Source organism: Cardinium endosymbiont of Culicoides punctatus (assembly GCF_004354815.1).
In the GTDB taxonomy this organism is placed as follows: Bacteria; Bacteroidota; Bacteroidia; order Cytophagales; family Amoebophilaceae; genus Cardinium.
Window position 1 is genome coordinate 1 of the sequence record NZ_QWJI01000005.1, and the last position, 43,585, is coordinate 43,585.

39 protein-coding genes and 3 tRNA genes are annotated in these 43,585 nt (G+C 34.3%); 20 read left to right on the forward strand and 22 right to left on the reverse strand.

All coding sequences use genetic code 11. The annotated features are described in order from the left end of the window. The first annotated feature begins 317 nt into the window (after window positions 1-317). The 5 genes from sufC to dnaB all read left to right on the forward strand — a co-directional run bounded on the left by sufC (window position 318) and on the right by dnaB (window position 5,728). A complete protein-coding gene (gene sufC, locus CCPUN_RS01410) occupies window positions 318-1,064 on the forward strand; it encodes a Fe-S cluster assembly ATPase SufC (protein WP_133281807.1) in 747 nt (248 codons plus the stop codon). Continuing rightward, window positions 1,003-2,382: a Fe-S cluster assembly protein SufD gene (gene sufD, locus CCPUN_RS01415; RefSeq protein WP_133281808.1), complete on the forward strand. Its 1,380-nt coding sequence runs from the start codon at window positions 1,003-1,005 to the stop codon at window positions 2,380-2,382. Before sufC ends, sufD begins: the two co-directional genes overlap by 62 nt. 34 nt (window positions 2,383-2,416) lie before the next feature. After that, the gene (locus CCPUN_RS01420) at window positions 2,417-3,655 is read left to right on the forward strand and encodes an aminotransferase class V-fold PLP-dependent enzyme (protein ID WP_133281809.1); all 1,239 of its coding nucleotides are present in this window, start codon (window positions 2,417-2,419) and stop codon (window positions 3,653-3,655) included. A 1-nt stretch (window position 3,656) separates the two neighbouring features. Then, window positions 3,657-4,100 (forward strand): SufE family protein, encoded by a 444-nt coding sequence (locus CCPUN_RS01425; RefSeq protein WP_133281810.1) that lies wholly within the window; start codon window positions 3,657-3,659, stop codon window positions 4,098-4,100. Window positions 4,101-4,225: 125 nt separating this feature from the next. Further along, window positions 4,226-5,728 carry a replicative DNA helicase gene (dnaB, locus tag CCPUN_RS01430; protein ID WP_133281811.1) on the forward strand — a complete coding sequence of 501 codons (1,503 nt, stop codon included), beginning with the start codon at window positions 4,226-4,228 and terminating at the stop codon, window positions 5,726-5,728. Between the two features lie 525 nt (window positions 5,729-6,253). On the opposite strand, the gene CCPUN_RS01435 is transcribed toward dnaB, so the two are convergent. The 3 genes from CCPUN_RS01435 to smpB all read right to left on the reverse strand — a co-directional run bounded on the left by CCPUN_RS01435 (window position 6,254) and on the right by smpB (window position 9,279). Beyond that, window positions 6,254-7,384: an HD domain-containing protein gene (locus CCPUN_RS01435; protein ID WP_133281812.1), complete on the reverse strand. Its 1,131-nt coding sequence runs from the start codon at window positions 7,382-7,384 to the stop codon at window positions 6,254-6,256. 498 nt (window positions 7,385-7,882) lie between these two features. Next, window positions 7,883-8,701 (reverse strand): hypothetical protein, encoded by an 819-nt coding sequence (locus CCPUN_RS01440; protein ID WP_133281813.1) that lies wholly within the window; start codon window positions 8,699-8,701, stop codon window positions 7,883-7,885. Window positions 8,702-8,811: 110 nt separating this feature from the next. Further along, window positions 8,812-9,279: an SsrA-binding protein SmpB gene (gene smpB, locus CCPUN_RS01445; RefSeq protein ID WP_133281814.1), complete on the reverse strand. Its 468-nt coding sequence runs from the start codon at window positions 9,277-9,279 to the stop codon at window positions 8,812-8,814. A 294-nt stretch (window positions 9,280-9,573) separates the two neighbouring features. Between smpB and CCPUN_RS01450 the strand changes: the two genes are divergently transcribed. Then, window positions 9,574-11,214 carry an AMP-binding protein gene (locus tag CCPUN_RS01450; RefSeq protein ID WP_133281815.1) on the forward strand — a complete coding sequence of 547 codons (1,641 nt, stop codon included), beginning with the start codon at window positions 9,574-9,576 and terminating at the stop codon, window positions 11,212-11,214. A 116-nt stretch (window positions 11,215-11,330) separates the two neighbouring features. Then, window positions 11,331-11,900, forward strand: a complete 570-nt coding sequence (locus tag CCPUN_RS01455; protein WP_133281816.1) for a ribosome maturation factor RimM — start codon at window positions 11,331-11,333, stop codon at window positions 11,898-11,900. Window positions 11,901-12,010: 110 nt separating this feature from the next. Here CCPUN_RS01455 and CCPUN_RS01460 read toward each other — a convergent pair. After that, window positions 12,011-12,083 (reverse strand) — tRNA-Thr (locus CCPUN_RS01460). Window positions 12,084-12,287: 204 nt separating this feature from the next. Further along, window positions 12,288-12,647, reverse strand: a complete 360-nt coding sequence (gene rplS, locus CCPUN_RS01465; protein ID WP_133281817.1) for a 50S ribosomal protein L19 — start codon at window positions 12,645-12,647, stop codon at window positions 12,288-12,290. Window positions 12,648-12,979: 332 nt separating this feature from the next. Between rplS and lepA the strand changes: the two genes are divergently transcribed. From lepA to CCPUN_RS01495, 6 genes are all read left to right on the forward strand, one after another. Next, the gene (gene lepA / locus CCPUN_RS01470) at window positions 12,980-14,779 is read left to right on the forward strand and encodes a translation elongation factor 4 (protein WP_133281818.1); all 1,800 of its coding nucleotides are present in this window, start codon (window positions 12,980-12,982) and stop codon (window positions 14,777-14,779) included. Window positions 14,780-15,006: 227 nt separating this feature from the next. Then, the gene (gene rpmB, locus CCPUN_RS01475; RefSeq protein ID WP_133281819.1) at window positions 15,007-15,264 is read left to right on the forward strand and encodes a 50S ribosomal protein L28; all 258 of its coding nucleotides are present in this window, start codon (window positions 15,007-15,009) and stop codon (window positions 15,262-15,264) included. Window positions 15,265-15,305: 41 nt separating this feature from the next. Then, a complete protein-coding gene (gene rpmG, locus CCPUN_RS01480; RefSeq protein ID WP_133281820.1) occupies window positions 15,306-15,491 on the forward strand; it encodes a 50S ribosomal protein L33 in 186 nt (61 codons plus the stop codon). Between the two features lie 12 nt (window positions 15,492-15,503). Next, window positions 15,504-15,662: a DUF4295 domain-containing protein gene (locus tag CCPUN_RS01485; RefSeq protein WP_133281821.1), complete on the forward strand. Its 159-nt coding sequence runs from the start codon at window positions 15,504-15,506 to the stop codon at window positions 15,660-15,662. Window positions 15,663-15,959: 297 nt separating this feature from the next. Further along, window positions 15,960-16,922 carry a signal recognition particle-docking protein FtsY gene (gene ftsY, locus CCPUN_RS01490; RefSeq protein WP_133281822.1) on the forward strand — a complete coding sequence of 321 codons (963 nt, stop codon included), beginning with the start codon at window positions 15,960-15,962 and terminating at the stop codon, window positions 16,920-16,922. Window positions 16,923-17,051: 129 nt separating this feature from the next. Next, window positions 17,052-17,987: a ubiquitin carboxyl-terminal hydrolase family protein gene (locus CCPUN_RS01495; RefSeq protein WP_133281823.1), complete on the forward strand. Its 936-nt coding sequence runs from the start codon at window positions 17,052-17,054 to the stop codon at window positions 17,985-17,987. A 229-nt stretch (window positions 17,988-18,216) separates the two neighbouring features. Here CCPUN_RS01495 and CCPUN_RS01500 read toward each other — a convergent pair whose 3' ends face one another. The 4 genes from CCPUN_RS01500 to CCPUN_RS01515 all read right to left on the reverse strand — a co-directional run bounded on the left by CCPUN_RS01500 (window position 18,217) and on the right by CCPUN_RS01515 (window position 21,863). Beyond that, the gene (locus CCPUN_RS01500) at window positions 18,217-19,245 is read right to left on the reverse strand and encodes a glycosyltransferase family 2 protein (RefSeq protein WP_133281824.1); all 1,029 of its coding nucleotides are present in this window, start codon (window positions 19,243-19,245) and stop codon (window positions 18,217-18,219) included. A 49-nt stretch (window positions 19,246-19,294) separates the two neighbouring features. Beyond that, on the reverse strand, window positions 19,295-19,585 hold the full coding sequence (locus CCPUN_RS01505) for a YbaB/EbfC family nucleoid-associated protein (protein ID WP_133281825.1): 291 nt from the start codon (window positions 19,583-19,585) through the stop codon (window positions 19,295-19,297). Window positions 19,586-19,898: 313 nt separating this feature from the next. Continuing rightward, the gene (sppA, locus tag CCPUN_RS01510; RefSeq protein ID WP_133281826.1) at window positions 19,899-21,644 is read right to left on the reverse strand and encodes a signal peptide peptidase SppA; all 1,746 of its coding nucleotides are present in this window, start codon (window positions 21,642-21,644) and stop codon (window positions 19,899-19,901) included. A gap of 145 nt (window positions 21,645-21,789) precedes the next feature. After that, window positions 21,790-21,863, reverse strand: a tRNA-Ile gene (locus CCPUN_RS01515). Window positions 21,864-22,212: 349 nt separating this feature from the next. Between CCPUN_RS01515 and prfA the strand changes: the two genes are divergently transcribed. The 6 genes from prfA to CCPUN_RS01545 all read left to right on the forward strand — a co-directional run bounded on the left by prfA (window position 22,213) and on the right by CCPUN_RS01545 (window position 28,657). Further along, window positions 22,213-23,301, forward strand: a complete 1,089-nt coding sequence (prfA, locus tag CCPUN_RS01520; RefSeq protein ID WP_133281827.1) for a peptide chain release factor 1 — start codon at window positions 22,213-22,215, stop codon at window positions 23,299-23,301. 100 nt (window positions 23,302-23,401) lie between these two features. Next, window positions 23,402-23,474: transfer RNA gene (locus CCPUN_RS01525), tRNA-Lys, on the forward strand. Window positions 23,475-24,423: 949 nt separating this feature from the next. Continuing rightward, the gene (locus tag CCPUN_RS01530) at window positions 24,424-25,077 is read left to right on the forward strand and encodes a hypothetical protein (RefSeq protein WP_133281828.1); all 654 of its coding nucleotides are present in this window, start codon (window positions 24,424-24,426) and stop codon (window positions 25,075-25,077) included. A 140-nt stretch (window positions 25,078-25,217) separates the two neighbouring features. Continuing rightward, a complete protein-coding gene (locus CCPUN_RS01535) occupies window positions 25,218-26,129 on the forward strand; it encodes a hypothetical protein (RefSeq protein ID WP_133281829.1) in 912 nt (303 codons plus the stop codon). A gap of 460 nt (window positions 26,130-26,589) precedes the next feature. After that, window positions 26,590-27,483: an ankyrin repeat domain-containing protein gene (locus CCPUN_RS01540; RefSeq protein WP_165941897.1), complete on the forward strand. Its 894-nt coding sequence runs from the start codon at window positions 26,590-26,592 to the stop codon at window positions 27,481-27,483. Next, window positions 27,461-28,657: an ankyrin repeat domain-containing protein gene (locus tag CCPUN_RS01545; RefSeq protein ID WP_133281831.1), complete on the forward strand. Its 1,197-nt coding sequence runs from the start codon at window positions 27,461-27,463 to the stop codon at window positions 28,655-28,657. The genes CCPUN_RS01540 and CCPUN_RS01545 overlap by 23 nt, the downstream gene beginning before the upstream one ends. A gap of 474 nt (window positions 28,658-29,131) precedes the next feature. Here the strand turns inward: CCPUN_RS01545 and CCPUN_RS01550 are convergent, their stop codons facing one another. The 6 genes from CCPUN_RS01550 to CCPUN_RS01575 form a co-directional block, all read right to left on the reverse strand. Further along, on the reverse strand, window positions 29,132-30,235 hold the full coding sequence (locus CCPUN_RS01550) for an ankyrin repeat domain-containing protein (protein ID WP_133281832.1): 1,104 nt from the start codon (window positions 30,233-30,235) through the stop codon (window positions 29,132-29,134). A gap of 163 nt (window positions 30,236-30,398) precedes the next feature. Next, complete coding sequence (locus CCPUN_RS01555) at window positions 30,399-31,403, reverse strand: hypothetical protein (RefSeq protein ID WP_133281833.1); 1,005 nt, start codon at window positions 31,401-31,403, stop codon at window positions 30,399-30,401. Between the two features lie 602 nt (window positions 31,404-32,005). Continuing rightward, a complete protein-coding gene (locus CCPUN_RS01560; RefSeq protein ID WP_133281834.1) occupies window positions 32,006-33,280 on the reverse strand; it encodes an ankyrin repeat domain-containing protein in 1,275 nt (424 codons plus the stop codon). A gap of 30 nt (window positions 33,281-33,310) precedes the next feature. After that, complete coding sequence (locus CCPUN_RS01565) at window positions 33,311-34,465, reverse strand: ankyrin repeat domain-containing protein (protein ID WP_133281835.1); 1,155 nt, start codon at window positions 34,463-34,465, stop codon at window positions 33,311-33,313. A 39-nt stretch (window positions 34,466-34,504) separates the two neighbouring features. Next, window positions 34,505-35,656 (reverse strand): ankyrin repeat domain-containing protein, encoded by a 1,152-nt coding sequence (locus CCPUN_RS01570; RefSeq protein ID WP_133281836.1) that lies wholly within the window; start codon window positions 35,654-35,656, stop codon window positions 34,505-34,507. Between the two features lie 162 nt (window positions 35,657-35,818). Beyond that, entirely contained in the window at window positions 35,819-36,598 is a 780-nt protein-coding gene (locus CCPUN_RS01575) for a hypothetical protein (protein ID WP_133281837.1), read from the reverse strand. A gap of 240 nt (window positions 36,599-36,838) precedes the next feature. Between CCPUN_RS01575 and CCPUN_RS01580 the strand changes: the two genes are divergently transcribed. Next, window positions 36,839-37,069, forward strand: a complete 231-nt coding sequence (locus tag CCPUN_RS01580) for a hypothetical protein (protein WP_133281838.1) — start codon at window positions 36,839-36,841, stop codon at window positions 37,067-37,069. A gap of 113 nt (window positions 37,070-37,182) precedes the next feature. Here the strand turns inward: CCPUN_RS01580 and dusB are convergent, their stop codons facing one another. Genes dusB through miaB form a run of 7 tightly spaced genes read right to left on the reverse strand, consistent with a single transcriptional unit; the run spans window position 37,183 to window position 43,213 of the window. Continuing rightward, window positions 37,183-38,196: a tRNA dihydrouridine synthase DusB gene (gene dusB, locus CCPUN_RS01585; RefSeq protein ID WP_133281839.1), complete on the reverse strand. Its 1,014-nt coding sequence runs from the start codon at window positions 38,194-38,196 to the stop codon at window positions 37,183-37,185. A gap of 23 nt (window positions 38,197-38,219) precedes the next feature. Then, window positions 38,220-38,822, reverse strand: a complete 603-nt coding sequence (locus tag CCPUN_RS01590; RefSeq protein ID WP_133281840.1) for a hypothetical protein — start codon at window positions 38,820-38,822, stop codon at window positions 38,220-38,222. Window positions 38,823-38,881: 59 nt separating this feature from the next. Beyond that, window positions 38,882-39,340 carry a preprotein translocase subunit SecG gene (gene secG, locus CCPUN_RS01595; RefSeq protein ID WP_133281841.1) on the reverse strand — a complete coding sequence of 153 codons (459 nt, stop codon included), beginning with the start codon at window positions 39,338-39,340 and terminating at the stop codon, window positions 38,882-38,884. A gap of 2 nt (window positions 39,341-39,342) precedes the next feature. Further along, window positions 39,343-39,984, reverse strand: coding sequence for a hypothetical protein (locus tag CCPUN_RS01600; RefSeq protein WP_133281842.1), 642 nt, complete (start codon window positions 39,982-39,984; stop codon window positions 39,343-39,345). An 18-nt stretch (window positions 39,985-40,002) separates the two neighbouring features. After that, entirely contained in the window at window positions 40,003-40,467 is a 465-nt protein-coding gene (gene lptE / locus CCPUN_RS01605; RefSeq protein WP_165941898.1) for an LPS assembly lipoprotein LptE, read from the reverse strand. 25 nt (window positions 40,468-40,492) lie between these two features. Next, window positions 40,493-41,743 (reverse strand): sigma-54 interaction domain-containing protein, encoded by a 1,251-nt coding sequence (locus CCPUN_RS01610; RefSeq protein ID WP_133281844.1) that lies wholly within the window; start codon window positions 41,741-41,743, stop codon window positions 40,493-40,495. Window positions 41,744-41,764: 21 nt separating this feature from the next. Next, on the reverse strand, window positions 41,765-43,213 hold the full coding sequence (miaB, locus tag CCPUN_RS01615; protein ID WP_133281845.1) for a tRNA (N6-isopentenyl adenosine(37)-C2)-methylthiotransferase MiaB: 1,449 nt from the start codon (window positions 43,211-43,213) through the stop codon (window positions 41,765-41,767). Window positions 43,214-43,585 lie beyond the last annotated feature (372 nt).

A 43,585-nucleotide genomic window follows, 5' to 3' on the forward strand; every position in this document is an offset into this window, starting at 1 on the left:
GCAATCATGATAGTCATTGATAGCATAAATAAAGGTAACGCTTGGGCTAAGTAAAATCATATATTTGTACCACCACCTAATTATTTTAATTATAGATCAAGAACGTACATGTTAAGTTAACCCAAACTATAAAAAAAATTGTATTTTTATTTTTGTTTGATCAAATCAATAAAAATAGCATACATACGTTTGTGTATGTATTTTCAAAGATCTTTAGTATTAAAAAACTATATGTAAAGTGGCTTGATAAAGTACTACACAGCTTTTTGTGGAAAATAAATTATAGTCATATTAACCTCAACTTAAGAAATTCTACCATGCTTACAATAGAAGATTTACATGTAAATGTAGGGGATAAAAAAGTACTCAATGGTGTAAACCTTCAAATACATCCTGGACAACTACATGCTATTATGGGACCCAATGGAGCTGGGAAAAGTACACTAGCGGCTGTTCTAGCTGGAAGAGAGGGTTATGAAGTTACGCAAGGAAGTGTTACTTTCCTTGGCCAAGATTTATTGGCCTTGACACCAGAAGCTAGAGCAGCATTAGGCCTTTTTTTGGCTTTTCAGTATCCCGTGGAAATTCCAGGCGTAACGACAACTAATTTCCTAAAAACAGCTATTAATCAAATAAGAAAGCAAAAAGAAGTAGAGCCACTCAACGCAGTTGCTTTTTTAGCGCTTTTAAAAGAAAAAATGGCACTTGTTAATATGGATCAATCATTGGTACAACGTTCCATAAATGAAGGTTTTTCTGGAGGAGAGAAAAAAAGAAATGAAATCTTACAAATGGCTATGCTAGATCCTTGTTTATCCATTTTAGATGAAACAGATTCTGGTCTAGACATTGATGCATTAAAGACCGTATCCCATGGTATTAATAAGTTGCGTAGCACAATAAATGCTATGGTATTGATTACCCATTATCAAAGATTATTAGATTACGTTGTGCCAGACTTTGTGCATGTCTTTTACGATGGCAGAATTATAGCGTCTGGTGATGGAGCGCTTGCTAAAAGGTTGGAAAAAGAGGGATATGGGTGGATCACGCAAACAATCTAATCAAACAGTTATGAATGTATTTACAAATTGGTTAGATCAAGCATTAAAAACATTACCTCTTACAGATCCTTTGTATTCAGATCGTTTCATTGCTTTTAAAAAACTCTATAACCACGATTTTGTAGAAGCTCAAAAAGAAAACTATAAGTATATAGCGCTTATAGAAATACTTAGACAGCTTACTGGCCAAGATTACAACATCAGTATACCCACTACAGAAATTTTTTCTCAACCAACAACAATATCTTCTTGTGGGCAGAGTACAGTAAAGAAAAACACATTAACTTTTATAAATGGATTATGGTCTCAAGAGCAATCTAGTTTTGATCCTATTTGCCAAGATGTACAGTTGCGCAAATTGAGAGAACTTCCTTTGGTAGAACAACAAGAGATACTAGAAAGTTGTAGAGCTGACCTTGCATCAAGTGATGATATATTTATGATGCTTGGTACTATGTTGTCTCATGAAACCTACCTATTAAAAATTGCGGACCATGTTCAGCAAAAACAAACTATTTTTATTGAACATATTATAACAGCGTCTGCTCCCCATGTAGTACCACGATTTATACTGAAAGTAGGTAAAAAAAGCCAAGTGGAAATTGTAGAAAACTGGTATTCATGTAAAGATGATCTCCATAGTTTCGTAAACAACTTAACCTATATTCAGCTAGCAGAAGGAGGGGAGCTATCATATCATACACTACATACCGAGTATCCATCATTCCATCATGTAAATAATATCTATTGTAAGCAACAAGACCACAGCACATTTGTCCATCATACCTTTACTTTTGGATCTACTATGTTACGTATGAATCTTACTGCTCATATTAGAGGAAGTCATGCTACAACGATGTTGTACGGTCTGTATGGACTTGGTGCAAAAGAGAAAGTTGACCATCATGTTCAGGTTATACACAGTAGACCATACAGTTTAAGCAAACAACACTATAAAGGCATACTGAGCGGTCAGTCTATAGGGGCTTTTAATGGAAAAATTTATCTTACACCAGAAGCTCAGAAAACCAATGCCTATCAAAATAATAATGCCATTGTTTTATCTAATAAAGCCAATCATTTTGTAAAACCACAATTAGAAATTTATGCAGATGATGTCAAGTGCACCCATGGTGCAACTTCTGGGCAGTTAGATAGGGAACAGTTATTTTATTTACAAACACGTGGCATATCAGAACCGTTGGCTAAAAAATTACTATTAGAGGCATTTGGTACAGAAATTATTAATCAAGTAACTATACCTGAACTAAAAAACTACCTATTTGATAAATTCATAGAAAAGCTTCTAAAATTGTAGTATCTTCGATAAGACTGAAATAGCCATTTAAATCATGTTTGCTAGTACGCATCCTTTAGATATAGAACAAATTAGGACCTTTTTTCCTGCACTACATCAGCAAGTTTATGGTAGATCATTGATCTATTTTGATAATGCGGCTACTACCCATAAGCCACTTTCTGTTATACAAAGTGCACAGCATTTTTATGAGCAAGATAATGCCAATGTTCATCGTGGTATGCATGCCTTAGCTACCCGTTCTGCCATGGCTGTAGAACAAACGCGTCTTGCGGTACAAAAATTTATTCATGCTCCAGATGGGGAAAGTATTGTGTTTACCTCTGGCACTACGGAAAGTATTAATCTCATTGCTGCAACATATGGGGAAATGGAAGTGAGTAGGGGAGATGAAATTTTGATTTCTGAAATGGAACACCATGCCAACCTAATTCCTTGGCAAGAGCTTTGTAGAAAAAAGCAGGCCATTTTAAAGTTCATTCCTATAGATGATATTGGTCAGTTAGATTTAACGGATTTAGACAAATTAATTACTACACGTACCAAAATAGTTGCACTAAGTTATGTTTCTAATACATTAGGGACAATTAATCCTATTAAATATCTTATAGATAAGGCGCATCAAGAAGGAGCTGTTGTTGTAATTGATGGTGCTCAAGCAGTGGCTCACTTACCTGTTAACGTTGTTGACTTAGATTGCGACTTTTTTGTTTTCTCAGCACATAAGCTTTATGGTCTTACCGGATTAGGTTTTTTGTATGGGAAGAAAAAATGGTTAGAGCAAATGCCTCCCTATAAAACTGGAGGAGGAGGTGTAAAACGGGTTACATTAACAGAAGCTGTTTATCAAGATGCTCCTTATAAATTTGAAGTAGGAACGCTTCCTTTATCTGCTATTATTTCTTTTTCAGAATCAATAAAATTTGTATCAAGTATAGGTTATGCTAAGTTGACTGCGCATGAAGAATCCTTGTTATGTTATGCATTGGCTGGTTTAATCCATATTCCAAAAATAGAGTTGGTTGGCACAGCTGCCAAAAAAATAGGTATTATTGCTTTCAATATCAGAGGCATGCATCACTTAGATGTAGGGCTATTATTAGATGCCAAAGGCATTGCTGTACGTACAGGTCATTGTTGTACACAGCCACTTATGCAACGACTAGGTATAGAAGGAGTCGTGCGCATTTCTTTTGCTTTATACAATACCATTGAAGAAATAGATCTATTTTTAGAAGCATTGCGACAAATTACACATAAAATGCGCTACTAATATGGTAAAGATACAACATAAGACTATTAAGCAACATCAAGATGAAATCATAGATGCATTTGCTACCTTATCTGATGATAGAGAAACGATGCTGGATTATCTTATTGACTTAGGCGAAACATTGGCACCTATGGATCTAGTATACAAAGTGGATAACTACTTGGTACAAGGATGTATGTCTAAAGTATGGTTGGTTGATACGGAGATGAATGGATTACTTTTCTTTCAAGCAGATAGTAATACCGCTATTACCAAAGGATTAATTAGCCTTTTGATTAAAGTGCTTTCGGGGCAACCTGTACAAGCCATTGCAGAAGTGCAACTCTACTTTATAGAAGTAATCGATCTGCATGGACTTGTAGGCTTTCAACGAGCTAGCGGTTTGGCAAATATGGTTAAAGAAATGAAGCTTAGGGCTTTATCTAGAGTAAGTAAGGTTAAGTAGTATGTAGCCACTCATTTATATTTAGCATATATAGAAATTTTATTTTTTATTCATTTCAAGAATATATAAGTTGGTTGGCTATAGGATTACAATAATCCTAATTTAAAAAATCGTATACTTGTGTTATGGCAATTTATACACAGAACCCAGACACGGAACCAGCTACGGCAGCTTTTCTCAAATCTGACAACTTTGCTGCTCATGCAAAGTATCCCCCCCACGCTCTAGATTTAGAAGAAGGCGTTTTGGGTGCATTAATGTTGGAAAAAGAGGCTGTGGTCAGTGTAATAGACCTGTTAAAGCCCAACAGTTTCTATAAAGAGGCACATCAGGAAATATATCGGGCTATTGTTCAGCTTTTTCATGATGCTGAACCTATAGACATGCTTACAGTGGTTAATCAACTTCGTAAAGTTGGTAAATTGTCCGAGGTAGGAGGAAGTTATTACGTAAGTTATCTAACTACCCGTGTCAGTTCCTCTGCAAACATTGAATTTCATGCTCGAGCAATTATTGAATATGCTATTCGAAGAAAACTAATAGAGATTTCCACTTCGGTTCAGAAAAATGCATATGATCCCACTATGGATGTATTTAATGTTTTGGACCGTACAGAGCAAGCGCTCTTTGAAGTTTCCGACGATAATGTCCGCAAAGGGTATGTAGATATGCGCTCATTATTGGTAGAAGCTTTCGATAATTTGTCCAGTAGACGTGCACGTGCCGATGGTCTTACAGGTATTCCGAGTGGGTTCACAGCACTAGACCGGATTACATCTGGTTGGCAAAAGTTTGACTTGATTATTATTGCAGCTAGGCCTGGGATGGGAAAAACAGCTTTTATACTCTCTGCTTTGCGTAATGCAGCAGTAGATCACAAAACACCTGTAGCCATTTTTTCTTTAGAAATGGGGGCGCTTCAGCTCGTAAACCGATTGGTTTCTGCTGAAGCAGAGTTATCTAGTGAAAAAATAAAACAGGGTAAATTAATGGATCATGAGTGGGAACAGTTGTTACACAAAACGGCAGAGCTTTCAAATTCCCCCATCTATGTAGACGATACACCAGCGCTCTCTATTTTTGAATTACGTGCTAAATGCCGAAGGCTCAAAGCAAAACACAATATTCAATTGGTTGTCATTGATTATTTGCAACTTATGTCAGGTGATTCCGCCAAAGTAGGAGGAGGTAATCGCGAACAAGAAATTGCTTCTATTTCCCGTGCACTTAAGAGTATAGCTAAGGAGTTAGACATTGCTGTTATAGCACTTTCTCAATTGAGTCGAGCTGTAGAAACACGTGGTGGAAGCAAACGGCCCCAACTCTCTGATCTTCGAGAATCGGGTTCTATCGAGCAAGATGCTGATCTCGTTTTATTTTTATACAGGCCAGAATATTATGGTTTAACAGAAGATGAGTCTGGTAACCCTACACATGGTCTTGCTGAAGTTATTATTGCAAAACACCGAAATGGTTCATTAGATAATGTGCAGTTACAATTTATGGGGCAGTATACAAAATTTTCCGATTGTGGCATTACATCTTCTGCTATGCAACCAGAGCATGTTACTACTGTAATCCGTTCTAGTAAAGCAAATGAGCCAAATGATTCATCAAATTTGTTTTGAATAAGCTGATAACTAGATTTGCTTTTTAAGCTTATCTAAATCTGTTTTAGACAAATTGGTGACAGATCTGATTAAAATGCGTCTTCATGGGAGGCAGTGTACACCTGCTACAGGTATCATTGATGTAGTCTTCTCTATTACTGCCTACATATAGCTCATTAAGATATATCGAGCTATAAAAAATGCATGTTTAAAAAAAATAAAAGGATTAATCTGACATTCCGCACTAAAAAACATAAATTTTTAATTATTTGACCATGGATTTGTGTAGTAACTTTCATGGTTGAATAAAATAAGTTGCAGTTAGTAACTATAACTACATATTAATTATTCAATACTTTGCGAAAGTCCTTTATTTATCTATTAATACAAATATAAGTGGTGCGGAATATGGATTATAAAATATGGCTATATCTAAAAATGCAAGCACAATTATCTATTTTTCGAAAGTCCTGAATCTGTTATAAACGCTATGTAAAGCTTGATAACAGGCCCAAGAAAAGTCAATTTTTTGATCTTCTCTTTTTAGGAGATATTTTGAATATTAGATTTATACTTCCAATGAGCAGCATTACCAAATTCTGCTATGTAATCCATGCGTTCTGTACGTATCTGGACTTCTAATTGTTCCTTTTGATTTGTTTGAAGTGTAAGATGCAATGATTCATAGCCACTTTCTCTTGGCAGACTTACCCAGTCTCTCATAACATGATACATCGGTTTATAAAGCTTACTAATAATGGTAAAAACTTTCCAGCAAGCTACTTTTTCTTGTTCCCGTGTTTTACCATCCATATTTGTTAGAATAATTCTAACGGCAGCAAGATCATATATTTGCTCAAATCCCACCTTTAATCTTTGAATTTTATTCCAAATAGAATAAACAGATTTAACCCTATTTTTTACCTTAAAGGTAACATTACGATTTTTTAGTGCAGACTTAATCTCTTCGGAAACCAACTCTAGCCTTTTTTGTCTTTGTAATTTGGTGATACCAAGTTTTGCAGTAATTACATAATAATTTAGTGTATCAGAATGTTTTAACCAGAAATCAGCTAGTTTCGCTTGTATATCATATAGCCGCATTCTATGGGCTAAAGGAATATAAAAGTATTTTAACTCAAGCAATAGTTGCGTATCTGATAAATTATGTCCTAAATCAGAATTTTCTAATATAACACCACTACATTTTATACGAATAATGTCACAAATTTGTAACAAAATAGCTAAGATGTGGGGAAGGTTTATATCAGGATGCGTTGGGTAACTACGAATGGTATCATCATGAATTCTGCAGTTCTTTAAGGAACGTAGCTCTTCTAAGATAGCAGACGTTCTTGAACCAAATCGACTTTCAATTGTTTCTTTAGATAATAATCCAGACAAAAAAGGGGGAGATAGGATTGCAGCTATAGCCACTGAAATGTCTTTAGACATTTCAGTGGCAGCAATAATAGCTACTTGAAGGGATTCTTTTGGACAACGTAAAAAGACTCCTTTTAATTTACTTTTATCAAAATCAAAACTACTTGCTAATAAATATGCTTCCTCTAGGATAAGAGATGTCTTTTCAAGATCATTTGAATTATTTGCTAGGACTCTTGCTAATTGATGTAAATCCCAAGAGCCTATATCAAGCACATCGTTTTTTCCCATCTTAATTATTATCCAATATCAATATTTATAAGATTCCTCTATCCATTTTTTTGACTTAAAAAGACTACACAATCTTTATTTAGAACTAATATTCATTTGAACTATTTCCATTACTTTTTCAGAAAAATTTCGTAAAAACCAATTCATAATATTACTAATTTCCACATTCAGTATAAACTATAAGGACTAGATTCTTTATAAATGCTAAATCAAAGATCTAAGGATAAACACATGCTACTAACTCTTACATTAAGAGAACCGTTTCACCAAATGCATATAGCATTTTATGGAATTTTTATCAAATTTGCAAAAATATTATGCGGCTTAGTTGTTTAGGACTTGCTATCAACTGATTCCGGTGGGCCAACCACCATGCCTTACACAACATTATGCTAGATTACTCCGTTCATAAATTTCCTTGCGTTGGTTGTCCGTTTACTAAGTCTATCAATTTGCTCCTTCAGCTCCGTAATTTCCTTCTCCTGCTTATTAATTTCCTCATTCAGATGACCGAATGCTCCTTGTAATACTACCTTCTTCTTGAACCACTATGTCAAGATCTTCCTGACCCTTTGCTAATTTTTTCTCTAACATTTCTTTCTCTTGAATTACTTTTTCAAGATTTTCCTGACTCTCTGCTAAAGCTTGCTCTAACGTTTTTTTCTCCTTATTTAAATCGGTCTGTGATTGTTCGTCATCTTCAGATTCATCCTTATCGAAAGGTTTTTGAATACGTAATGTACAACTGGTTTTTCTGTTTGTGAATGGTCTTTCATTGTCATTTTCAACCAATACAGTTTTTAATTCTATCTTAAGATCACCATCAAAGTCTTCTTGGGAGCAAGTAAAAAACAACTTATGTTTGTTTTCAGTGCATCCAAATTCAAACCCATTTTCAAGTTTTTCTCCGCTTGAGGTTTCCAAGTAGCCATTTCTACTTTTTATTTTTATATTTTTTACTCTAATTTTTAGATTTTTCTTTGTTATAGTTGATGTTTCCAAGTATACATATTGACTTCCATCTTCCTTTCCTGTGTTCTTGGCTACAGGTTTTAAATCACTTTTGATGGGGTGATGGCAACAAAAGAAAACCAATAGATTGATAGGGATCTTTTCTCCAAAAGAACCTACTGGCTGCAATGGCTTTAAAGTAATATTGTAGTCTGCGGAATTATTCATCTTATTCACAAGATGTAAACTAATATTACGAGCAGGATGACTACAAGATTGTAGCCAAAGATATAATAATAGAATAATACTTTTTAGGACATAGATATACCTGAACCTGTTATAGATATGTTTATTCATTTTTGCCATGTCCTATATTTATTTTTTTATAAAAATATGAAATACAATAGAAAATGTATAATAATTATTTTTGCTACATTAGCTGAAGGATTATTTAACAAAATAATTATAATGCATTATTATGTAATTATCTGATTACTACCAGAACGTTCTAAGTCTCTTTCTTTAATAGCCTGACGTTTATCATGGATTTTTTTTCCACGTGATAGGGCTATCTCTACTTTAGCAAACCCTCTTTGATTGATAAATAGTTGCAAAGGTATTATGGTAAGTCCTTTTGCTTGACTTTTAATTAGCTTTTGTAATTCTTTTTTTTGCAATAGCAACTTTCGGTCACGTTTCTCTTCATGGTTATAGATATTACCATGGACATATGCATCAATATGCATGCCTTTTATGCAAAGTGAAGATTGATTAAAGTAACAATATGCTTCTTGCAGTGATGCTTTACCCATTCGAATGGACTTTATTTCTGTCCCTTGTAAAACAATGCCAGCTACATATCTCTCTAAAAAACTAAATTCAAAACGGGCTTTTCTATTTTGAATATGAACATTTACAGGAAGTTTCGTTTTTTTTCCTGACATATATTTACTTTAAAGAAAGTGTTGTATAATGTGTCATTATTATGAATTGTTTACAGACTTTTTGTTATACCAAACAAATAAAAATAGGAATAAAACCCCAAAAAACACGCTCATTTACTATTATTTAAGCCTAAGTTGTTGTCTTAATTTTTATTCGCCTAGATGAAACACAATCCTTAGTTACCATACAATTTTTTTACTTAGGCATGGAACCAGTTTTAGTGATTATAAATTTATTCAACAATATTATTGCTATATTGTGTCGGTAACAAAAAAAGAAAATAACTATTTATTATGGAAAAGGAACCTTGGCTTACTCATTATCCTGAATCACTGCTTCAAAAAATTGATTTTTCTGCATATAGCTCATTGGTCCATATGATAGAAGAAACTTTTTCAAAATATAGAGATTTGCCAATGTGTGAAAACATGGGTAAAATACTTACTTTTGATGCAGTAGATAAACTTTCAAAATCTTTTGCGGCTTATATACAACAATATACCAATTTAGAAATTGGCACACATGTTGCCATTCAATTACCCAATCTACTACAATACCCAATTGTAGTATTTGGTCTATTACGTGCAGGTTTAGTAGTTGTAAACATTAATCCACAATATACTCCTCATGAAATGGCTTACCAGCTCAAAGACGCTGGTGTACGGGCTATTGTTGTATTAGAGAATTTTGCTTACAAGCTGGCTAAAATCTTGCCAGAGACATCTATACAAACGATTATTATTACAAAGGTAGGTGACATGCTTGGTTCCGTTAAAGGCAGGTTGCTAAATTTTGCCATTAAACATATTAAAAAACTGATTCCTACATATGATCTCCCACAGGCAATCTCTTTTAAACAAACATTAGAGATAGGTAGAAAAGCCATATTTTCTCCTGTATCTTTACAGTCTTCAGATATAGCTTTTTTGCAATATACTGGTGGTACTACTGGCGTGTCAAAAGCAGCTATTCTATCTCATGGGAACATTACAGCTAACTTACAACAACTAGAACCTGTAATGCGTCTTAGATTAAAGGAAAGGGTAGAGAGAACCATTATCCCACTTCCATTTTATCATATTTTAGGGTTAGGCAGCCTATTTGCTATGGCTAAAATAGGTGCAAAATCTTTACTTATTACAAATCCTAGAGATATTCCAAGATTTGTAAAAGAATTAAAAAAAAATAAACCGACTTGTTTAATAGGACTCAATACGCTTTTTGAAAAACTATTAACCAATGAGCAATTTAGAAAATTAGATTTTTCTACTATGAAACTTACAGTAGCAGGGGGCATGAGCACACAAGCCATTGTTAAGGAACAATGGGAGGGATTAACTGGTAGTAAACTCGTAGAAGGATATGGTCTTACAGAATGTTCTCCTGGTGTTTCTACAGATATGATAAATGGGGTAAACCATATCCCTTTTCCAGAAACATCTGTAATAATAGCTAATGAAGAAGGTGATGCGTTACCTTACGGAGTAGCAGGAGAGTTACTCGTTAAAGGTCCTCAGGTAACCCAATCTTATTGGCAAAAGCCAATGGAAACAGAACAGGCTTTTATCAATGGATGGTTTAGAACGGGTGACATTGCCATTATGGATGCAAATGGATTTATATCAATTGTAGATCGTAAAAAAGATATGATTAATGTTTCTGGATTTAATGTATATCCCAATGAGATAGAGCATGTTTTAATAGGCCATCCTAAAGTATTAGAGGTCGGTGCTATTGGCGTAGAAGATATTACACTCAAAGAAGCTATAAAGGTATTTATTGTAAAAAAGGATGCAACACTCACTGCAGAGGAAATTATAAACTACTGTAAGGAAAAAATGACTCGATATAAAATTCCTAAATATATTGAGTTCCGCAATAGTTTGCCTAAATCTCCTATTGGGAAAGTACTCCGGAAGCTTTTAAAAGAATAGGCATCGGTTCTGATTTTAGCCATGCAATATTCTTAGGAAGGCAATATTGCTAATTATATATGTATAAAACTTACTATACTGTAAACCACCTGCCGGTGGCCTTATTTTTTTAACACATGTCTTTATTTTCCATTCAACTATTTTACGATTCCATTCAAAGAGATCAGTACTTCCATATTGGCTCATTCGGAAAGCCAATTGGCATCAATGGTGAAATTATAGCCAAATTTTTATATGAGCTAGATGAGTCAGTATTAAAAAAGCTGCCTGCATTCTTTGTAGAGAGAGAACAGATAAAAGTTCCCTATCATATCAACAATATTTCTTTTAAAGAGGGTAAAGCAATTGTACAATTGGATTTAATTCGATCGAAAACAGTAGCTTATACATTGTGCAACCTACCATTGTTTATTCCAACACCACTTAAGTCTGAATGTATAAAAACAGCGCATGCTTCTATCCCCTGTGATTTTTTAATAGACTTTTTAGTCCATGATACACAACTAGGCCCTCTGGGTAAGGTAGAGACTATATATCCTGTACAGGATCAATATATACTTGGCATTGCTTATCAGAATAAAGAATTGCTAGTCCCCTACCATAGGGAATTTATAATAAAAACAGATGAAAAACATAAAAAAATAACTATACAACTCCCAGAAGGTTATTTAGATGCTATGCAATAAGATCTGAATAGGGTATTAAAATTTAATAAAATTATGCATTTGAAAATAGCAAGAGTCAGCTTTGGAAGCTTACCATATCATATAATAAAACCACCACTGAGTAGGAATAGTGCCCCCTGCCGGAATCGAACCAGCAACCTACTGATTACAAATCAGTTGCTCTGCCAATTGAGCTAAGGAGGCCGAAGATTACTTTTTATTAAAAAGCAAAATATAATATAAATATGCCAATACTACTAGTAGTATAAAAGCTAATCAATACTTACAAGTAAAACAAATATATAAAATATTTTCCAAACTGCTCTAGCAACAAATTACATAGTACCCAATTAAGTACCATATAATTAATATTATTCCAGATTAGAACTTATTTACTGCCATTTTTTTTTACCTCAGCTCTTTGATACGAGCGGCTTTACCTTGTTTGCCTCGTAGATAAAAAATCCTAGCTCTACGTACATATCCCCTTCTTTTTACTTCTATTTTTTCTATGTTAGGCGAGAACAAAGGAAAGATACGTTCCACACCAACTTCTTTAGAGACCTTACGTACTGTAAATGTTTCTCCGCTACTGTTAGGATTTCTACGTTGGATCACTGTCCCCTCAAATTGCTGGATACGAACTTTATTTCCTTCTTGTATTTTTACATGCACATTAACAGTATCTCCCGCCTTAAAAAAAGCAGGACACTTTTCTGCTGGGTTGGAATTACATACTGTCTCAACATATTTTATCAAATGATTCATGTCTGGGTCTCTACTAATTTAAATTTTTTATCAAAAAGATACCATAAAGATAATAAAATCTTCTAATTTTTTCACTGTACCTTGTATGCTAAAATTTTAAACGAAAAAATGAACTGCATTCATTTCCAAAAGACAACTATGTGCTTTGAAGAGAGCAGAAAATTTGCAGCAAAGTAAATACTTATGAACACATACTTAGCAAGTTGATTTTTGTATAAAGATATTTCAGGATAAATTTAGAGTAATATTTTTCAAATTCCGTACATTAGTAATACATTGTAATTTGAACTTATAATGAGTCAAGCGATTCCTGATTTCAGCGACTGAATTTAATGAAAAACATTAGAAATTTTTGCATAATTGCACACATTGACCATGGGAAAAGTACCCTTGCAGATCGTTTACTAGAATTAACCGAAACCATTGGTGTACGGGAGCAGAAAAATCAAGTATTAGATAATATGGATTTAGAGCGTGAGCGAGGTATTACGATCAAAAGCCATGCCATTCAGATGAAGTATGTTCTTGATGGCCAGTCCTATTTACTTAACCTAATTGATACGCCGGGACATGTCGACTTTACCTATGAAGTTTCTCGATCTATTGCTGCTTGTGAGGGTGCCTTATTAGTTATAGATGCCTCACAGGGGGTAGAAGCACAAACCATTTCCAACTTGTATCTCGCATTGGAACAAAATCTGACCATTATCCCTGTACTCAATAAGATAGATCTTCCTGGAGCGATGCCAGAAGATGTCAAAGACCAAATTGTAGAATTGATAGGATGTGATAGAGATAGCATTATCTCTGCCAGTGCAAAGCAAGGTATAGGGATTCGTGAAATTCTACAAGCAGTCGTTACCCACATACCCGCACCTAAAGGAGATGTTAATGCGCCATTACAATCTATGATTTTTGACTCCGTTTACAACACTTTTCGTGGAGTAGAGGTGTATTTTAGGGTTTTTAATGGAACCATTAAACCAGGAGATCAAATTAAATTTATTAGTACAGATGTAACCTACAAGGTAGAAGAAGTCGGCGTATTAAAACTCCAACAAGTTCCCCAGTTATTTATAGAAGCGGGAAATGTAGGATACATGATAGCTGGGATTAAAAATGCAAGTGAGGTAAAGGTTGGGGATACGATTACACATATAGATAAAGCTGGACATGCTACAGGCATGGCACTTAAAGGATTTGAAGATGTCAAGCCTATGGTTTTTGCTGGAATATATCCAGTAGATACTACGGAGTATGAGCTACTCAGAGACTCCATGGAGAAACTAAAGTTAAATGATGCATCACTTGTCTGGGAGCCAGAAACATCGGCTGCTTTGGGCTTTGGGTTTCGATGTGGTTTCCTTGGCATGCTCCATATGGAAATTATCCAGGAACGTCTTGAAAAAGAATTCAATATCACTATTATAACTACTGTTCCATCGGTACAATTTCATGTAATTGATAACAAAGGTCAATTGGTAAAGATCCAAGCTCCTGCAGAAATGCCAGACTTAAATATAGTAGATCGGATTGAAGAGCCACTTATTCTAGCACAAATTATTACGAAATCTGAATTTGTGGGAGGCATTATAAAACTCTGCATGGACAGAAGGGGTATTTTTAAAAACCAGGTATACCTCACAACAGATCGTGTAGAACTTAGTTTTGAACTACCTTTAGCAGAAGTAGTATTCGATTTCTTTGATAAACTGAAGACCATCTCACGAGGATATGCTTCGTTAGACTATGAATTATCTAGATTTATAGAGTCTGATCTTGTAAAATTAGATATTCTATTGCACAATGAAAAAGTAGATGCGTTGTCAGCCATTGTTCATAGAAACAATGCTTATGACCGTGGCAAGGTCTTATGTAAAAAACTTAAAGAAATCATTCCTCGACATATGTTTGAAGTTAGTATTCAAGCAGCTATTGGTAGTAAAATAATTGCCAGAGAGACTGTCAAATCATTGCGAAAGAACGTAATTGCTAAATGCTATGGAGGAGATATCTCACGTAAAAGAAAGCTTTTAGAAAAACAAAAAAAAGGGAAAAAAAGAATGCGACAAGTTGGATCAGTGGAAGTTCCACAAGAGGCTTTTATGGCTGTATTAAAGCTAGATGAATAAAAGAAGTTATTATTCCTTAATTTTTATTAGGAACTTCATCATATTAGGACTGATTGGGAAAAGTTTCTGCTTTACAACGAGAAAAACGCGTATGGATTTTTTATAAAAATTATTTTCTGATAATTTACGCATATTCAAGATGTATATAAATAGATGTCCATACAGCATACTTTGAAGAAAGAATTAATTATAGTATATTTGTAGGTATTTTAAAAGGTATATTTAACATGGCAAGAATTTGTGATATAACAGGGAAAAGGCCGATTGTAGGAAACAATGTGTCCCATGCAAATAATAAAACCAAAAGGTGGTTTTATCCAAATTTGCAGAAGAAAAATTTTTATATTCCAGAAGAAGATATTTGGGTTCCATTTAAAGTCTGTACTTCTGTTATCCGTACCATAAACAAAAAAGGTATTAGTGCGGTTTTAAAAGAAGCCAAACAACAAGGAACTCTGTCAAAGAAATATCATTGGTTGGTCTAAACCAAAAGGGTACTACACTGTAAAAAATCGTTAAAACAAAGATGGCAAAGAAAAAAGGTGGAAGAGTGCAAGTGATTTTAGAATGTACAGAGCACAAAAGTAGTGGCATGAGAGGTATGTCACGATACTGTACAGAAAAAAACAGAACTACTACTACGGCACGCATGGAGTTAAAAAAGTATAATCCTATACTTAAACGTCATACGGTTCACAAAGAAATTAAATAATTACATACCATTATGGCAAAAAAGGTAGTTGCAACACTTTCCAAAGGAGATACAAAAAAATTGGTTAAATTGATTCAAGCAAAAAAATCAGAAAAAACAGGTGCTTATACTTTTCGAAGTAAAATTATTGCACCTGAATTAATGAAAGAACTTTTATCCAAAGAAATATAAATAAGTTTTTTGAAGGGGGAGGCTAAAATATTTTTGGCATTTAAACCATTAAAAAGTAAAAATTTGTATATCCAGAGGAATTATTGGTTTTTATAGTTATTTGCTGATGCTTGTATTGTACAAAGCATCTCTTTACTTGCATATTTTGTCCAGTGGAGTGGTCTTATCTTTATTTTAAATCAATGTTTGATCTTAATATAAATCATTACTGTAGGAACTCCGGATAACTGCAATTTTATATAGTTTAATAAAATTGTTTATTCATTCCAACAATGATGGAAAAAATCAAAAAAGGTCGTGGATATTTTTAATTTTTTTTCTAAATCTTCTAGCCCAAAAGAGAAAGGGGATGTAGAGAAGGACCTTGCTAAAACAGGAAAGTCCTTCTGGAGTAAACTGTCTAAAATTATTGTTGGTAAATCTACTGTTGATAGTGATATTTTAGATAAATTAGAAGAGCTTCTTCTGAGTTCAGATGTTGGAATAGCTACTACAATGCAGATCATAACCTCAATAGAAAAGCGTGTTGCACAGGATAAGTATATTAATACCAACGAACTAGATCAAATATTAAAGACTGAAGTAAAAAAACTTTTGTCCACTTCTCCTAAATTAGAATGTCTAGTCAGAGACACAGATGTGCATCCACATATAATTCTTGTAGTAGGCGTTAATGGTGTAGGTAAAACAACAACTATTGGAAAACTTGCTGCACAGTTTATAGCTCAAGGTAAAAAGGTTATACTTGGAGCGGCAGATACTTTTCGTGCTGCTGCGGTGGAACAACTTACCATTTGGGGTAATCGTGTAGGAGCAACAGTTATAGCACGAGCCATGCAAAGCGACCCTTCTTCTGTTGCTCATGAAGCTGTGCAAAGAGGAATCGAGCAGAAAGCAGACGTTATCATTATAGACACAGCAGGTCGACTACATACTAAAATCCACCTTGTGAATGAGCTTTCTAAAATCAAACGAACGATTCAAAAATGCCTTCCTGGTGCACCTCAAGAAATATTACTTATATTAGATGGTACTACAGGCCAAAATGCTTTTATCCAAGCAGAAGCTTTTACTGCTGCGGTACAGGTTACAGGCATTGTTATCACCAAACTAGACGGAACCTCTAAAGGGGGTGTAGTACTTGGTATAGCGAATCAATTTTCTATTCCAATCAAATATATTGGAGTAGGGGAACAAATAGGGGATTTAAGACCTTTTAATGCACAAGAATTCGTCGATTCTTTATTCCAAAATTGGTAAAAACATACCTATTTCTTATATAATTGCAGTTATACTGGACTGATTTTTTAAGACAAATTTTTTTGTTCCATAATGTTAAAATACTTACCTTTGCATCTAACAATATTTCAATATTTAAAATTATAGGTTATGCAATTCATAGATCTCGCTAAAAGGATCATACAGTCAGTAGGTGTTATAACATCTATGTTATGGATGTCAGAATGCGCCTGTAATAGGTCTACAGTTAAAACTACACCTGTGCCAGCAGAGCCATCACTGTCTACAGAAGAAGAGCGAGATAAAGCCGTTTCGGCAGAATGGTCTGCAACGAGTACGAGAGATATAAATAATAATACTCCTCCATCTCTGGCTCCTGAAGGAGGGCCTAGGGGAATTTCTAATGTTGGCAATACTTGCTATATGAACGCCGTTTTACAAGTTATTGCTGCTTTGTATGCAGACAAGGTGCCAGATAGTCCACTCCAGGAAATGATTGCCAAAATAAATGCTCCAGAAAGGGAATGTATCAGTAGCAAGGAGGTTGATGACTTAAAAAAGGAATTAGTAAAATTGTCTGAAAAAGAGTCTGTTTTAGAAAAGATGATCCGTTCTACTGAACAACATGATGCTCATGAATTTTTTCAACTACTTAATGAAAAACTACTTTTTTTGGAACAATGTATTTCAGGTGGTGTAAATGGTTATGTGCTTGAATTTCATCCTACTAATTGGAACAATTCGTTTAGCGATATGATCAAAGAAGCAAATCCGACTTTTATCAATTTCTCTGATAAGCTATATGTTCGAATTGATCGAACGGATCCTCAAAAATCAACTAAAATAGATGATAATATAACAGAAACCAAAACAATAACCATTAAATCAGATAAAAACGATACCGATTACACATTAAGTGGCTTTATAGTTCATAAAGGTGGAAGTATGCAGGGGGGGCATTATGTGGCTTATGTAAAAAAAGGTGGTCAATGGTACTTATCCGATGATAGCAATGTAACAAGAAAAGAAGAAACAGCTGCAATAAAAGCATCTGAAAAGGCGTATTTATTTTTCTATACTAAATAGTCGGGTGGTGGTTAACTATTATCCCACATTCCGTCCCACTTATAGTTGTATTAATAGATAGTAACTCCCCAGGCACCTTTTTTATAAAAAATGATTATTGAAATCAAATACATAAGCAAGTATGCTACCAAAATTTTTACTGTATAATTTATAGTTCATTATAAATCAGCTGTAAAAATAATATTGTTTTATATAGAACATAGTATACCTGGGGGAGTTTACCATATATTTATACCATCACTAAATAGGTAAATGCATTTGAAGAAAGTTCACAAAATAACTTTTTTCTTTTTACAAAAAAATCCACTAGAATGCTTTTTGTATATACATTGGGCAAAGAGCAAGCATGATGTTGTGCTTGGTAATTTTTTTTCATTTTAAAAAAGTCTATTTGTGCTTTACAAATAGCCCATGCATCTTTCGTTTTGCCCATGAAAAATATGCTAAACATAGCTATGAAATCTAAAAATAAACGTTTCGGAACACCAATCATATGTTTATGCTTATATAGCATTAGTGCTCTATTTCTAAAGTTTAGATACGTTTTTTTGGGATTTGTATAAGTTAAAGTAGCTCCACCACAATGATAAACTGTACTAGTACCACAATAATACACTTTCCAGCCCATAGCATGGGCCCTTAAACATAAATCGATCTCTTCGAAGTGGGCAAAAAAAAGTTCATCAAAACCACCTAAAGTATGAAAAGCTTGAGCCCGTACCAATAAACAAGCACCACTAGCCCAAAAAATAGTTCGTGTATCATTATATTGCCCCCTGTCTTTTTCAATACTGTTAAAAATTCTTCCTCTACAAAAAGGATACCCATCCTTATCTATAAATCCACCAGCAGCCCCAGCATAATCAAAATAATCAGGGTTTTGCATAGAAAGGATTTTAGGCTGACATAAGGCAATGCCTTTATTTTGTTGCATAAGGGAAAGCATATCTTGTAGCCAGTACGCTGTAACAAGTACATCATTATTCAACAGCAGATAATAGGTTGTATGGATTTGTTTTAGTGCTAGATTATAACCTTTTGCAACACCATAATTTGTATTATGAACAATACAGGATACTTCGGGGAATTGGCGTTGTACATATGCTACAGAACCATCCGTAGAGGCATTATCTACCAATATTACTTTATAGCCATCACTATACTGTAGTAATGTGGGTAAATATTGCTTTAGCAGAGAAAGTCCATTATAATTCAAGACCACAATAGCCAAGCTTGGTGGTGTCTTATGGTTAGACATGGTAGATAAAGGTTTGAGCTTACTAACTAAGGATGTGTATGCTTTCTACCTACGACTCTAGAGCGTTTTTGTGTATGATTTCTTGGGTTTTTGCATCTACCTCTCGTAACGCTAAGTTTACAGCACCCACTATAAGGTCTTGTAACATTATTTGGTCTTTTTTATTTAGGAGCATTTCATCTACTGAAATAGAAACCAATTGCTTATCACCACCTACTGTCGCTTTTACCAATCCGGCACCAGTCTCCTGAGTTACTTGAATTTGATGGATCTGATCTTGCATTTTTTCCATTTTTTCCTGAAAACGATCCATTTGTCCGAATAGTTTTGTTATATCCATAAGAAATATTTATGTAAAGGTTAATTATTAATATATAACAAGAGCCTGAAAGTATAATCTTCAATATATGAAAATCAGCGCGTATAATTATACAAAGACTGTTTTTTACTACTACAGGACGTTTTCACTTCTATTTAAAAAACTGTGTATATACTAGGCTATAAAATAGCCAAATATCGATTTTTTATTGATTATAAAATTATTAAATACAATCATATCTAAAAAATCAAGTATTATTACCTATTGTATAAATACATATCAGAGAGTATATGTATACCTTGAGGATTTTTGCTCATGGTATATTCAGCAAGAGCTATTCGATATCAACTGTATAGGGGAGAATAGCTTGAATACCTTTACGTTTAGGTATAGCTTGCATCTGCTTTACCATTGGATATTCTTCATACAAACTAGACAATAAATCTATTTTTACGTTACTATTCGCATATTGTAACAATTGTTCAAGTTTTGTTTTGGGATAAGGGAAATAGTCAATACCATAGGTACCTGTCAAATTTGCTAATTCGGCAGCTTTCGCAATAGCCGCTTCTATTCCTCCTAGTTCATCTACTAATTTATTTTTTTGTGCTGCTATTCCTGAATATATTTTCCCAGAAGCTAATGATGTTACTTGTTCTTTAGAGAGCCCACGTCCTTGAGCGACTTTTTGTAAAAAATCGTCATAGCTCGATTGTAGTATTTTATAGATTAAGTTTTTTTCTTGTTGAGAACAAGAAGTTCTAGGATTTAAAAAATCTGCAGAAGGAGCCGTTTTAACAACATCCCGCTGAATACCTATCCCTTCCATTAATTTTGTTGCATCGAATAATATAGCAAAAATTCCAATTGACCCTGTAAGTGTTGTGGGTTGTGCAAAAATATAATTACAAGGTGTAGCAATATAATATCCACCAGAAGCAACCACACTAGACATAGAAGCCACTACTGGTTTAACTTTTTTAAGCTCTTCTATTGATTTCCAGATGATATCCGAAGCTAGTACACTTCCTCCTGGTGAGTTGATTCTTAGTACTACTGCCTTTATGGTTGGATCTTTTTTAACCTTTGCGATGGTCTTTACAAAATCACTAGAACCAACCAATCCTGAACTACTTACCCCATCAACAATCTCTCCTTCAGCCACTACAACAGCTATATTATTAGGAGAATCTAACTGTTTATGTGGGCGAAGATACTTTTTATAGCTAATAAGATACCTATCATTTAGCTCATTATCTGATTTATGGAACTGTTTTGCAAGCAACTTTTTCGCTTCTGTTTCGTAGGCTATTTTGGTAATCATATTTTTTCCCAGTGCATCCGTAGGTAGTACCACAGAAAGATTATCCGCAAATTTTTTGAGTTCACATACCTTGATATTTCTTTCTAAACTAATGTTTTTTAAAAAATGTGTATAAATTGATGTGAGATAATCTCTTGTTTGTTGTTTACTTTCCTCACTCATTTTGTTTAAACAAAATGGCTCTACAGCACTCTTATAATCTCCGATACGGAATATTATTGGGTTGACATAGATATTTTGAAAAAATTTAGTGTAGAAACTAATAGTAGCAGAAAGTCCTTGAAACTCTAAGCCACCACTAGGATTTAATATAATCTCATCAGCTACAGAGGCTAAATAATAAGATTTTTGACTGTAAGCATCCCCATAGGCAATAATAGTTTTCCCCTGTTTTTTAAACGATAATAGCGCGTCTCTAATTTCCTCCAGGGCAGCCCAACCCGCATAACAATAAGATGATTTTAGATAAATGGCTTTGATGTTATTGTCATTTGCTGCTTTATGAATAGCTCCTTTTACTAGGGAAAGGTCAATCTTATCAGCATTAGAACCCAATAAAGATTCTTGGGTGAATTCAGCTATGCGTCCTTCCATATTTAACGCTAAAATCGAATTTTCTTTTACTTCATGCTTCGCACTTTTATTAGATACCAACTGAGCCAATCCCCAAATAGTTACGATAAATAAGAATAGTAAGGAAAGAAAGAATCCTACTGAAACGGCTAATACTTGCTTAATAAAATGGCTTGTTTTCATGTTAGCGAAAAAATAAAAAATATAATATATGATATGTTAAAAACAGATATGATGGATAAAAGAAGCAAACAAACCGAAATACAATTGATCTTCTTCTGCTTTGGTTAAAAATAATTATCTAAAAAATAGCATTCCACCTTTTACGTGGGCCTGCGCGGACTTGAACCGCGGACCTCTACATTATCAGTGTAGCGCTCTAACCAGCTGAGCTACAGGCCCCTTAACTTTCTTGTAAAGAAATACTTATTTCTATCTTTTCTAGTAGCAAGCACAACTACATTGTATTCCCTACTATAAAAGGAACATCAATCCCCACACCAGTGAGCAATGGTGCAATATAATGTATTATACAGACATAAAAAAATAGCAGGTTCCGTTATTGAAATTTTTATTGGTTATTTAGACAACACCAAGATCATCTGTATGGTCATATTATGGAATTAAAATTAAGTTCTGATGCTTATATTTACTTTGCCTTGCTAATAAAAGCTGATGTTGTAGTTATTTATCTAATTTTTTATCAGATAAAATTATTTAAATAAAATTTGTTTAATTTTCATATTAAAGCATGGTTGAGAAATTAAAAATTATTAAAGAAAGATTCCAAGAAGTAGAGGCCTCTATTGCGCAACCAGATAGTATTAATGACATTAAGGCCTATTCTGTACTGAATAAAGAATACAAAAAACTCGCCAAAATTGTTTCCTTGTATGACAGCTATGAACTTACGTTAAACCATATAAAAGAGGCAAAGGAGGTATTAAACAATGAAAAAGAGGAAGAATTTCGTGAACTGGCAAAACAAGAACTGGCTGTTGCGTTAGAAAAGAAGGACGAAATGGAAGAAGCTTTGCGTAATGCATTGATTCCCAATGATCCAAATGATAGCAAAAACATTATTTTGGAAATTAGGGCTGGTATTGGTGGAGATGAAGCAGCTATTTTTACTGGAGATCTTTTTAGAATGTATAAGAGGTTTGCAGAAAAAATGAAATGGGATTTTGCAGTTGTAGATATTTTAGAAGGAACATCCGGAGGATATAAAGAAATCATTTGTACCATTACTGGAGAAGATGTCTATGGTCTTATGAAGTATGAATCTGGTGTACATCGTGTACAACGGGTTCCTGCCACTGAAACACAGGGACGTATACACACTTCAGCTGCTAGTGTTGCTGTGTTACTAGAAGCAGAGGATGTAGAAGTGAAATTAGACGTAAATAACGATATACGCAAGGATACCTTTTGTTCGTCAGGACCAGGTGGACAGTCTGTAAATACTACCTATTCAGCCATACGCTTAACACATATTCCTACAGGATTGGTTGTTTCTTGTCAAGATGAGAAATCCCAGATCAAAAACTACGAAAAGGCCTTAAAAGTGTTGCGTTCTCGGCTCTATGATATAGAGCTAAAAAAGCAGCAAGAGGCTATTGGAATGGAGCGTAAATCTATGGTTAAGAGTGGAAATAGGGGGGATAAGATTAGAACATATAACTTTCCTCAGGGACGTGCAACAGATCATCGTATTGGATATACTGCACATAACCTAAATGCTATATTAGATGGTGAAATATTGGGCATGATTGAAGCGCTACGTGTTGCAGACAATGCACAAAAATTACAAGCTGGAGAGATATTAGATGGTCAGTCTTAAAAATATCGGTGGTAGTTAACATATTTTGTTTTTATTGAATAAATGAGTAAATTTGTATTCTATGTTTCGTACATATAGTGTTGAGTAACTACTTACTGTTGATCTCGTAGCTCAGCTGGTAGAGCATCTCCCTTTTAAGGAGAGGGTCCTGGGTTCGAATCCCAGCGGGATCACGTTTCTCTTTGTATGTGTTTACTTATTGGGGGGAAAGCTTACTGAACATAGTTCCTCCTGCCATCTCTCTAATAAATATTTTCCCCGCCAAATACATTACAGAAAACGATGCGGAATACCTCACCATAAATGCATCAAAAATATGCAAACAAGCCGAAATTATAATATTCATTTACAATAAAAAATAAAAGATTGGGGTTGAAAAGCCTATCATCATGTAATCATGCCACTACCCAATAAAAAGTCAAAGTGTTGTAAAATTGTTATTTTTTCATTACAATGAAGTTATGGAGGACAAAAAAGTGGAAGTCTAGTCATCTTACTTTAAAGGGATTAAAAGGGAATCCTATGGTTCTTAATAATGATCTTTTTGGTTATGGAAATAACCTGTAACGAATAAGATCTAAAAAAACAAAAAGCGAGTTATATGATTAAGGCTACTTTAGTTTAATAGAGTTAGGCTGATTTTAAGTATTTAAAATTATAATAGGAATTTTAAGTGGTAGGAATTTAAGTGAAAGCAACTTCGCTAAAGTTCATTTTTTTAATCTTTCTAGTAATTGAGCATACTGATCACACACCTTAATGCTATTGATGGAAGCAGTCTTAGTACACACTCCTTATGTTTTAAAAAGTACATAGAAAAGCGAAAATGTAATAACTGGTTGTTAATAAATGCTTAGCAATCGTATTATATTGCTAATATTTAAAAATGGGATCGGTATAGTAATTAGTAAGTAGCATAATATGATGCCTTGTGTATTACTTGGCCGATACAAACTCCTATAATTAGGAGCTATTAGCGCTCTATATGTACAGAACGCTTAGAAATACCTTTTATGCTTTTTTAGAAAGAGAGACCTTCCTTAAGTACACATAAGATGTGTACATTCTTTGTTTTTATCTGTAACTGTACTGTTGACTTTTTTTTAATCTAAATACAAATTTATGTGTATGCTCAAACAAATGCTAGTATGTTTGCTCGTTTCATTGATATCTACAGCAGAATCTTGTTCATCTTCGCATAAACCCAATAAGACAGGGAAGACATTTGTACCCAATCCTGATACAACCAATGTAAAAATGCAAGAAAAAAGAAAAGATGATACTGAGAAGCCTTTAAAATCGGAAAATGGGGAATCTGAAAACAAAGAACCTTTTAATGCTAAAGAATCAACTTATACCACACCTGTATCTGATAATCGTATTCAAGGTGATATGGTAAGTAATGGTGAAGCTACTAAAGGCACTGAATTTAACAATACGGATCGTCCTGATAAAAATACCAAAGAAATTGATAATAATGGTAATGATCATGCTAGTGGAGCAAATCGTGGTAGTCCAAAGAATTCTCATCATAGCCTGTCTTTTAGAAGAGCAAATACTGCTCCTAATGGAATTACCACATCCAAAGAAGGTCTCCAATTTACAAGAGCACAATCTGAGGGTAATCTAAATAGCGATAGCATTGATTATGATTGTAACTTTGAAGGAACTGATAATCAGAGTGAATATAGGGGGCAAAATGGCAGTTCGCCAAGAACTAGAAAAAAGGGGAACGTATTTAAACGGGCTTGGGAGCAGACTAAAAAATTGTTTTAACAATAGCTAGCTTAAAACCAGCTAAAATGTAGAGCTGATTTTTAGTTGACTATATTTATATACAATAACTGATTATCAAAATAAAAAAATAAACATTGCTAAGCCAATTATAATTATAACTTTTAAATTTAAAATAAATTATGCGTATTCTTAAACAAATCCTAGTATGCTTGTCCGTTTCATTGATATCTACAGCAGAATATAGTTGTTCATCATCCCATAGACCAGCAATGAAACCTGATTCCGAAAATATACCTAAAACGCAACAAAAACTGGCACCTAGTTCTAATGCAAACAATCTAGAAGCACAAGGCAATACAGAAAAAAAAGAAGAGGAGCAAGATGGCACCATAGAATCTTCTAAAAACAAAGCGTCTGCTGGTATTGAAAAAGGACCAAAGACTGCTGTAACTAAGGATAGTGATCAAAATACCAGTCAAGGTAGTAAAGCGGAAGGTAAAAGTAAAGATGTAGACCAAGGTAGTAAGACTAAAGATAGTACTACTGAAGGTGATGATGAAACTGGTGGAGAAGATCAAGTTCCAACTAAGAATGGTTTAGAAAAGAATCATGCCAAGAAAACAGATAGTGCTAGTCTTAACCAAACTGGGAACTCGAACTCAACTCTTTATCCAAAGACTAAAGATATTCCTCCTAAAAGAGAAATCAATGATGATCCTAGTATACAAGATCAAGCTCCTATGAATCATGGTTCAGAAAACCATCATGCTAAGGAAAAAAATAGTGACAATTCGGAGTCTAGTTTCCAACAGCATCCTGACCAACAGCATCCTGACCAAATTGAGGAAACAGTTAGTCTTGAATCTGGTAGTCTTGAGTCTGGTAGTGATGAAACTGTTAAAAAAAATAAAGTTTCAATAGGACAGAGGATGAACAATGCTGGTAGACAACTTGGAAAAAAAGGCCAGGAAGTGTTACAAAAGACTGATAATGGTGTTCATAGCGTTGGAACAGTGCTAGGGGCAGTTGTTAGTGCTCCTTGGAATGCTGCAAAACCATACCTTACTGATAAGAAACCTCCTAAAATATAGACCTATTGCGTAAGTCGGCCTGGCAAAAATGCAAGTTTCTATATATTAAGACTTGAATATAAACGACCTAAATAAAGACAAAATAGCATATTCAGGACTTTCGCACAATAGATAATAGTGCTTATCTTTTTAGATATGGACATGTGTTATAATATTGATAATCAATAAATTTAACACCTTGCTGTTTTATAGCCTAGTCTATATACAGTGTTTTCAACTAAAAGTGCGAAAGTCCTGATATATTTTAAAACACACACAAAATTTGTTTTTATTACATAAATTTCCTATCATGCGTTGTGTTTGCGACACCAAGCATTTTGTCTTCCCCATATTAAACTAATCTGTTCGGTAAAGGGATGCAAAATACACCTTTGTGTCCCTTACATCTTCCTTATTAAGGATAGGAAATTTGTATTTTATAGCATTAAGAATTCATACAGTGTGTGTCTATAACAGACGTTTGTGTCTATACGGCTATTTCATATTTAAAATAATATGTATAGCAATATCGTTATTTATAACTTCTTGTAGTAAGTTAAATCATAATTATCATGCTAAATCTGAGCATCATGAGATACTTTCTGATGGAGTAGATTCTTCTAGGCCTTTAGACCCTATTCATGCTCAAGGAGACAATGTCCATCCATTTGTTAAACCAGAGCCAGCATGGGAGCAATTGATAAAAAAACTAGGTGGATCCTTAGAGTATTATTTTCAATCAGGCAATTTAAAACCTGAACTATCGTTACATTATGCTGCTTGGTCTGGAAATCGGATTGTTTTGAAGCGTCTTTGTGAGGAACATCCTGAATATGTAAACAAAAAAATTGAAAAATTGGGAGGTATTACCCCTCTTCATCTAGCTGTTTATAAAAAACAAGAATCTTGTATAGATTTACTTATTTCTCATAATGCATCTATAGATGCCTTCATAGAACCATATGAAATACAACCGATCCATATTGCAGCTAGTCGTGGTTATTTGTCTATAATACAAACCTTATTAAGGGAGGGCTCTTCTATAAGTATGACCGATGTAGAAGGTAAAACACCATTGCATTGGTCCGCAATAAATGGTCACACGAGTTGTATAAGAGCGTTGTTAAGACAAGGTAGTGATCCCAATGATCAAGATAATTTTAATGATACCTCTTTATGTTTGGCTTTTCGTTATGGTCATGCGCAGGCTATAAAATTATTAGTTGAATCCGGAGGTAATGTGTCCTGCATCCATTGTATGGATGGCAGTCCGGACAAACTTCTTCGATGGTCCATTATAAACAAGCATGCGCATTGTATAGAATCCATACTGAATAGGCACAGTATTCCTGTTGATATACATAGAAAAGATTAGAGGTATATCTTTACTGGACTTAGCACTTCAGACAGATCATATTACCTGTTTAAGGGCGTTGTTTATAAGATCAGGAGATCCATCTTATTATGTAGATAGTAATAACAATACAGCTCTCCATTTGGCCACAGATAATGGTCATATATCCATCGTAAAAGAGCTGCTATCTGCTGGAGAAGTTTATGTGAATGCTAAAAATAATGTTGGCATAACACCATTGCATCTAGCAGCTACAAAAGGTCATTTAGAAATAGTAAAAATACTTTTAAATGCACATGGCATTGATGCAAATATTAAAGATTACACGGGTAATACTGCTCTTGATTATGCCATAATAGATGAAAAATATCCAGATATTATTTCGGCACTATTATCCGTTTCTGGTATTCAGATTGGTTCAGATCATAGTAAAGGATTATTGCATTGGTCAATTAAAAATGGTCATGTTGAAATCGTACAATTTCTATTAAAAATACCTGGTATTAATGTAAATGAAAAAGATGAAAATGGTTTCACCCCTCTTCATTTTGCATCAGGAAACGGTCATTTAGATATAGTTAATCTGCTTATAGAGAAAGGAGCGAATGTAAACGAAAAAAATGAAAATGGAGATACTCCTCTTCATTGTGCATCAGTATTCGGTCACCTAGATGTAGTTAATCTGCTTATAGAGAAAGGAGCGAATGTAAACGAAAAAAATGAAGATGGTGATACTCCTCTTCATTTGGCATCACGATATGACCATAAATCTGTAGCTAGTTTACTTATAGAAGAAGGAGTGAATGTAAACGAAAAAAATGAAGATGGTCTCACTCCTTTTCATTGTGTATTAGGAAATAGTCACTTAGATATAGTTAATCTGCTTATAGAGAAAGGAGCGAATGTAAACGAAAAAAATGAAAATGGTTTCACCCCTCTTCATTTTGCATCAGGAAACGGTCATTTAGATATAGTTCATCTGCTTATAGAGAAAGGAGCGAATGTAAACGAAAAAAATGAAAATGAAGATACTCCTCTTCATTGTGCATCAGTAAAGGGTCACTTAGATATAGTTAATCTTCTTATAGAGAAAGGAGCGAAGCTAGATGTAAAAAACACCTCAGGAAAAACACCCTTAGATATAGCCAAAGAAAAAGGCTACCAGGAAATCATATCACTACTTACCAAGGAATGAAATATGACATGATACACTTCCCATGTAAATGCCTCATTAGCTGTTCTATGTATATTTTCAGAAAATCAAATTATTTTATGATATTTTAGACCTGATTACTTAAGTTGTTTTCTTTAATAATAGAGATTAGGTGGTGGTACAAATATATGATACTAAATTACTCAAACTAGATTTTATATTTTTGTTTTGATAATGAATATTGTATTGATTTTATTTGCATAAATAATTCTGTTTTTTGTCTTTGTTAAAGCCATTATTTACTACATCTATGTTAGTGAAGCATTCAGAATAGCTTTCTGTAATGTGTTTGCTTAAAAAAATTAACCACTTTTTATTAAACGACATAAAATACACTCAAGATCAAATACTTATTCCATCATATATTTGTACCACCACCCATTGCTGAAAAGGTGATTATTTTACAAATGTTTTTCATAGATAAAATGTGTTAACCACCACCAAAAATTACTTATGTTAACGAATACGTTTACTAGGTTTTTCTTGCTTTGCCTTTTCTAAAAGCGCTTCTATTTTTTTGCGTTTTGCAGAACCTAGTTTTGGAAAGAAAGTATTACTTTTTGTTGTAATACCTTCCGGATTGGCTCCATGATTTAATAGCAACGCTACGATTTCTACATAATTACGACGTACTGCTTCTGCAAGTGGGGTACGTCCGTAACTGTTTTTGGGTTCTAATTTTATATCTTTTTGTCCTAATAGTATTTGTACCATGTCTGTAAGACCGCGCTCAACTGCTAGACAAAGTGAGGTCTCTCCTTTAAAATTCTCTTTTTCATTGACGTCAGTTCTCTTGTCGTTTAATAATAAACGTACTGCCTCTAGACTATTACGATCACCTCTGCATTCATAGCCGATTATGCCTGATTGTAGTGGAAGCCAGCCTTTTCTCACAGGTTGATTTACATCTATATCTTTGCGTGCTAAAAGGATCTTAAGAATAGGGACATCACCATTGTACATAGCTACATGGAGCGCACTGACCGGACCCTCTTCATAATAATCTGGTGTATTATCCAAATTGTTCACATTTGTTCCATATTCTAGCAATAGTTTTACCACATCCTCATCGTGTACCCGAGTTGCTGTAGTTAGAGGCGTATCTATACATAAAGGAGGAATAGCTATCAAAAGTTTACGTGGTACGTTAGGGTTCGCACCTTGATCCAATAAAAATTGAATAATTTCTAAGTATTTAGCTTTATTCTTTCCTTTAGCTATATTTCTATGGTAAATAGCGAGATATAAAATAGATTCTTGCATATAATCTATAGAATCACTATTTGCATCTTGCCATAGCCTTATTTCTGTATTTGCAATGCTTTTTTTATCATCTTTACTATTATAACAATCAAAAAATTCTTTTATTTGCCGCATATCTCCCATTTTAATGGCTTCAATGCCCTTTTTAGGAAGAGATATGGTTTGTTTTTTTTCTAATTGGGTATTCATAGATGTACTTTTAACACTTCTATTGTGTGCAATGCTTGTACATGTACTTATACCAGTGGTAATCCATATCATGGCTGAAAAGGTGATTGTTTTGCAAATGTGTTTCATAAATAAAGTACGTTAAATATTCTGAATATAGGCCTGTTGCGTAAGTACTAGGCCCACTGAAGTGGGCTAAAATTCACTTAAAAGCCATCCACCATGTACGAAAAACTGTGTTTTTATGCTATCTACTTACGAAACAGGTCTTTAAGATGATTCGTTTTAATAACTAGTCTGAATTGGACAAAATCTGGGCGGTTGTCCATGCAGACATTGCTATAGAAAACGAAGTGACCAAAAAATGTGCACCTACCATTCCTATTCGGTATGGTTGCTTGTTATCAGATTTAGCATAAGCATAGAAATACTTTCCTAATCGCACTGCAAAAGCCGAAATTTGATCAGCTGTTGCACACCAAGTAGAAACTATTTTAGGATGATAATTAGGTGTATCAGGAGAAACACTGGTAATAATAATGGCAGCAGTTCCATTCAAAAAAGCAGTCCATATACTGCTAGTCAGAGGCTTCGTCTTGTGACGTAAGATATGTACTCCAACTGTCATTAAGCTGATGCCTGCATTAGACCAGGTGGTTAATAAATCTGCACGCTGAAAACCCTGTTGCAACTCAAGATATAAGGAAACAGACATTAAAATAAGGTAAGTACCCGCCTTGACTAAATTTAAGTGTGTTGCATGATCTCTGCTAAAACTATAATAACGAGGTTTTTCTGTTCTTATTTTACCAAAACAATACTTCAACCCAGCACCTAAGACATTTATAGCAATACCTTTTGCAAATGCTATGCTCGCAACAGGCAAGCTTTTTTCTACGGAGGTTTCTATAAGTGTTCCTATAGGAACATCATCTTTAGTAGAAATAGCTTTAAGCTTCTGATAATCAATAGAATCATTAACTATCGCCTGCTTTATTTCATGCATTTCTGGAAAAGAAATTTCGATATTATTGGAATTTAGATCTTCTAATAAACTATCATTATGTATGGTTACCACTATAGGAAAAAATACTTGATTAGGATCAATTCCCGTGGGAACTATATTATTAGATAGTGCTACTGTGTCATTGGATAGCGGCAATGCTTGGCTTATAGGTGCCGCAAGTGTAGCTCCTTCTACAAGCGGTTTCTTTAATCTGATATGTTGCGTAGATTGCTTCCTGCTACAAGCGCCTAAAGCGTAAAATAGCGTAATCCATAAAATGGATGTATACACATAATGTGTGAGTTTGCTTATATATTTCATTATCATTGAAAATTTGCATAAAAAAACAACTTAATAACCTTTTGTAAAGGTATATACCTATAGGCATAGTCTGTCAAATAACTTAGCCTATTTCCACCTGATTCCTTACTATATAAACAAATGCGTATGTATTGCACATCCTTTGTACCAATCCTTATGCAAATTATTACACCACCATGCCTAAATGGACATATACAAAAGAGCCCATGTGTAGGAACGCATAGCATTTACGCTGCATGTGATGTGATGGATCACTAGCAACGGGAATAACTATGGTTCCTTACTAGGAAGGTAATGAATTCACATCAAATATGCAATAAAGCCTTCCACTATATCATAGTCGCTTTTATCCCTTAGAAGATACTTGATAGCATAATCAAAACTTATAATTTCTTTCATGGGCATTATCTATTATTTTATGTATAGGTATACTAAGATGGCATGTTTTTGTTACAAAACAAAATTAGTCTATTTTAACTATTAATGATTTAAATGATTAGAACTTTTTTATGCTCTATAAGATAGTATTTTACTTAACTCAATTAGGCGGTTGGGGATTAAACCATTACCAGTTATTCAATCTTTGCTCGACAAAGTGGACATGTTTCTGTACTAGGTTTAATCCACTGAGATATACAGTCTAAGTGAAATTTATGCTTGCATTTTAATGCTATTGCATGTTTATACTCACTAGCATCCACTAATCCAGTATGACAAATAGAACATATTCCGTCCTCTTTAGTAACATGAATAGGATCAAAAATATATTTGAATGCTTTTGTTTTTTTCTGATTTTGCTTTGCTTTCTCTAAAAGTTCTTCTATTTCTTTGTTGCGTTTTACGGAACCTAGTTTTGGAAAGAAAGTATTACTTTTTGTTGTAATACCTTCTGGATTGGCTCCGTGATTTAATAGCAACGCTACGATTTCTACATAATTACGACGTACTGCTTCTGCAAGTGGAGTACGTCCGTAACTATTTTTTGGTTCCAGATATATATTTGGATGCTCTAATAATATTTTTACTATATCTATAAGCCCCCTATCAACGGCTAGACCAAGTGAAGTGTTTTTTTCAAAAGTATCATCTTTGTTATTGACATCAATGCTCTCATGTTTTAATAATAAACGTACTGCCTCTAGGCTATTACTGTCACGTCTGAATTCATAACCGAATATACCTGCTTGCAATGGCAACCGACCTTTTCTAACAAGTTGATTGACATCTATATCTTTGCAATCTAAAAGAAGCATAAGAATAGGTATATTCCCATCTCTCATAGCTACATGGAGTGCGCTGCTGTAAGCAGATGCATAAGAATCATCTAAATTGTTGATATTTACTCCATGTGCGAGCAATAGCTTTACCACTGATTTATCACCTGCCCGAGTTGCTATGGTTAGAGGATAGGTGTCAATACACTGAGATGGAATAACCATTAAAAATTTTCGTGGTACGTTAGGATCCGCACCTTGCTGCAGTAAAAATTCAATAATTTTTAGGTATGTATCTTTGTTGTTTCCTTTATCCTCATTTCTACAGAAAATAGCGAAATATAAAATAGATTCTTGCATGTAATTGTCAGTACTACCTATATCTTGCCATAACTTTATTTTTGTATTTGCAATACTTTTATGTTTATGTGCATCATACTTATTAAAGAGTTCTTTTACTTTTGAGTAATCTCCCTTTTTAATGGCTGATTTGAGATTAGATGCAATACATTTCTGCTCTATTGTATTATGGATCTTAGTGTGCGTCTTATGTGCAATGCTTCTACAAGTACTTATACCAGTAATCATCCATACCATGGCTAAAAATGTGATTGTTTTATAAATGTGCTTCATAAATAAAATGTGTTAAGCAACATAAAAAAATTACCCATGTGAACGAATACGTTTAGTAGGTTTTTCGTTTTCTTTAAAATCGGGACTTGCTTTGCGTTTTTCAGAACTTAACTTTGACACATTTTCTTGCTTTGCTTTCTCTAAAAGTTCTTCTATTTCTTTGTTGCGTTTTACGGAACCTAGTTTTGGAAAGAAAGTATTACTTTTTGTTGTAATACCTTCTGGATTGGCTCCGTGATTTAATAGCAACGCTACGATTTCTACATGACCACCATGCACCGCTTCTGCAAGTGGGGTACGCCCGTGACGGTTTTTGGGTTCCAGATCTATAGCTGGATGCTCTAATAATATTTCTACCATGTCTGTAAGACCCCATTCAACTGCTAGACCAAGTGAGTTCTCTCCTTTAAAATCCTTTTTTTTATTGACATCAGTTCTCTTATCTCTTAATAATAAACGTACTGCCTCTAAGCTATTACGGTCACGTCTAAATTTATAACCGACTATACCTGATTGTAATGGTAACCAACCCTTTCTCATGGGTTGATTTATGTTTATATCTTTGTTTGCTAGAAGGAGCTTAAGAATAGGTATATCACCATAGTCCATAGCTATATGGAGCGCGCTGCCACAAATTTGTGCATAATCAGCTTCTGGATTATCCAAGTTGTTAATATTTGCTCCATGTGTGAGCAATAGTTCTACCACTGATATATCGCGTGCCCGAGTTGCTATGGTTAGAGGATAGGAGTCTATATAACAAGAGGTATTAGAAAAAACACGTTTGCATGGCAAGTCGGGATTTGCACCTTGTTCTAATAAAAATTGAATAGTTTTTAGGTATTTATCTTTGTTGTTTTTTTTAGCCTCATTTCTACAGAAAATAGCGAAATATAATATAGATTCTTGTACATAATCTATATTAGGACATGTATATTGCCATCGCCTTATTTCTGTATTTGGAATGTTTTTGTGTTTATATGCATCATACTTATTAAACAGTTCTTTTACTTTCGAATAATCTCCCTTTTTAATGGCTGATTTGAGGTCAGATGCAATACGTTTTTGCTCTATTTTATTATGGATTTTAGTTTGCGTTTTATGTGCAATGCTTCTACAAGTACTTATCCCAGTAACCATCGATATTATGGCTAGAAAGGTGATTATTTTGCAAATGTGTTTCATAAATAAAATGCGTTAAGCAGCATAAAAAAATTACTCATGTTAACGAATACGTTTACTAGGTTTTTCGTTTTCTTTAAAATCGGGACTTGCTTTTCGTTTTTCAGAACTTAACTTTGATACATTTTCTTGCTTTGCTTTCTCTAAAAGTTCTTCTATTTTTTTGCGTTTTTCAGAACCTAGTTTTGGAAAGAAAGTATTACTTTTTGTTGTAATACCTTCTGGATTGGCTCCGTGATTTAATAGCAACGCTACGATTTCTACATAATTACGACGTACTGCTTCTGCAAGTGGGGTACGTCCGTGACGGTTTTTTTGTTCTAGTTTTATATCTGGATGCTCTAATAATATTTTTACCATGTCTGTAAGACCCGAATCAACTGCTAGACCAAGTGAAGTATTTTGTTGAAAATAATTATCTTTTTTATTGACATCAGTTCTCTTATCTTTTAATAGTAAACGTACTGCTTCTAGGTTATTATTATCATGCCCAAATCTATATCTATAACCGATTATACCTGATTGTAATGGCAACCAACCTTTTCTAATAGGTTGGTTTATGTCTATATCTTTGTGCGCTAAAAGGATCTCAAGAATAGGTATATCACCATAGTCCATAGCTATATGGAGCGCGCTGCCACAAATCTGTCCATAATCAGCTTCTGGATTATCCAAGTTGTTAATATTTGCTCCATGTGTGAGCAATAGCTTTACCACTGATATATCGCGTGCCCGAGTTGCTATGGTTAGAGGATAGGAGTCTATATAACAAGAGGTACTAGAAAAAACACGTTTGCATGGCAAGTCTGGATTTGCACCTTGCTCTAATAAAAATTGAATAGTTTTTAGGTATTTGTCTTTGTTGTTTTCTTTAGCCTCATTTCTACAGAAAATAGCAAAATATAAAATAGATTCTTGTACGTAATCTATATTAGGACATGTATATTGCCATAGCCTTATTTCTGTATTTGCAATGTTTTTGTGTTTATGTGGATCATACTTACTAAACAGTTCTTTTACTTTCGAATAATCTCCCTTTTTGATGGCTGATTTGAGATCAGATGCAATACGTTTTTGCTCTATTCTATTATGGATTTTAGTTTGTGCCTTATGTGCAATGCTTCTACAAGTACTTATGCCAGTAATCATCCATACCATGACTGAAAAGGCGATTATCTTGCAAATGTGTTTCATGGTAAAATGTGTTAAATATTCTGAATATAGACCTGTTGCGTAAGTACTAGGCCCACTTTAGTGGTCTAAAATTCACTTAAAAGCTATCTATTATGTACAAATAGCTGTATTTTTATTCCATCTACTTACGAAACAGGTCTTTAAGATGATTCGTTTTAATAACTAATCTGAATTGGACACAATCTGAGCGGTTGTTCGTGAAGACACTACTATAGAAAATGAAGTAATAAAAAAATCTCTAACTATCATTCCTTGTTCATACCTGACCCGGTCTTCAGTCCATTTTCTTTGCCAGATATAACTACATATGCGCATTGTAAAGGCTGCAATTTGATCAGATGTTGCAAACCAAGAAGAAACCATTTTAGGATGATAATTAGGAGCATCAGGAGAAACACTGGTAATAACAATGGCAGAAGCTGTATTGGAAAAAGCATGCCATCCACTAGTAGCCGGTTTCTTTTTACGTAAATTTAATTGATGTACTCCAGCTGTCATTAAGCTTACGCCTGCATTAGACCAGATGGTTAATAAATCTGCACGCTGAAAACCCTGTTGCAACTCAAGATATAAGGCAACAGACATTAAAATAAGGTAAGTACTACCTTTGACTAAATTTAAGTGTGCTGCATGATCTTGGCTAAAATTGTAATAAGGATACTTGTTTTTTCTTATATTACCAAAACAATACTTCCACCCAGCACCAAAAAGATTTGAGGCACTGTTAGCTGCAAACGTAATACTAGCAATGGGTAGCCCCTTAAGCATTTCTTCTATAGGCATTTTTATGGCATTTCCCTTGTTGGTAATTGTTTTTAGTTTCTGATGATCAACAAAACCATTCACTATCGCTTGGTCTATTTCATGCATTTCTGGAAAAGAAATTTCGACATTATTGGAATCTAGATCTGCTAATGAACTATCATTACCTATAGTTACCACTATAGGAAAAAATATTTGATTAGGATCAATTCCCGTAGGAATTATATTACTAGATAGTGCTACTGTGTCATTAAATGGTACAGGCGTTGCCAGCCCTCCTCCAAGTGTAGCTCCTGCTACAAGCGCCTAAAACGTAACATAGCGTAATCCATAAAATGGATGTATACACATGATGTATGAGTTTGCTTATATATTTCATTATCATTGAAAATTTATATTAAAATAACTTAATAACCTTCTATGAAGGTATCTACCCATAGGCATAGTATGTTAAAAAAACAATCTAGCCTGTTTCCACTTGAGTCCTTGTATATAAACAAATTTGTATGTGTTGTACATCCTTTGCACCAATCCTTATGCAAAATTATTACACCACCATGCCTAAATGGATATATACAAAAGAGCGCATGTGCAGGAACGCATAGTATTTACGCTGCATGTGATGTGATGGATCACCAACAACGGGAATAACTGTGGCTCCTTACTAGTAAGCTAATGAACTTACATCAAATATGCAATAAAGCGTTGCCTATTTGAGTTGGTTTTTAGTTGTGCTTAGGGGGAACCTTGGGCGATTCGATAACTCAATGTGGGAAAGTTGATACTTCAGCCATTTCATTTAGCTGTTGTGTATGCATCATTTCTTCTAATAGATCACATATTGCTACATATGAGAGTGCTTCTACCAAACTTGCTCGATAGCTTTTGACACCGTGTAGCCCTTTGAAATAATTGGCATAGTGGCGTCTCATTTCTAGAATGCCCAAACGTTCTCCTTTCCATTGTATGGCATGTGCTAAATGCTTTTTTACAGTTTCAATGCGTTCTGCTAGGGTAGGAGGGGGCAGTAATTTGCCTGTTTCGTGGTAATGCTTGATTTCTCTAAAAATCCAAGGATAGCCAATACTCGCACGACCAATCATAATGCCATCTACGCCATATTTATTTTTGTACGCTATTGCTTTAGCAGGGCTGTCAATGTCTCCATTGCCAAAGATGGGAATGTGTATATTGGGATCTGCTTTAACTGCTGCAATATAGCTCCAGTCTGCTTCTCCTTTGTACATTTGTTGTCTAGTCCTTCCGTGAATGGTCACGGCCTGCACACCTACATCTTGCAGTCGTTGTACTACTTCTAGAATTTTAATAGACTGGTGGTCCCACCCCAAACGTGTTTTAACCGTAACAGGAATAGAGACTTGTTTGACAATTTCTGCAGCCATAGCCTGCATTTTAGGTAGGTCTAAAAGAATGCCAGCACCAGCTCCTTTGCAGGCTACATTCTTTACGGGACAACCATAGTTGATATCTAATAAGGTGGGCTCTGTTCTCTCTACAATAGCAGCAGCTTCCCGCATCACTTCTATTACATCTCCAAAGATTTGTATGCCAATGGGACGTTCATAGTCATATATTTCTAATTTCTTTATGCTTTTGGCGGCATCTCGAATAAGGCCTTCTGAAGATATAAACTCCGTATACATGAGGTCTGCTCCCTGCTCTTTGCATACAGCACGAAATGGAGGATCACTAACATCTTCCATAGGGGCCAATAGAAGGGGAAAGGGACCTAAACTACAATCTCCGATTTTTAACATAATGTTGTAATAAAGAATATATACTATCCTTTCATGAGTCCAACAAGATTATAGCCAACCTTCAAAATAATTTGTTTGGGGTTGTAATCTTCTAAATGATTGATGTTGCTTTTAGGTATGGATGAAAAACTTCCTTTAAAGTCAAGATCAATCAAAAAATTTCCTAAATCTAACCCTACGCCAAGTAAATAGCCCGTTGCATGTTCTTTATACTCTTTTACAAAGTTGATTTTATTGGACAGATCATCATCTAAAAAAGATTTTTGAAAAATAATTCCACAATGTGGGCGGATGGTATCCAATAACGATATACCAAGGGTAATAGGTACGGTAATATGTTTGAAGAATTTAGCATCTCGATCATTTGGTAATTTGTACCAATCTGGTACAAATAAGATATCGAACCTAATATAAAGAAAAGCATCTAGCATCAAGAACATGCCTATTGGTACTGCACAGTTGGAAATAGTGATCTTATCTTTTCCTGGAATATTGGCATCAAAACTAGAATAAAATCCTGCAATACCTACAGATGGGCCAGCTGCAACGCCAAGCGCTTTAGATGGATGGCTAGTGCAGTAGAAGGCAATAAGAAAAATAGATGCAATACATTTTTTTATGTTCATAGGTTTTAGATTAATAGGTTGAAATAAAAAATGCAATCTTCTATGCTTCATATTTTAATTTAAGACGGATTACTGGAATCAGATGTTGTAGGTGTAGATTTCGAATCTTGTGAAACAGTTGTATGATTACCATTATCTGTTGTTGTGTCCTTTGGTTCAGTAGATGAGGTTTCTTTAGCATTCAGTTCATTTTGAGTGGTATCAGCATTTTCTGGAGTTAAGGTATCATGTACTTGTTCTTGTAGTTTAGCTAAATTGGGACTGGCAATTACAGATGGCTTTGGTGCATCTTTAAGAAAGAGAGAAGATAAAAGTGTTAAAAAAAGTAATAATCCTATTAGTATCCAAGTAGCTTTTTCTAAGAAATCAGCCTTTTGATTAATGCCTATACGTTGTACAGAAGGGGCCCCTCCACCAGAAGGTGTTACTCTGTCTTTAGGTTCTTGTAGAAGAATGACTCCAATTAATAGAAAGGCTACGATGATAATAAGTACAGTAATGAGTTTGAATATAGACATGGTTAAAGATTTTCGTTTAAACTAGAAATTATATTACCAAAATACGATTTTTTCTCAGGATATTTTAACATTAAATGTTCATAAATTTCAATAGCCCGTTTATGTTTTTTTTGCTTAACCATTATACCTGCCAACGTTTCTGTTGCAAAACGATCATCTAGCGTAGTTTTGGTTTCTGATAAATCTACAATATTTTTTTCTTTTAGTGGCTCATTATCTATAAAAGGATCAAATTGTAAGTTCCCATTTAGGGCATTCTCAATAATTGAAAATTGTTTGATACTGGTTTCATTTGTGCTTTTTTTTATAGATCTGTTTTTTGTAATGATCTGCAAGTAGTCGTTAGGAATCGTATGTCCATCCTTAGAAAACTTGTTTTGATATGGTTTGTTAGGTTGAGGTGCAGGAGGAAGTTTATCTTCAAGCCAGTACCGCAAATGTTGACGGTTAGGGGCATAGGTTGCAGCCCTTTGAACTGCAGGCTGTTCAGCATCATGTTCTTGCACATGCACTGCTTTTGCAAGCAGTGCATGTGCTAAATAAAAGTAAGGATATTCCTTTGTAAGGGCTTCTAATACAGGTATATCTTTGGCCGAAAGCGTTGTTGGCTGTTCCAATAATTTTACTAGTTTCTGAACCTGCATAGCAAAATGACTTAAATGTTACCAATTATCTATGGATTTATGACAAATATCATCTACTAAATTTTGAATGATTTTATTGACCAGATCGTCTTCTGTTTCTGTATCAGAAACTTTGTCAGCACTAGATGAAAATATTTTTTTCTTAAAAGAGGCCTCTTCATCAGATGGATTGTGATAAGAAACTTCTATAGTTATGGTTAAACGTTGGACTTCTTGACTATCCTCTTTATTGTCATTTTTAGTGCTAAATGTCGTAGTATATGAAAAAGATTTAATGCCTCCTTCGTATTGTAAATCTCCATCTGTAGTTTCTTTACTTAAAGAAGTAGTACGTAATATTTTTGTTTCTAGTCCCTCTGTAAACCTTTTTGCCATATCCATTGGGCCATCAGAAACCTCTGAATAGAATCCAATAGAAAAAGTTTTTATGTCTGATGATAGCGCTGCGCCTGAAAAACTAAAAAGACCACAGGACTTTAGCAACAGTGAACTGAGTATAAGGTATATATTATTTTTTAAAGTTTTGTTCTTCAATATCATATTGTTTAATTTTTCTGTATAGTGTCCTTTCAGAAATACCTAAGTCGTTGGCTGTATTTTTTCGATTTCCATGATTTTTCTGGAGTGATCTACGGATTAACTCTTGCTCTTTAGCTTCAATAGAAAGGTTTTCGCTGTATGTGATAGCAGGTTCGGCATGTACACCATTTCCCTCAAAAGATTGCTCTAAATCTAAAAGATATCTACCCTTGTGTTCAGCTTCTTGATGATTATGCACACCAAATAAACGAGGATGTTCTTGGACTATAGATTTTTTTATAGAACCAGACCCAACAAAATTAAACATCAATTCTCTTAATTCCTTAACATCTTTTTTTAAGTCTAGTAATGCAGTGTATACAAAATCTTTGTTCAACGAATTGCTATTTTCCAACAATCTATTTTCGTATAGTACGGGTAACATCTGGCTGTGTTCTCTAGGTAGGTATCTTATAAGCACTTCTGGTGTGACTATAATTTCTCCTTCAAGCAGAGCGATTTGCTCTACAATATTTTTTAGTTGCCGTATATTTCCAGGAAATGGGTACTGTAATAGCATTTCTTTTGCTGCTGGATTTAACTCCAGTGGTTTTGCACGGTATTTAGTAGCAAAATCACTCGAAAATTTATGAAATAACATAAATATATCTAATCCTCGTTCTCGGAGGGGTGGTATGGCAATAGGTACCGTATTAAGTCTATAGTATAAATCTTCTCTGAATTTACCATCTTTGATTGCATGAAGCAAGTTTACGTTTGTAGCTGCGACGATACGTACTTTGGCTTGTTCTACTTTAGAAGAACCTACCTTTACATATTCCCCATATTCTAAGACACGCAATAACCTGGTTTGTGTACCCAGGGGCATTTCACCTATTTCATCTAAAAAAATAGTACCGCCATTGGTTTCTTCAAAATAACCTTTTCTAGCCTCTATGGCACCTGTAAATGATCCTTTTTCATGTCCAAAAAGCTCAGAATCTATTGTCCCTTCGGGGATGGCTCCACAATTAATAGCTATAAAGTTGCCATGGCGATAAGGACTTAGGGAATGGATAATTTTTGAAAAAGATTCTTTACCTGTGCCACTTTCACCAGTAATTAATACAGAAAGATCGGTAGAGGCTACTTGCATAGCTATTTCAATAGCTCTATTTAATAATGGAGCGTTACCAATTACATTAAATTGTTGCTTGATATATTGAAGACGTTCTTTCATAAGCAATTATATGTAAGGTCATCAGCAAACCTCCCCAAAGAGGGTTGCTGCGTTGCAATTTGTGATGTGTACATCTACATAACTTCCTACTTGATGTATTCCTTTTGGGAATACAACTATTTTGTTTTGACTATTTCTTCCCTGAAAAAAATCAGGTGATTTTCTTGAGTCTTTCTCAATTAATACCTGCTGCACTTGATGGAGATGCTGTTGATTGCGAAAGAGGCCATGTTCACGTTGTTTGGCAATAATTTCACTTAGTCTGCGCCTTTTGATTTCCTCAGATACATCATCTGGATATTTTCTGGCAGCTAATGTGCCAGGTCTCTCAGAATAGTAAAACATAAAAGAGAAGTCATATTTTACATAGTCCATAAGGGTAAGGGTATCTGTATGTTCTTCTTCTGTTTCAGAACAAAATCCTGAAATCATATCAGATGAAATGGCACAAGATGGCCCTAAAATAGTTCTGATGGCATCTATTTTTTGAATATACCATGCTCTATCATAGGTACGATTCATCAATTTTAAGATACGACTATTTCCACTTTGTACAGGTAGGTGAATGTGTTTACAAATATTGTCATAGGCTTTGATGGTATATAATACTTCATCTGTGATGTCTTTAGGATGTGAAGTAGAGAAACGAACTCTAAAACTTGGATCAATATCAGCAACCATAGCCAGTAATTTTGCGAAATGAACCGTTTGGTTATTATGGATGACTGTAGTCGCTGTAGCATTTGTTGGGGTCCAATTATAGGAGTCCACATTTTGTCCTAAAAGTGTAATTTCTTTATATCCTTTGTCAAATAGTTTTTTAGCCTCTTCAACAATAGAGTGAGGATCTCTGCTACGTTCGCGTCCTCTGGTAAAAGGAACGATACAAAAAGAGCACATATTATTGCATCCCCTCATAATGGATATAAAGGCGGTAACACCATTTGAGTTGAGTCGAACGGGTTCAATATCTGCATAGGTCTCTTCTTTAGATAAGAAGGTATTTACGGCTTTATATCCCTGGTCTACTTGATGAATCAATCTTGGGAGGTCTCTATAGGCATCGGGGCCTGCTACTATATCTACAACTTTTTCTTCTTCTAGTAGTTGTATTTTAAGTCGTTCTGCCATACAACCCAGTACACCTATAATAAGGTCGGGATGTTTTATTTTTTGTTGATTAAAATCTAATAATCTATTGCGAATGGTCTGCTCAGCCTTATCTCTAATAGCACAGGTATTGATAAAAATGAGATCTGCTTCTGAGCAACTGCTCGTAAGTGTAAAACCCTGCTTTTCCATGATAGCAGAAATAATTTCACTATCAGAAAAATTCATTTGACAGCCATAACTTTCGATATATACCTTTCTGTGTAGGGGAGGTAGATTCCTATCACAAGCGTTAAGAAGATCTTGCGTTGAACGTTTTCTAGAAGCGTTAGGTGTTTCTTTTTGAATATTTTTGATCATAATTTTTCCCTTTTTTCTAAGGAAGTTTTACAATGTGGTATAAAACCATTACCATCTCTGCAGATATGTAGCGTTATACTAATTTACGAAATAGGTGTGGATTGCTCTATATCGTATGTGAGCATTTCAGTATGGAATGGCTTTTAAAAGAAGTCTATTTTAATAAAAATAAGCTGATTATTAGATAATAAAATCATGAAATTTACGACTTGTTTTTATGATTGATCTACTATGATTTATAATCAGAATATGATAAAAAAAGTTTGGTTAAGTCAAGATTGAAGGTTATAATAACGGTGGTGGTACAAATATATGATTTTACTTAGCCCAAGCGTTACCTTTATTTATGCTATCAATGACTATCATGATTGC

What these genes read in the sequence shown, in the direction of transcription:
- sufC (WP_133281807.1), top strand. Translation starts at nt 318, where the DNA reads ATGCTTACAATAGAAGATTTACATGTAAATGTAGGGGATAAAAAAGTA.
- sufD (WP_133281808.1), top strand. Translation starts at nt 1,003, where the DNA reads ATGGAGCGCTTGCTAAAAGGTTGGAAAAAGAGGGATATGGGTGGATCA.
- CCPUN_RS01420 (WP_133281809.1), top strand. Translation starts at nt 2,417, where the DNA reads ATGTTTGCTAGTACGCATCCTTTAGATATAGAACAAATTAGGACCTTT.
- CCPUN_RS01425 (WP_133281810.1), top strand. Translation starts at nt 3,657, where the DNA reads ATGGTAAAGATACAACATAAGACTATTAAGCAACATCAAGATGAAATC.
- dnaB (WP_133281811.1), top strand. Translation starts at nt 4,226, where the DNA reads ATGGCAATTTATACACAGAACCCAGACACGGAACCAGCTACGGCAGCT.
- CCPUN_RS01435 (WP_133281812.1), bottom strand. Translation starts at nt 7,384, where the DNA reads ATGGGAAAAAACGATGTGCTTGATATAGGCTCTTGGGATTTACATCAA.
- CCPUN_RS01440 (WP_133281813.1), bottom strand. Translation starts at nt 8,701, where the DNA reads ATGGCAAAAATGAATAAACATATCTATAACAGGTTCAGGTATATCTAT.
- smpB (WP_133281814.1), bottom strand. Translation starts at nt 9,279, where the DNA reads ATGTCAGGAAAAAAAACGAAACTTCCTGTAAATGTTCATATTCAAAAT.
- CCPUN_RS01450 (WP_133281815.1), top strand. Translation starts at nt 9,574, where the DNA reads ATGGAAAAGGAACCTTGGCTTACTCATTATCCTGAATCACTGCTTCAA.
- CCPUN_RS01455 (WP_133281816.1), top strand. Translation starts at nt 11,331, where the DNA reads ATGTCTTTATTTTCCATTCAACTATTTTACGATTCCATTCAAAGAGAT.
- rplS (WP_133281817.1), bottom strand. Translation starts at nt 12,647, where the DNA reads ATGAATCATTTGATAAAATATGTTGAGACAGTATGTAATTCCAACCCA.
- lepA (WP_133281818.1), top strand. Translation starts at nt 12,980, where the DNA reads ATGAAAAACATTAGAAATTTTTGCATAATTGCACACATTGACCATGGG.
- rpmB (WP_133281819.1), top strand. Translation starts at nt 15,007, where the DNA reads ATGGCAAGAATTTGTGATATAACAGGGAAAAGGCCGATTGTAGGAAAC.
- rpmG (WP_133281820.1), top strand. Translation starts at nt 15,306, where the DNA reads ATGGCAAAGAAAAAAGGTGGAAGAGTGCAAGTGATTTTAGAATGTACA.
- CCPUN_RS01485 (WP_133281821.1), top strand. Translation starts at nt 15,504, where the DNA reads ATGGCAAAAAAGGTAGTTGCAACACTTTCCAAAGGAGATACAAAAAAA.
- CCPUN_RS01495 (WP_133281823.1), top strand. Translation starts at nt 17,052, where the DNA reads ATGCAATTCATAGATCTCGCTAAAAGGATCATACAGTCAGTAGGTGTT.
- CCPUN_RS01500 (WP_133281824.1), bottom strand. Translation starts at nt 19,245, where the DNA reads ATGTCTAACCATAAGACACCACCAAGCTTGGCTATTGTGGTCTTGAAT.
- CCPUN_RS01505 (WP_133281825.1), bottom strand. Translation starts at nt 19,585, where the DNA reads ATGGATATAACAAAACTATTCGGACAAATGGATCGTTTTCAGGAAAAA.
- sppA (WP_133281826.1), bottom strand. Translation starts at nt 21,644, where the DNA reads ATGAAAACAAGCCATTTTATTAAGCAAGTATTAGCCGTTTCAGTAGGA.
- prfA (WP_133281827.1), top strand. Translation starts at nt 22,213, where the DNA reads ATGGTTGAGAAATTAAAAATTATTAAAGAAAGATTCCAAGAAGTAGAG.
- CCPUN_RS01530 (WP_133281828.1), top strand. Translation starts at nt 24,424, where the DNA reads ATGTGTATGCTCAAACAAATGCTAGTATGTTTGCTCGTTTCATTGATA.
- CCPUN_RS01535 (WP_133281829.1), top strand. Translation starts at nt 25,218, where the DNA reads ATGCGTATTCTTAAACAAATCCTAGTATGCTTGTCCGTTTCATTGATA.
- CCPUN_RS01550 (WP_133281832.1), bottom strand. Translation starts at nt 30,235, where the DNA reads ATGAAACACATTTGCAAAACAATCACCTTTTCAGCCATGATATGGATT.
- CCPUN_RS01560 (WP_133281834.1), bottom strand. Translation starts at nt 33,280, where the DNA reads ATGAAGCACATTTATAAAACAATCACATTTTTAGCCATGGTATGGATG.
- CCPUN_RS01565 (WP_133281835.1), bottom strand. Translation starts at nt 34,465, where the DNA reads ATGAAACACATTTGCAAAATAATCACCTTTCTAGCCATAATATCGATG.
- CCPUN_RS01570 (WP_133281836.1), bottom strand. Translation starts at nt 35,656, where the DNA reads ATGAAACACATTTGCAAGATAATCGCCTTTTCAGTCATGGTATGGATG.
- CCPUN_RS01580 (WP_133281838.1), top strand. Translation starts at nt 36,839, where the DNA reads ATGAAGGTATCTACCCATAGGCATAGTATGTTAAAAAAACAATCTAGC.
- dusB (WP_133281839.1), bottom strand. Translation starts at nt 38,196, where the DNA reads ATGTTAAAAATCGGAGATTGTAGTTTAGGTCCCTTTCCCCTTCTATTG.
- CCPUN_RS01590 (WP_133281840.1), bottom strand. Translation starts at nt 38,822, where the DNA reads ATGAACATAAAAAAATGTATTGCATCTATTTTTCTTATTGCCTTCTAC.
- secG (WP_133281841.1), bottom strand. Translation starts at nt 39,340, where the DNA reads ATGTCTATATTCAAACTCATTACTGTACTTATTATCATCGTAGCCTTT.
- CCPUN_RS01600 (WP_133281842.1), bottom strand. Translation starts at nt 39,984, where the DNA reads ATGCAGGTTCAGAAACTAGTAAAATTATTGGAACAGCCAACAACGCTT.
- CCPUN_RS01610 (WP_133281844.1), bottom strand. Translation starts at nt 41,743, where the DNA reads ATGAAAGAACGTCTTCAATATATCAAGCAACAATTTAATGTAATTGGT.
- miaB (WP_133281845.1), bottom strand. Translation starts at nt 43,213, where the DNA reads ATGATCAAAAATATTCAAAAAGAAACACCTAACGCTTCTAGAAAACGT.